This window comes from Brevundimonas aurifodinae (genome assembly GCF_040195595.1).
Taxonomy (GTDB): Bacteria; Pseudomonadota; Alphaproteobacteria; order Caulobacterales; family Caulobacteraceae; genus Brevundimonas; species Brevundimonas aurifodinae.
This window is the reverse complement of the sequence record NZ_JBEGDD010000005.1, coordinates 1-56,063: the sequence shown is the minus strand read 5'-3', so window position 1 is coordinate 56,063 and position 56,063 is coordinate 1. Positions and strand designations below refer to the sequence as shown.

Below are 56,063 nucleotides of genomic sequence, written 5' to 3'. Positions count from 1 at the left end.
CCGTCCGGCAGGGTGATCAGGGCGTCGCCGCCGGCCGCGCCGCTGTCCATCAGGGCCGGATCGGCCAGACCCTGCCAGGCGGCGAACCCGCCCATGGAGAAGGCCTCGAGACCGGTCGGCGCGGGCGCTGCGGCGGGGGCCTCGCGCTTCAGCGCAACGCGGGCAGAGGGCGTCCCGGCGCGGGGATCGCCGAGCACGGTCAGGAACAGTGCGGCGGCGGAGAGCAGCAGCAGGCCGGCGGCACCGACGGCGACCGGAGGCTTCTTCAGCACGGCCAGGATGGCCCTGGAGTCGAGTTTGGGGCCCCGCGAGGCGGGGGGGCTGCCGGCGGCGGCGGCGAGGGCGGACTGGCGCTTGGCGAACATGGACGACGTCGAACGCTCTGAGGACGGCCGCCGGACGGATTCCGGACGGCGCACTTCGAGGCTGAGGATGACGGGCGGCGGTTAAGAAACCCTAACGCGCCGTTAGCCATGACCGGCCTATTCTTCGGTCGTGTCTTCCAGAGCGGCCGTCTCGATCTCGACGGTCGGTTCGGTGACGACGATGCCTTCTGGAGCGGCCGCCAGGCGGGTCAGGTCGCCCTGGGCGCGCAGAACGTCGAGCGCGCGCTGCAGCTGGTAATCGGCGTCTTCGTCGTAGTCCGGGCCGGGGGCTTCGCGCGGGGTGTGGGCACCCCGCCGTTCAGCGCCGATCGAGGCGTCCAGCGCCGTGGCGTAGGCGGCCTCGGAATAGATGAAGCTGGAACGCGAGACGATCCGGCCCTCGGCCTCGGTGCGGGCGACCTCCAGGTCCGGCTCGATGCCGATCTTCTGGATCGAGCGGCCGGACGGGGTGTAGTAGCGCGCGGTGGTGATCGACAGGGCCCCGTCGCGGCCGCCGCCGAGCGGAATGACCGTCTGGACCGAACCCTTGCCGAAGCTGGTCAGGCCGACCAGCGTCGCCCGTTCCTGGTCCTGAAGCGCGCCCGCGACGATCTCGGACGCCGAGGCCGATCCATAGTTGATCAGCACCACGACCGGCAGACCGCCGGTCAGGTCGCCCGGGCGGGCGGCGTAGCGTTCGATCTGGTCCGCGCTGCGACCGCGCTGGCTGACGATCTCGCCGCGTTCGAGGAAGGCGTCGGACACCTCGATGGCCGCGCTGAGCAGGCCGCCGCCGTTGTTGCGCAGGTCCAGGACATAGCCGCGCACGGCGGGGTTCTCGGCCTTGATGCGATCGATCGCCTCGGTCAGTTCGCGGCTGGTGTTCTCGTTGAAGGTCGCCACGCGCAGGTAGCCGAACTCGCCCTCGACCCGGCCCGTGACGCTGTCGACGGTGATGACCTCGCGCACCAGGGTGACTTCCAGCGGCTCCTCGCCATCGCGCAGGAAGGTGACGTTGACGGAAGTACCGATGGCCCCGCGCAGCTTTTCGGACACCTCGGACACCGTCAGGCCCGCCGCGTTCTGGCCGTCGATGGCCGAGATCACGTCGCCCGCCTGGACCCCGGCCTTGGCCGCCGGGCCGTCGTCCATGGGCGAGATGACCTTCACCAGCCCGCCCTCGGTCGTGATGGTCAGGCCGACGCCCGAGTATTCGCCCGAGGTGCGTTCCTGCAGGTCGCCATAGCCGTCGGGGGCCAGATAGTTGGAATGCGGGTCCAGCGCCGTCATCATGCCGGCCAGGGCGGCCTCGATCAGCTTCTTGTTGTCGACGGGGACGACATAGGCCTGTTCGATCACCGCCAGGGTGTCGCCGAACAGCTGCAGCATCCGGAAGGTCTCGTTCCGGGGCGTCTGGCTGGCCACGGCGGCGGCGGACAGTCCCAGGGCCACGGTGGCGGCTCCGGCGATCAGCAGTCTGCGCATTCGGTCTCTTTCAGGCCCCGGTCAGGGGTGGGGAGGGTTTGCGCGAACCTCGCCGTCAATCGTGGCGAGCGCGCGTCCTGCGGATAAAATCAGCGTCATGCGGCGGAGGGAAGCCAATTCCCATGATGCGGGTGAGAGTCGGGGGGTGGGTGAAAGTGACTCTCACTTCTCTCACTCTCCGCATCCGAGGTGGACGCGGTGATTACCCTGCCACGCCGATACGTCAGGATCGGGCGTAGCGCGGCCGACCCTACAGGAATGGGGCCGGATCGACAGGCCGGTCCCCGCGTCGGAGTTCCAGATAGACGTCACCGCCCGCCTCGCCCCGACCGAGCGACTGGCCGTCCGCGATCCTCTGGCCCGGCTCGACGTCCAGCGTGTCCAGCCCGGCGACCACGGCCCGCCAGCCGTCGCCGAGATCGAGGATCACCACCTGGCCCCAGCCGCTGAGCGGACCCGCGTGATCGACGCGGGCGGCGGCCGGGGCGGCGACCGAACCGGCGGGGGCGGACCAGCGCCAGCCCTGCGACCCTTGGCCGAAGCGGGCGATGGGGGCGCCGGCGACCGGCGAGGTCAGGCGGTCGCGACCGGCGGGCAACCGGCTGGCGGGCGCGTCGGTGGGGGCGGCGGCGGCGACCGGGCGGCCGCCCAGGGCCCGGATACGCGCCTCGAGCGCCTCGGCGGCCGTCTCCGCGCGCTCGGCGTCGGCGCGCAACACGGCGACGAGGGCCGTGCGCCGGGCGCTCAACTGCTCGATCTCGGCGCGGCGGTCGCCTTGCGCGCTTTCTGTCGTCATCAGCCGTTCGGACGACAGGACCGCGAGGCGGCGGATGCGGGCCACCTCGGCCTGCCGGGCGACCAGGACGTCGGCGCGACGGCGCAGGTCGGGGGCCATCGCCTTCATCAGGAGGGCGGCGCGCACGGTGTCGATCGCGCGGTCGGCGGGCACCAGAAGCGGCGGTGGGGGCCGGCGGCTCATCAGTTGCAGCGCCGACATCAACCGCATCTGGCCGTCGCGCGCCTGGGCCAGTTCGGCGACGACGGCGGCCTCGCGTCGGCCCAGCGCCCGCAGCCGCTCACGTTGTGCGGCCAGTTCCCGGTCGTCGTCGGCCACGTCGCGGCGGAGCGTCGTCAGTTCGCGGTCGAGGGCTTGGATCTCGCCCTGGGCGGCCTCCGCGTCAGCGCGCAGGCGGCGGGCGCGGATCTGTTCGTCGCGGTAGCGGGCCTGGAGCTGGTCGAGGTCGTCCTGGACCGTCGCCGAGGCCGGCAGGGCGGTCAGCAGGACGAGGGCGAGGACGGCGGCGCGGTTCATCAGTCGCGATGATAGGGTGATCCGGCCAGGATCGTCACCGCGCGATAGACCTGTTCGGCCAGCATGGCCCGGGCCAGGGCGTGGGGCCAGGTCTGGGGTCCGAAGGCGACGGTCGATCCGGCCGCTGCCAGCACCGAGGTGTCCAGCCCGTCGGCCCCGCCGATGGCGAAGGCCAGGCGTCGCTCGCCGCGATCCCTGAGCGTCGCGATATGGTTGGCGAAGGCGCGGCTGGAGTAGGACCGTCCCCGTTCGTCGCAGGCGATCAGATGCGCGCCCTCGGCGGCCGTCAGGATCAGCTCGGCCTCGGGGGCCTTGCCCGGCTTGCGGGGCTCCAGATCGATCAGGTCGCAGGGACCCAGACCCAGCGCGCGCCCGGCGGCGGTGGCGCGCGCGGCATAGTCCGTCGCGAGCGTGGCCTCGGGGCCGCGCCCGGCCTTGCCGATGGCGATGAGGGCGAGTTTCATCTGCGTTCCTTCTCCCCTTGCGGGAGAAGGTGGCCGAGCACAGCGAGGTCGGATGAGGGGTGAAACTCGGTCATCGACCGTGGCGGTGGGCAGCAGCGCGCGTTCGGACCGAAGGTTTCAGCATGGATCGAGCTTAGCCGCCTGATGTCGGAGTTTCACCCCTCATCCGGCCCTGCGGGCCACCTTCTCCCGCAAGGGGAGAAGGACGTTAGAGCCTCAGGCCGCGCCGGCCCCGCGGTGCGCGCTGTCGACGGCCCAGATCTTCTCGATGTTGTAGAAGACGCGGACCTCGGGGCGGAACAGGTGGACGATCACGTCGCCGGCGTCGATCAGCACCCAGTCGCAGTGCGGCAGGCCCTCGACCTTGGCGCGGCCCAGGCCGTTTTCCTTGAGCGTGCGCAGCAAGTGGTCGGCCAGGGCGCCGACATGGCGGTGCGACCGGCCGGAGGCCACGATCATGGTGTCGGCCATCGGGGATTTCCCCTTCAGGTCGATCAGGACGATGTCCTGGGCCTTGTCCTCGTCCAGCTTGGCCAGCACGGCCTGCTCGATCGGCGTCGAGCCGACGGGCAGCGGGGCTTCGCGGCTGAAGGAGGCGTCGTCATCCTCGGGCGGAACATTGCCTTCCGATCCCGTGCCGAACAGCGAATAGTCGGCGGAACCGTCATCCTCGTCGTCGTCGGTCGAGGCAGGCGTGCCGTCTTCGGAATGGACGGGATCGATGGGGTCCATCTCGTTCGCCGTGTTCGAGACGGCGGAGTCTTGCGCATCGTGCGCGGGCGAGGGGGTCAGCGGAGGGCTCCGGGCGGGTTCACTAAAGTGGCTCCTTAGCACGGACGGGGCAAAACGTCACCCGCAGCGTTGGGCGCTATCGCTCGGAGCCGGGTCCCTCGCGGCTTGAGCGCGACGACGCGTCTCTGGCGCGCAGGGCCGTGGAGGAAGACGGGTTCAGGGGGGCGGTCAGATAGGTCCAGGCCGGCGCCTGCATGCGGGGCAGCAGTCGCGCCTCGCCCGCCGAGACCCGGCTGGCGGCGAAGCGCATGGCGGTGGGGGCGGCGCGGCTCTCCAGCAGGGACCCCGGCCGTGCGATGACCGCCACCGGCATCATCCGCATGATGTCGGTCCACCCGCGCCAGCGATGAAAGCTCTCCAGATTGTCGGAGCCCATCAGCCAGACGAAATGCACGCCGGGGTGCCGGGCGCGGATCGCGCGCAGGGTATCGATCGTCCAGTGTGTTCCGGCGCGGGTCTCGAAGTCCGAGACGATCATGCGCGGCCCCAGGGCGACGGCGCGCGCCGAGGCCATGCGGTCCGAGAGCGGCGCGGTCCCGGCGCTGTCCTTGAGCGGGTTCTGAGGCGAGACCAGCCAGACGACCCGGTCGAGGTCCAGCCGTCGCATCGCCGTCTCGGCGACATGGGCGTGACCGTCGTGGGCCGGATTGAACGAGCCGCCGAACAGCCCGACCGCCATTCCGGGCGACAAGGTCAAGCCGTCGCGCAAGGCCCCGGAGCGGGGGCCGATCGCCTGGGGCGCGGGTCCGGCATGGAAGAAGGACAGGTCGGGGCTCGCGGGGCGTCGGGGCTTATGCTCATCGGTGAGCTAACACGCGGCGATGAGAGTGTCTCCCTCCCCGGACCGGGGCGGGTGGTCGACGCGCAGCGGAGACCGCGTGGGGCGGGCAAGGCGATACATCGGCGATCGAAAGCCGCACTGCCTTGCCGCCCCCACCCGGTCGCTTCGCGACCTGCCCTCCCCCGCCGGGGGAGGGAGAGGGTTCACGGTGCCCAGTCTCCAGCAGCGGGCCGTTCCTCGCCCTCGTCGTTGATCTCGCCCCGGGTCTTGCGAACCTCGGCCCAGGCGGCGCGGAGCAGTTCGGGGACCCCTTCGCCGGACACGCCGGAGACCCACAGGGGACGCTTTCCCGAGGCGGCCTCCAGTTCGGCGGACTTCTCGGCGCGGGCTTCGGGTGTCAGGGCGTCGATCTTGTTCAGGGCCAGGATCTCGGTCTTGTCGGCCAGGCCCTCTCCGTACGCGTCGAGCTCGCCCCGGATGATGCGGTAGGCCCCCGCCACATCGTCCTGGGTGCCGTCCACCAGGTGGATCAGCGAGGCCGAGCGCTCGACGTGGCCCAGGAAACGCGTGCCCAGGCCTGCGCCTTCCGACGCACCCTCGATCAGGCCGGGGATGTCAGCGATGACGAACCGCTCGCCAGGCGACAGGTCGACCATGCCCAGGTTGGGGGCCAGGGTGGTGAACGGATAGTCCGCGATCTTGGGCCGCGCTGCGGACGCGGCGGCGAGGAAGGTCGACTTGCCGGCGTTGGGCAGGCCCGCCAGGCCGATGTCGGCGATCAACTTCAGCCGCAACCAGATCCAGCGTTCCTGGCCCTCCTGGCCCGGATTGGCGTGGCGGGGGGCCTGGTTGATCGGCCCCTTGAAGCGGACGTTGCCCCAGCCGCCGTTGCCGCCGCTGAGCAACAGCTCACGCTGGCCGGCCTCGACCATGTCCAGCACGACCGTCTCCTTGTCCTCGTCCAGCACCTGGGTGCCGACGGGCACGCGCAGGACCACGTCCTCGCCCTTGGCCCCGTGCATCTGCCGGCCCTGGCCGTGACCGCCGGTCGCAGCCTTGAAATGCTGCTGGTAGCGATAGTCGATCAGGGTGTTCAGCCCCTCGACCGCCTCGACCCAGACATGGCCGCCGTTGCCGCCGTCGCCGCCGTCGGGCCCGCCGTTCGGGATGAATTTCTCGCGCCGGAACGACACCGAGCCGCCCCCGCCGTTGCCGGAGCGAATGTAGATCTTGGCCTGGTCAAGAAACTTCATGAGGTATTCTTTGTTGCGCTAACGCTCGGCTCGCGGAGCCTCGCTGCTTGAGCGCGGGTGGGGGGCGCTATCGCTCGGAACACGGTCCCTCGCGGCTCGACCGGGGCTTATGAACGAGAAGCGGGGCGAATTACAGGCCGAGCCCTGCGATGGAGCCCGGTCTGCGCTATGGTCGTGATTCGGCATCAACGGGCGGGACGGCATGGCGGAGGCCGACATCGCATTCGCGGCGGCTGCGGGAGCGGCGGGTCTGGCCCTCGCGGTCAGCGCCTGGGCCTTTCGCCTGCGCCGCGAAACGGCGGCGCGGCTGGACGCGGCCCTGGTCTCGCACGAGGCGCTGACCCGTCAGGCCTCGGCCGGGATCAGCGCCGTCGCCGCCTTCGACGAGGTCCGACTGGGGCTGCAGCCGGGCGAGCCTCCCATCCTGTTGGGCTCCGATCCCGCCGTGGCGGCGGCGCGGGCGGTGTTGGCCGGGGATCGCGACGGCACCGACGCCCTGGTCCTGTCCGAAGCCCTTCACACCCGCCACGGCGAGGCGATCGACCGGCTGCTGGCCGAGGGCGCGCCGTTTCGCGCGCGCGATCCCGCCAGCGGCTGGACCGTCGAAGGGCGGACCGACGGCGGCGTCGCCTGGCTGAGGCTGACCGAGCGGTCCGAGGCCGTCGCGTCCCCGGGCGATCCCGGGCTGGGCGCGGGCCTGATCGCCGAGGCCTCGCCCTCGCCGGCCTGGGTGCTGGACGGCGAAGGCGGCCTGGTCTGGGCCAACCGCGCCTGGCTGGCCGAGACCGGCTGCGTGACCCTGGATGAGGCGCGCGAACGCCAGGCCTCCTTCGACCGGGGGGCCGACCAGCTGGCGGCCGAGGCCGGGCGGATCGGCACGCGCCAGGAGGGTTTCCGCTGGACGCCCGGCGAAGGCCGCCGACGCGCCTGGAAGATCATGGCCGAGCCGATCGCCGGCGCAGGCGGCCCGGTGCTGGTCTTCGCGCTCGACATGACCGAGGCCGAGGAGACGCGTGACACCCTGCGCCGCCACGTCGAGGCCCATGACGAGACGCTCAACCACCTCGCCGACGCGGTCGCCATCTTCGGGCCGTCGCGTCGGCTGGCCTTCCACAACACCGCCTTTCAGGCCCTGTTCGGTCTGGACGCCGCCTGGCTGGACGAGCGCCCGACCCACGCCGAGCTGCTGGACCGCCTGCGTCAGCGCCGCATGCTGCCCGAGGTGGTCGATTACGCAAGTTGGAAGACGCGCGAGCTGGACTTCTATGGGGCGGCCGAGGCGGCCCCGGACGAGAGCTGGTCCCTGCCGGACGGGCGGACCTTGCGCGTCGTGCGCCAGCCCCACCCCCTGGGCGGGGTGCTGCTGCTGTTTTCGGACATCACCGGCGAGCTGAACCTGCGCAGCCGGTTCAATGCCCAGCTACAGGTCCAGACAGCGACGCTGGACAAGCTGAACGACGCCGTCGCCGTGTTCGGCTCGGATGGAAGGCTGCGTCTGCACAACGAGGCGTTCGAGAGCTTCTGGAACCTGTCGGCCGAGACGCTCAGGGACGCCGGTGACTTCGACGCCGTGGCCGAGCTGTGCAAGGCCGCCCTGCCGGACGCGGCCCTGTGGCTGGGGCTGAAGGCGCGGGTGGCCGACCCCGATCCCGAAAGCCGCGTGGCGGTCTCCGGCGAGGGACGGACCCTGGATGGCCGCACGGCCGCCTGGCAGACCCGGCCTCTGCCGGACGGAGCAACCCTGGTCGCGTTCTCCGATGTGACGGCACGGCGCGAGCTGGAGCAGGCCCTGGCCCAGCGCGAGGCGGCCCTGAAGGAAAGCCAGGCCCTGAAGCGCGAGTTCGTCGGCTCGGTCAGCTACGAGCTCCGCACGCCCCTGACGACCATCGTCGGCTATTCCGAGCTGCTGGAGACCCTGGGCGACCTGCCGGAACGCAGCCGCCAGCACGCCGGAGCCATCCGGATCGCGGCGGGACAGCTGGCCGCCTCGATCGACGATGTGCTGGACATGGCCCAGATCGACGCCGGCGAAATGGAGCTGTCGCTGGGCGACGTGCGGATCAAGGACCTGTTCGCCGAGGCGGCAGGACGGCATCTGGGCCGCATCGAGGGCCGGGGCGCGAGCTTCCGCGCCGAGGTGCCCGCCGACCTGCCGATCCTGCGCGGCGACGCGCGGCGACTGGGCCAGGCGGTCGATCACCTGCTGGACAACGCCGCCCGGTCGATCTCCGAAGGCGGCGTCGTCACCCTGAAGGCCGAGGCCAACGCCTCGGAGATCCGCATTCGGGTCGAGGACACCGGTCGGGGCATCCCCTATCACCTGCAGGCCCATGTGTTCGACCGCTTCGTCAAGCGCGAGCGCGGCGGGCCGGGCGTCGGCCTGGCCCTGGTCAAGGCGCTGGTCGAGCTGCACGGCGGCTGGGCCGAGGTCGAGAGCGAACCGGGCAAGGGCGCGGCCTTCATCCTGCACCTGCCGCTGGAGGCCGACGGCGTGGCGGCGGCACCGGAGCTGGCGCTGGGTTAGGCAGGAGGCAGTAGGTTTGAGCGGTGTCGGCCCACCCACTTACCTCCCGACCCTTTACTGCCTACTGCCTACTGCCTACTGCCTTCCTTATGGCCGACCTCCTCAAGACCGCCCTGATCTACGACTTCGACGGCACGCTGGCGCGCGGCAACATGCAGGAGGTGACCTTCATCCCCTCGGTCGGCATGGGCGTGGGCGACTTCTGGGGCGAGGCGGACCGGCTGACCAAGTCGGCCGATGGCGACAACATCCTGATGTATATGCAGCTGATGCTGCAGCGGGCTCGCGAGAACGGGCGGCCGGTGACCAGGACCTTGCTCAAGGAACACGGCGAGGACGTCAAACTGTTCGACGGGCTGAAGTCCGACCTGACCGGCAAGGGCTGGTTCGAGCGGATCGACAGGGTCGGCCGCAAGTATGGGCTGGAGATCGAGCATTACATCATCTCGGCGGGGCTGGAGGAGATGATCGACGGCTGTCCCATCCGCCCGGCCTTCCGGCACGTCTTCGCGTCCAAGTTCGCCTATGACGACCACGGGGTGGCGATCTGGCCGGCGGTGGGCGTGAACTATACCACCAAGACCCAGTATCTGTTCCGCATCAACAAGGGCGTCCTGAACCACTGGGACCACGAGCGGATCAACAAGTTCGTGCCCGACGACGAACGCGCCGTGCCGTTCGAGCGGATGATCTTCCTGGGCGACGGCGACACCGATGTGCCGACCATGAAGATGATGCACACCAAGGGCGGCTTCTCGATCGCGGTCTATGATCCCAGGAACTCGGAACGCGACCAGGAGAAGATCTACGGCCTGATCTCGGAGGACCGCGTCAATTTCGTCGCCGCCGCCGACTATCGCGAGGGCCAGCCGCTGGACCTGATCGTCAAGGGCCTGCTGGGCCGGATCGCCATCAACGCCGGGACGATGGCGGCGGTGTGAGGCCTCAGCCGGTCGCGGCGTCGGCGTCTTTCTGAGGCGCTTTCGCCTTCTGATCGTCACCCGTGTTGACGACCGGGTCTCCGCCGGCAGGCGGCTGTGAAGCCGCCGCCTTTTGCCCCTGCGCCGCCAGGCTCTGATTGATGTCGGCCTGATCCGGGTCGACGTCCGAGCCGGAGGCGGAGCCGCCTCGCAGCGATCCCGCCCGGGTGTCCGAACCCATGTCGCTACCGCTCAGGGCGGCCTTCAGGGCGTCGCCGGCCTTGGCCGGATCAAGGCGGTCGCGAGCCTCGGCGGACGGCAGGTCATTGGTGGGTCGATCGGCGTCGGTCATGCGAGGGCTCCTGTGGAAACGGAAGGTCGCGGGGGAGCCGTCGGTTCCGCGCGAGGAAAGGGGCCGCGATCGCTCGCGGCCCCGGCTTGCTCGTGTCGCTATCGCTCGCCGCGCGGCGGCTTGCTGCTTGAGCGCGGGTCAGGCCGCCTCGAACAGCTTGTTCCACCGGCGCTTGTCGCGGTTCTTCCAGGCACCCCGGTGATAGGCGTCGGAGCCGATCAGCGGGACGACGGTCGTGGCCTCGGCGAACACCATCTGTTCGTGCGTCGTCTGGACCTTGCCCCAGGAGGCGGCCTCTTTCAGCGTCGAGGAGGAGCAGGCGCCGTCGCGGACGTCGGCGACCGTGATCTGCACCGCGTATTTGTGCATCTCGGCCTCGATGCCGAGGATCTCGGCGCAGACCACCGTGTCCTGGGCGAAGTTCTTGGGCACGCCGCCGCCGACCATGAACAGGCCGGTGACGCCCGCCGCGATCTTGATGTCGGTCAGTTCGCGGAAGTCGGCGACCGCGTCGATCATCAGATAGGGCTTCTTCTCGGCCATCCGCTCCTTCTGGTGCTTGACCAGACCGAAGCCGGCGGACGAGTCGACGAAGGCCGGGCAGAAGATCGGCACGCCCTCTTCATAGGCGGTCTGGATCAGCGAACCGGGCTTCCTGGCGTTGCCCTCGCTCAGCCATTTGCCCATTTCCCAGATGAACTCGCGGCTGGAATAGCCGCGCGGTTCCAGCCGGTTGCAGATCTCCAGGATGGTGTGGTCGCAGGCCTGGAGCTCTTCCTCGTCGATATAGGTGTCGTAGATGCGGTCGATGTAATTCTCGCGCAGGACGTTGTCGTCGACCTGACCGGCCGCCTGATAGTGTTTGAAGCCTAGGGCCTCGAAGAAATCCATGTCGACGATGGAGGCGCCGGTGGCGACCACGGCGTCGATCATGCCGAACTTCACCATGTCGCGGTACACATGCATGCAGCCGCCGGCCGAGGTCGAACCGGCCAGGATCAGCCAGGGCGAGCAGGCGGTGTCTTCCAGCGCCATGTTGAAGATGTCGGCCGCCCGGGCGGTGTCGCGCGAGGAGAAGCTCATCTTGCGCATGCTGTCGATGATCGGACGCGCGTCGAAGCTGGTGATGTCGATGTGCTCCACGACGTTCTGGAGCAGCTGGGCCTTCTGGTTGGTCTGAACGGGAGCGTTCATTGCAAGGGTTTCCCTTTGGTTTGAGCGCCCGTCGTCAAAAACATCAGCGGCCCGGACGGAGCGACGGGCCGCTGCGGTAGTCGTGGTGGTCGTCTAGTCCAAAAGCGTGACGGAGTTCAGACCGTTTCGACGAGAACAGGCGGCTGGGCCGCCTTCCTCGCCGCGTTTTCCTCGTTCTTCACCCGGATCCAGCCGGGGATCAGAAAGGCGTCGACGATCCACCAGATCGTCATGGGGACCCCCAGATAGGGTCCGAGCAGGCTGGTCATGATCCAGGTCACGAACCCCGCCGCTGCCATGCCCAGCGCCGATTTCCAGCGCCCGACATACAAGCGGTGGCCGCCGGCCCAGCCCAGGAACAGCCAGAGCGCATAGCCGATGACCAGGGTCCGGTTTCCGTCCCAGGGTTTGGAATAGGCCGGGTCGGACTCCATGAACTCGCGATGCCGCTGATCGTGCATCATCTGCGCGTGACCGGGCGCGTTCGATCCGTGATCGATGCTGGGCCCCGGATCGTGCGAGCCGTGCGCGTCGGACATCAAGAACCTCCCAAGCTTGGCCGTTCGAGAAGCCGTGACACCCGCGCGCGCGGTTCACAAGCCTTCGTTATCTGACCTCAGCGGCGACTCTTCCGGCGCTGGCCCGCCTTGCCCTTGGGGCGCGACAGGCGGACGACCTTCCTGGCCTGCTCTTCCGCCGTGGTGCGCACGGTCGGGATGGAGCGGGGTGCCAGACCGTACAGCGAGGCCATCGGGGCGTCCTCGACCGCGGCGATGTCGTGTTCGCCATAGCCGTTGAAGCCCGTCGACATGGCCACGCCATAGGCGCCCAGCATGCCGATCTCGATGAAGTCGCCCTCGCGGATGTCGGCCGGCAGCCAGAACGGACCCGGCATATGGTCGATCGAATCGCAGGTCGGTCCATAGAACTGGAACGGCTTGAGATCTTCCGAGGCCTGGCCGTCCCGGACCAGCTTGGTCGGGAAGGGCCAGCGCGAGTGGGTCGCGTCGAATAGCGAGCCATAGGACCCGTCGTTCAGATACAGGGCGTCGCCCTTTCTCAGGTCCACGCGCGCCAGGATCGAGGACGACTCGGCCACCAGCGCCCGGCCGGGCTCGCACCACAACTCGGTGGTTTCCGACACGGGCATCTCGTTGAAGCCGCGATGGATGGCGTCGGCGTATTCGCTCATGTCCGGCGGAACCATGCCCGGATAGACCGAGGGGAAGCCGCCGCCCACGTCGACGATGTCGACAAAGACGCCCGCCTTCTTGATGGCGCGACCGACCTGGGCCATCGCCGCCTCATAGGCCGAGGGGCGCATGCACTGGGACCCGACGTGGAAGCAGACGCCCATCAGCCCGTCCCTGACCGCCCGGCGCGTGGCCAGGAGCAGGGCCGGGGCCTGATCGGTCGAGACACCGAACTTGCCGGACAGGGAATAGGCCGCGCCGTCCGCCGAGACCGCCATGCGGACCAGCAGGTTCAGATCGTCCGCGCCGCCGGTGGCGTCGAGGATCTTCTGCAGCTCGTCCTCGCAGTCGAGCGAGAAGGTGCGCACGCCGTGATCGAAATAGGCGCGCGTGATCGCCGAGCGGCTCTTGACCGGGTGCATGAAGGCCAGGCGCGCGTCGGCGCTGACCGAGCGGACCAGCTCGATCTCGGCCAGAGATGCGACGTCGAACCCGGTGACGCCCGCGTCAACGAGGGTCTGGATGACCCATGCGGACGGGTTTGCCTTCACGGCATAGAAGACGTCAGCCTTTAGATTGTCCTGGAACCAGCGCGCCGCTACGGAAACCGAACGCGGCCGCACGAGTGCGACGGGACGTTCAGGGGACCGCTCGCGGACCAGGTCCAGGGGAAATGTGTACGTGCGCAATTCACGTAAACCCCTGTTATTGTTAAACCCAGCCGGCGTTAGCAGCGCAAACGTTAGACCTACGGGGTCCGCCGGAAGCGGCCATATGGGGTCACGCGACTGTCATGTAAAGCGGTTTTTTTGCGGCGAGGCCCTGTGGGCAATCTTCTGATCCGACGACGGAAGGTCTGTGATTTCAACGTCGCGAAGTGCATGCGTCCGATTCTGGCGTATCGGGCTGGTCAGGTACGACGATGATGAACGCGACCGCCCTCGGTGAGATTGAATTTTATCTATTCAGGCCGTTCGAGGTCGCTGGCCAGCGGCACTTTCTGCAGCCCGAGCTTCGCGCCAAACTGGCCTCCGGGTCCTGGGCGCGTCGCCACGCACTGTTGGCCGCTATCGACCATCGCGCCGACATCAGTATCGACGCTCAGGCGATCGCTGAGGATTTCATCAACCTGCGTTTCTCACCGTTCATGAAGAAGTGGTGCGGGCGCAGTCCGGTCGGCTCCTACTCGGCCTTCGCGCGTTTGGGCGAACGATCAGCCGACGGACCGGGCGACTATGTCGCCGTACTCGATGTGTTGGCCGACGGTGGACCGGGCAGATTTCTTGCGCAGGATTGGAACATCGAGTTCGCCCACTTCAGGCAACGCCGCCTGTTGCCGGTCTGGTTGCGAGGGATGGCGACGCCCTACCCGGATATGCTGCCTGAAGGGTTTGCCGCCATGATCGGCGAACTGGCGGAAGATGCGGTCACCCACGGTCGCCGCACGAAGCAGCAACTTTGTCACGATGTTCCCCACATCCATCACGCGAACTCGCACATTAAGGCGTGGGCTGGACTAGTCAGCGAGTTCCCGAAGCCGCCATGGCTCGGCAGTGATCGTCTGCGTCCGATCCTCGACGAGCCTGGGCTTCGTAGAGAAAGTCGACGCTTCTACAACTGTGTCCACAGGCGCACGGATGACTACGAAAGCGGGGCGCGAACGCTGTTCGTCTGGGACGGGCCGCCGCCGGTGATGGTGTCGGTGATGTTTTTGGGCGGTCGCCCCTTTGTCCGCGAAATGTCGGGCCTGCGAAATGCACAGGTTGATCCGCTCATCGCCCGAGAAATCTTTGAGGAGATCAAGAATGGCGGCAGCCGCTAACCCGAGATTTTCGCCCTGGCACCCCTCAGGGGACCCCCGGATCGATCGCGTTCGCCTGCTGGTCGTCGGCGAGAGCCACTACGAGGAGCCTCCCCAGTGGCTCGACGATGGGCGGGTTTTGCCGTCTGACTACACCGTCAAGATTATCGAAGAATGGGGGCTAACGCCCGAAAAACGCCATCCGTTTTTTGCTGGCATCTTCGAGTGCCTCACCGGCGATGAGTGGGTGAATGAACCGGCACGCTTGGCTGATTTCTGGCAGAATCTGCTGTTTTACAACTATGTTCAGAGGCTTGTTAAAGGCGGTGCGAGAAACGCCCCCAGCGCGACTGATTGGGCGTTCTCACATCCTCGCTTTCGTCCGGCGCTTGAAATGTTGAAGCCTGAGGCCATCCTTATACTTGGCCGACGTCTCTGGCGAAACATGGACGATGAAGATGCGATGCTGCTGGAATCCTCAGACCCACTCCAGACGGTGGTCGGATACCGTCTCGCCGACGGTCGCATGATCCCAGCCTTGCATATCCGACACCCGTCTAGCGCTGGCTTTAGCGGGGTGAAACTCAGTGCCGAAGTACGAGCGTTCCTCGCATCGACCCGATTACCACACTGATCTGCCGCCAGTTCACCGCGCTTTACGCCCCGCGCTCCCGCATGGCATTAAGACTTGCCGGAACGCGGTCCTCGCGGCATTCGGCGCCGGGTCTTCAGCCGCCGTCAGCGAGTTCATGAGTTCATCCGCCGCAGCAACCGCCGCGCCCGGCCCGCTGGCGACCAGTCTGGTCCTGGCGCGGGACGTGTCCAAGACCTTCGGGGCCCGAAAGGCGCTGGACGGCGTCTCCGTGTCCGTCGCCGCCGGAGAGATGGTCGCCCTGATCGGCCCCTCGGGATCGGGCAAGTCCACCCTGCTGCGGTCCATCACGGGGCTTCAGTCCATCGACGGCGGGAAGGGCACGATCAGCGTGTTCGGCCAGACCGTGCAGAAGGACGGCCGCGTGACGGGCGCGCGGGCGGCCCGCCGCCGGCTGGGCATGATCTTCCAGCAGTTCAACCTGGTCGGACGGCTCAGCCTGTTCTCCAACGTCATGCTGGGGGCCCTGGGGCGTCTTCCGGGCTGGCGCGGGATGCTCGGGGCCTGGCCCTCGGCGGACAAGAGCCGCGCCATGCAGGCCCTGCACCGGGTCGGGGTGTCGGACTACGCGGCCCAACGCGCCAACACCCTGTCGGGCGGGCAGCAGCAGCGGGGGGCCATCGCCCGGGCCCTGGTCCAGGGCGCCGAGGGCATCCTGGCGGACGAGCCGGTGGCCTCGCTGGACCCGGTCTCGGCGCGCAAGGTCATGGAACTGCTGGTCGAGCTGAACAAGCGCGACGGCCTGGGCGTGATCGTGACCCTGCACCAGGTCGATTACGCCATCCGCTATTGCGACCGGGTGATCGCGCTCAAGGCCGGCAAGGTCGTTTACGACGGGCCCTCGACCGGTCTGGATACGAAGCAGCTGATCGACATCTACGGTCCCGAGTTCGAGGACGCGTTCTGGGAAGCCAAGGCATGACCTTCACCCGCATCACTCGTCGGTTCGGCATGGTCGCCGCCGCGTCCGCACTCCTGGCCCTGTCGGCCTGCGGCGACGGTGACGACACCCCAACGACCGGCGCGCCCGAGACCCTGACCTTCTCCATCCTGTCGGCCGAGGGTCAGGCCTCGGCGGGGCCGCTGTGGGAGCCGCTGCTGGCCGACATGGAAGAGGCGATCGGCATTCCGGTCGAACCCTTCTTCGGCTCGAACTACACCGTCCTGGTCGAGGCCATGCGCGGCAACCAGACCCAGGTCGCGTGGTTCTCGGCCAAGCCAGCGGTCGAGGCCATCGACCGCGCCGACGCCGAGGTGATCGCCCGCACCGTCAACCGCGAAGGCCAGGACAGCTATCGCTCGACCCTGATCGTCAAGACGGGCTCGGGCATCACTCTGGACCGGGTCCTGGCGTGCGGCGGCCAGCTGGACTTCGGCATCGGCGACGCCCAGTCGACATCGGGGACGCTCGCCCCCATGGCCTTCCTGTTCAATCCGCGCGGGATCGATCCCAGCCAGTGCTTCAAGACCGTGCGGGCCGCCAATCACCAGGCCAACGCCTTCGCCGTGGCCACCGGCGTGGTCGATGTGGCGACGTCGAATACCGTGAACACGGTCTTCCTTGTGCGCCAGAACCCCGCCGTCGCCGAGCAGATCACCGAGATCTGGCAGTCCCCGCCCATTCCTGAATCCGGTATCCTGCTTCGCAGCGACCTGGACCCCGCGACCAAGGAGAAGATCCGCAGCTTCTTCCTCACCTACGGACAGGGCGAGGGCGTCGAGGCCGAGCGCCAGCGTCAGGTGCTGGCAGGGCTGGAGTACTCCCAGTTCCGCGCCGCCGACGACAGCTACCTGAATCCGATCCGCGAGCTGGTCGCCGACCAGAAGCTGTCGGAGGCCCGTGCCGCCAACGACACCGCCGGCATCGAGGCGGCCCAGGCCGAGCTGGAGCGTCTGCGGGCGCTGCGTGAGGTCCAGCCTTGACCGACGGCGCGCTTCCCGCCGGCACCATCCCCAGGCCGCCTGCGAAGTCCTTCGGGGCCTGGGCGCTGGACGTCCTGATCTGGGGCGGGGTGGGTGTCCTGCTGGTCTACAGCATCGGCGACGTCGACCTCGGCAATCTCTCGCGGCTGTTCTCCAACTCGGAGAACACGCGGACCTTCGCCGCCGAACTGGCCAAGCCGGACTTCACCGACTGGCGTCTGTTCGTCGAGAAGATGTGGGAGACGGTCCAGATCGCCCTGTGGGGCACCTTCATCGCCGTGTTCGCCGCCGTGCCCATGGGGCTGGCGGCCGCCCGCAACGTGGCCCCGGGCTGGCTTGTGTTTCCGGTCCGGCTTGTGATGAACCTGCTACGGTCCATCCCCGACCTGGTCATCGGCCTGTTGTTCGTGGTGGCCGTGGGTCTGGGTCCTCTGCCGGGGGTCCTGGCCATCGCGCTCAACACCGCCGGCGTCCTGGCCAAGCTGTTCTCCGAGGCCGTCGAGTCGATCGACAAGGGTCCGGTCGAGGGGGTGCGGGCCACGGGCGGATCGTCCCTGCACGAGATCGTCTGGGGCGTCGTGCCCCAGGTCGCCCCGCTGTGGACCTCGTTCGCCCTCTACCGCTTCGAATCCAACAGCCGCTCGGCCACGGTGCTGGGCCTGATCGGGGCCGGCGGCATCGGTCAGGTGCTGTTCGACCGGATGAACGCCTTCGACTTCCGCGACGTGTCCGCCGTCGTCATCGTCGTGGTCGTGGCCGTGACGATGATCGACATGCTGTCACAGGCCATGCGCAAACGTCTGCTTTAAGCGTCGTCCAAACGTCGTCCGGATACCGCCTTTCATGTCTTCGACCCTGCCTCGCCGGCTGTTCGTCGCCGTCAGCGCCGCCACCGCCCTGACCCTCGCCGCGTGCGGACAGGGCGGGCAGCAGAGGAACGGCATCTGGGCCGCCGGGTCCTCGACCGTGTTTCCCTTCGCCACCCGGGTGGCCGAGAATTTCGGCCGCAACAATCCCGAGGGCGCGCCGCCGCGGGTCGAGTCGCTCGGCACCGGCGGCGGCATCCAGGCCTTCTGCCAGGGCCTGGGACCGACCACGCCGGACATCGCCAACGCCTCGCGACGGATGAAGGGGTCCGAGTTCGATCTGTGCGCCCAGAACGGCGTCACCGACATCATCGAGATCAAGATCGGTTACGACGGCCTGGCCGTCGCCACGGCGCGGTCCGGGGCCGACTTCGACATCCGGGGAAGCGACCTCTATCTGGCCCTGGCCAAGGAGGTACCGGGTCCGGACGGCGAGCTGATCGCCAACCCCTACCGCACCTGGGATCAGGTCCGGCCCGGCCTGCCGAACCAGCGCATCCAGGTCTATGGCCCGCCGCCGACGTCGGGCACGCGCGACAGCTGGTCGGAACTGGCGATGCTGACCTCGGCCGAGGCCCTGCCAGCCCTGGCGTCGCTCGCCGAAAGCGATCCGGACCGGTTCGAAGCCGTGGCCCAGACCCTGCGCGAGGACGGCGCCTGGGTCGATTCGGGCGAGAACGACAACGCCATCGTCCAGACCCTGACGCGGACGCCCGGCTCTGTCGGCGTGTTCGGCTATTCCTTCCTGGAAGAGAATTTCGGTCAGGTGAAGCCGGCCACGGTCAACGGCGTCCTGCCAACGCTGGAGACGATCGCGTCTGGCGAATACCCGATCTCGCGCTCGATGTTCATCTATGTGAAGCGCGCCCATATCGGCGTGACGCCGGGGCTGCAGGACTTCCTGATCGAGTTCACGTCCGAGGCGGCCGTGGGCCGGGGCGGCTATCTGCAGGATCGCGGCATGGTGCCACTGCCGGGGCCGGAACGGGAGGGGCAGCGCGCCGTCGCCGCCAACCTGACCCTGATGACGCGGCCGCCGGAATAGTCAGCGCGGACTGCGCGCCAGCGCCCGACCCACATCTTCCAGCCGCCACAGCGACAGATAGTGGTCGCCATGGATCGGCGGCGGCAAATCATAGGGCGGGGCGGCCAGATCGAGCTCGCGCGACGCGCCCGGGGCCAGCATCTCCAGCTCCAGGTTCTCGTAGCCCGTGTTGGAGGTGATCAAGAGCCACGTCGAGCCCGACGCGACCATGTTCTTCAGGGCCGCGCGCACGTCCCGCTCATAGAGATGGTTCACCAGGTCCTTGCACAGGATCAGGTCGGCGCGCGGCGGCACCTCGGCGACCACGTCCAGCACCGCGAAGGCCCGCCCCGGATGGGTCCGCCAGTTCCGCGCGATCAAGGGCTCGACGATGTCATAGCCGACGTAGGCGACCTCGGGGTGGGCGGACAGGACATCGCCCATCCAGTGGAAATCGCCACAGGGAATGTCTGCGATCGAGCGCACGCCCAGTTCCGGGATGAACCGGTGCAGCAGCCGCGCCGTATGTTCAACCGACCCGGAGCCATGATCCGAACCCGGCCCGGACACGGATTCGCCCGTGGCCCAGCGCCGCGTCTCGAACACCCGGGTGAACCGCTCGCGATTGGTCGGATGACTCTCGCCATAGGGCCGCTTTTCCAGGCGTTTGGGCCAGCCGAAACCGAGCACCATGGGTGCCTCAGGCCGCCGCCCGGCGACGCAGCCGGGTGATGCGACGCAGCCGCCGCCAGAAGCGGCCGCGCTGGGGCTCCGGATAGGGCTCCAGGTTCTGCACGAACTGCTCGGCCGAGGCGCGCCAGCTGAAGGTCTCCGCATAGGCACGGGTGGTGGACCGGTCGCACTCCAGCGCCTTCAGGCAGGCGACCTTCAGGTCGTCGTCAATGGCGCCGGCGTTCGAGCCGGGGATCAGGTCGATGGGCCCATGGGCGGGATAGGCGGCGACGGGCGTGCCGGTCGCCATCGCCTCCAGGATCACCAGGCCGAAGGTGTCGGTCCAGGACGGGAAGACGAAGACATCGGCATCGCGGAAGCATCGGGCCAACTCCTCGCCGAAACGGGCGCCCAGGAACTTGGCCGCCGGATAGCGGGCCTCCAGGTCGGCGCGCGCCGGGCCGTCGCCGACCACGATCTTGGTCCCCGGCAGATCGGTCTCCAGGAAGGCCTCGATGTTCTTCTCGACCGCGACCCGGCCGACGTTCAGCCAGAAGGGACGCGGCCAGTCCTTTCCAGGGTCGTTGGGGCCGCCCATCTGGTCGAAGATGCGCTCCAGATCCGGACGGAACAGCTCGGTGTCCACACCGCGCGACCACGGCGAGATGTTCTTGAAGCCGTGCTCTTCCAGCTCGGCCTTCAGTGTCGGCGTGGCGACCATCAGCCGGCCCGACGGCTTGTGGAACCACTTCATATAGGCGTAGCCGACCTGCACCGGGACGGGGAAGCGGGCGGAGATATATTCAGGGAATTTCGTATGATAGCTGGTCGTGAAGGGCAGCTTCCACTCCACGCAGATGCGCCGGGTGGCGATGCCGATGGGCCCCTCCGTGGCGATGTGGACGGCCTCGGGCTCGATCGCGCGCAGGCGCTCGCGGATCTCTTCCTCGGCCCCGAGCGCCAGCTTGATCTCGGGATAGGTCGGTGCCGGGATGGTCTTGAACTGGCTGGGTTCGATGACCTCGACCTCGTGGCCCATGGCGCGGCATTCGGCGACCGTCCGCGTCAGGGTGCGGACGACGCCGTTGACCTGGGGCTCCCAGGCGTCGGTGGCCAGAACGATGCGCATGGGGGCGGGCGGCTCTCACCTCGGAAGCGGGCTGCGACTACTAGCGTCATCGCAGCCGCCTGGCGAGATGGCGTGTGTTTCAACCTTGAAATCCGACTGCAACCTTGCGTCGGCATCCGAGGCGTTTTCAAGGAAGAGTCCCGATGACCTCACGCATCCTGATGCTCCTGGCGTCCGCCGCCGTCCTGGGCCTGCCGGTCTCGGTCCACGCGAGCGACCTTCCGACCGCCTGCACAGCCCCGTTGGGCGAGCGCCCCGCGCTGTCGGGCATAGACGTCGAGGCGCTCCCCGCCCAGCCTGGCGACCTGCCGGTGCTCAAGGTGACGGCCCAGGCCACCGGCGCATGGATGAAAGTCCATTATGACGCAGGGTCCGAAGCGGCGGCCTGGAGCCGCGCCGTCTGTCTGGGCGCCCAGATCGAAGAGTTGACGCGAGACCTGGGCGACGTGCGCCGTGACGCGGAATGGTTCTCGGTGGTCTTCACCCAGGACCCGGCCTACGTCCCGCTGCGCGGCCCCGGGGTGAAGGCGCGCTGGTCGATCCAGGTCGGGGCCGACGGCAACCTGCCGGAGCTATCGCAGCATCTGGTCCGCGCGGTGATGCCGCACGAGCAGGTGCACGACTATCAGCGGCGGGCCGAAGCGAGACTGCCGCGCTGGTTCGCCGAAGGCCACGCGACCTGGGTCGGATTGCGTGTGACCGGGGCCATCGACGCAGGTGTGGCCCATAGCGAGAGGGAAAAACTCGCGACGGCACGCGCCGAGGCGACCGCCCCGCTCAACCTCGCCGCATGGGGCTCGGTCCGCCCGCGCCGCGAGGCCATCATGCGGCAGGTCTCGGCGGAGGACCGGGCCAAGATGCAGGCCGATCCGAGTTTCCACCCCGGGGGCACCTTCCGCTTCACCAGCGCGGACTTCGAGGGCGACGAGTCGAACATGCCGGCCCGTTACGGCGCTGCCCTGGCCGTTTTCGACGGGCTGGAAGCGCGCCATGGCGCGGAGGCGGTTCGTGCCTGGGTCACCGAGGTCACCGCCCAGACGGGCCTGGTCAGTCCCGAGAGTATGGCCGCCTCGGTTCGAGAGCATTTCGGCGAGGCGATGGAGGATCTCCTTCGCGACCCCTGATCGTTGGCCGTCAGCGGGGCCAGCCGCCGGCACGGCTGAGGGCGCTGGGGGTCGGTCGGCCGATGCGCTCGCCGATCCAGCGGGCCGTGTCGATCAGGGCGTCCAGGTCATAGCCGGTCGAAAAGCCCGCGCGCTCCAGCATATAGACCAGGTCCTCGGTCGCGACGTTTCCTGTGGCTCCCGGCGCGAAGGGGCAACCGCCGATGCCGCCGACCGAGGCGTCCAGCACATCGATCCCCGCCTGGACCGCCGCATAGGCGTTGGCGACGCCGGTGTTCCTCGTATCGTGAAAATGCAGCCGCAGGGTCGTATCGGGCGCGGCGGCACGGGCCGCCTCGATCTTCTTGTTAACGCCCCAGGGATCGCCGACGCCGATGGTGTCGGCCAGGCCGATCTCCCTCACGCCCAGCCGGGCCAGTTCGCCGACCACCGCCGTGACCTGATCGACCGAGACCTCGCCGTCGAAGGGGCAGCCCCAGACGCAGGACAGGGTGGCCGACAGGGACGGCACGGGCGTATCGGCGCCGACCGAGTTGGCGCGACCCGCGACGATGGCCTCGAGCATGGCCAGCTGGTCCCGGGTCGACAGGCCCTGGTTCTTCAGGCCGAAGCCGTCGGTGACCGACAGGGACACATTGACCTCGTCGACGCCCGTGCCGAGCGCCCGGTCATAGCCCTTGCCGTTCAGAACGAGACCGATGCGGCTGCGGCCCTCGGTGGACGGCAGGTCGGCCATGACCTCTTCCGCTCCGGCCATCTGGGGCACGAGGCGCGGATGGACGAAGCTGACCGCCTCGATCCGTCGCGCCCCGGCGGCCTCCAGCCGCAGCACCAGTTCGGCCCGGATGGCGGGATCCAGGACGGCCTTCTCATTCTGCAGGCCGTCGCGGGGGCCGACCTCGACGATCTGGATGGGCCGGCTCACTCGGTGTCGTTCCGTACGGCTTCCCGCGCCGCGCGGGCCTCGGGCGGGGCATAGAGCGTCAGACGGACATCGTCGCCCGAGGAGTAGTTGTGGCCGGTCACCACGGCGACGGCCGTGCCCGGCACGCCCGTCTGGACCGTGGCCGCGCGGAAGGCCTCGGCGTCGCCTGCCTCGACGATCACCGGGCGACCTTCCGCCAGGGCGCGGGCGGCACCGGTCGCGTCCGTCAGCTGGGTCGTGCGGCCGGTCAGGAAGACGAAGCTCGGCTCGTGGAAGGTGGTGATGGCGACAGGCCCGGGCGTCAGGCCCTGGCGCGGGTGAAGTCCATTCTGCTCGAGGGCCACTTCCAGGCGGGGCGCGATGGCCAGCGGACGCAACTGGCGGATCGTTCCCGCGAGGCCGGCGTGGGCGACGACCCCGAAGACGAGGGCGATCAGGACGCCGGTGATCGCCGCCCGGTTGACCAGCAGGAACCCGCCGATCAGTGCCGCCATGGCCGCGCAGACGACGGTGATGGTCGCCCAGGTCTGGGCCGTCGAGGTGCCGAAGACCGTCAGTCCATAGACGGTGATGCCGCTGACCACCACGGCGGCGAACATCGCCAGGGCCGCGCCGGACCAGCGCGAGATTCGGCCAATGGGCTGGGTCAGGGCCGCCGCCATTAGCAGGGTGATCGCCCCGAACGTCGGCAGGGTATAGTGCCACAGCTTGGTCGGGGCGATCTCGAACACCAGCCAGGCCGGTACCAGCCAGCACACCAGAAACCGGATCGCCGGCTCGGCGCGCCGGCTCCAGCCCGTGGACAGGGCGGCGGGCAGCATGAGAGTCGCGGGAAACAGCAGCAGCGGACTGAGCAGAAGATACATGCCGGGGATGCCGCCATGGCTTTCCTGGGCCCCGGCCAGCTTGGGGGCCAGGTCGCCGCCGATGGCCTCGCGCCAGAAGCCGCCGTCGGTGGCGATGGTGATGGCGATGGCCCAGGGCCCGACGATCAACGCCAGCAGCGGCAGGCCCCATCCCCAGCCCAGCCGCTTCAGCCAGACCCAGCGCCGGTCCCACAGGCTGAGCAGGATCACGGCCGGGACCACGACCAGAAGGCCGATGGGACCCTTGATCAGGATGGACAGGCCCAGACCCAGCCAGATCATCAGCTTCCAGGGCCGATGGGCGGGATCGCCCTTGATCAGGGCGCCGGCGCGGGACGCCATATAGAGCCGCCCCAGTCCGGCCATGGCCAGGGTGACCGAACCGCACAGCATGGCGTCGGTCTTGGCGATCCCGGCCTCGGACGACAGCAGGAAGGTCGCGCCCAGCAGGGCCCCGCCCAGGAACCCCGCTCGCGCCCCGAACAGGGCCGACCCCAGCCACGCCGCCGACCACGCCGCCAGCATGGCTCCCAGCAGGGAGGGGATGCGGTAGGGAGCGATGTCGCGGCTCTCCACGCTGGAGGTCAGGCCCACGGCCACCGCCTGCATCCAGTAGATTCCGATCGGCTTCTTCCAGCGCGGATCCTCCTGGAAGCGGATGTCGACATAGTCGCCGCTCTCCAGCATCTGGCTGGTCGCCTGGGCATAGCGGCTCTCGTCGCGGTCGAGCGGCGGCAGCAGCAGCATGGACGGCAGTCCCGCCATGAGGGCGACCAGCGCGGCCAACAGGGGTCCGCGCCAGCCGGCGATGTAACGATCCAGGTCGGGGCGCGTCATGAGGCCTTGCTAGCACGAGGATGAACGGGCCGTCAGCGGTCTGAGCGACCCCATGGCAACCGGCCCGCAAATCCGGCTAGACAGCAGGCATGACCCGCGACGCCGCGCCCGAAATCTCCATCGTCGTCCCCGTCCACGACGAGGCCGGGGCCGCCGGCCCGCTGGCGCGCGAGATCGCCGAGGCCTTCGCCGGGCGGTCGCACGAGATCATCTTCGTCGACGACGCCAGCCGCGACACCACCCTGGCCGAGCTGCGGGCCCTGTCGGCCGAGCTTGCGACCCTGCGGGTGCTGGCCCACGCGACCAATGCGGGCCAGAGCCGGGCGGTCCGTACCGGGGTGCTGGCGGCGCGAGGCGCGATCGTGGTGACCCTGGACGGCGACGGCCAGAACCCGCCCGCCGACGCGCCGCGCCTGGCCGACGCCCTGATCGCCGCCCCGCCCCAGGTCGCCCTGGTCGGGGGCGTCCGCCAGAAGCGGCAGGACTCGGAGGCCAAGCTGTGGGCCTCGCGCTGGGCCAACCGGATCCGCAAGCGCCTGTTGGGCGACGACGCCGACGACACGGGTTGCGGGTTGAAGGCCTTTCGGCGCGACGTCTTCCTGCGCCTGCCCTATTTCGATCACGTCCACCGCTACCTGCCCGCCCTTGTGATCCGCGAGGGCTATGAGAACCGCTATCTGCCGGTCGGGCACCGTCACCGCGAGACCGGGCAGTCGAAATATACGAACTGGGGTCGGCTGCGCGCTTCGGTGTCTGATATCCTGGGCGTCGTCTGGCTGAAGTCCCGATCGCGTCGGCCCGGGGCGATCACCGAATACTGACGCCCCTGGTCGGCGAACAGCGTGGCGATATGGAGCGAAGCGGGCTATGCGTCGTTAACAAGCTCGGCTGTGACCGCGAGAGGACCGAACGATGCTGATCGCCCTTCCCCTGCTGGCCATACCGGTCGTGCTCTACAACATCGTCATCATGTTCGGGGCCGGCAGCGGCGGCCTGGCGGCGGCCGACGAGACCCTGCGTCAGGCGATGTTCTCCATTCCCATGGCCTCGGGGGCCAGCTGGAACGTCGGGGTCGGCGACCTGATCCTGTTCCTGTCGCTGATCCTGCTCTTCTTCGAACTGTTGAAATCGACGTCGAGCCAGAAGGTGGCGATCGTCAACCACGCCCTGTCGATGATCCTGTTCGTGGTCTGCCTGGTGGAGTTCCTGCTGGTCCGGGGGTTCGCCACCTCGACCTTCTTCCTGATCACCACCATGGTCATGCTGGACGTTCTGGCGGGCTTCATCGTCACCATCATCGCGGCACGCAAGGACCTGGATTTCGGCGGCGCGGGCTGATCGACGTCGCGCTCGGTAAGCCCTAAGAGGCGGCGATGCGCCTCGCCTTCATGGGAACTCCCGAATTCGCCGTGCCGTCCCTGGCCGAGCTGATCGCCTCCGGTCACGAGGTGGTGGCCGTCTGGTCCCAGCCGCCCCGCCCCAAGGGACGTGGCCAGAAGCTGACACCCTCGCCGGTCCAGGCCTTCGCCGAGACCATGGGCCTGCCGGTCTTCACCCCGGAATCGATGAAGTCGCCCGCCGCCATCGCGGACTTCGTCGGGCTGGAGGTCGATGCCGCCTGCGTCGTCGCCTATGGCCAGATCCTGAAGACCGAGGTGCTGGAGGCTCCCCGGCTGGGCTGTTTCAACCTGCACGGCTCGCTCCTGCCGCGCTGGCGGGGGGCCGCCCCGATCCAGCGGGCCATCATGGCGGGCGATCGCCAGACGGGCGTGCAGATCATGCGCATGTCCGAAGGCCTCGACGAGGGACCGATCCTTCTCAGCGAGGTCCTGCCGATCCAGCCCGACGACACGGCGGCGTCGCTCGCTCAACGCATGGCCACGACCGGCGCGAGCCTGTGGCCCCGGGCGCTCGCCGCCATAGAGCGGGGCGGGGCGGTCGAGAGCCCCCAGGTCGGCGAACCGACCTATGCCCGCAAGATCACGTCCACCGAGGCGCGCATCGACTGGACCCGCCCGGCGGCCGAGATCGACACCCACGTCCGGGGCCTGTCCCCCGCGCCCGGTGCCTGGTTCGAGGCCCCGGGGCCGGACGGCGCGCCTGTCCGGATCAAGGCCCTGATGAGCCGGGTCAGCGCGCGCGGGTCGGGCGCTCCGGGCGAGGTGCTGGACGACGAGCTTCGCATCGGCACCGGCACCGATGAACAGGGGGGCGCGCTGCGGCTGATGCGCGTGCAGCGACCGGGCAGGGCGGCACAAGACGCGGCGGAGTTCCTGAACGGCTTTTCCCTGCCGCCCGGGACGGTCCTGGGCTGATGCCGCGCTATCGGCTGACGGTCGAGTATGACGGCTCGGGCTACAGCGGCTTTCAGGCCCAGGACGGCCAGCCCACGGTCCAGGGCGCGATCGAGGCGGCCGTCACGGCCTTCTGCGGCCAGGCGGTGCGGATCGCCGCCGCCGGACGCACGGATTCCGGGGTCCACGCCACCGGTCAGGTCGTCCAGGTCGATCTGGACAAGGACTGGCCCGCCGCGACGGTGATGAACGCGCTCAACGCCCACATGGTGCGCGAGGGGGTGGCGGTGCTGGACTGCGCGGTGGCCGAGGGCGGCTGGCACGCTCGGTTCTCGGCGACCGGGCGGCGGTATCTGTATCGCATCCTGAACCGGCCGGGGCGTCCGGCGCTGGACAGGGGCAAGGTCTGGCACGTCCGTCGGCCGCTGGACGTCGAGGCCATGAACGCGGGCGCCGCGCATCTGATCGGGCACCATGATTTCACGACTTTCAGAGATTTGGCCTGTCAGTCGGCCTCGCCGTTCAAGAGCCTGGACGTCGCCCGGGTCGAGCGGGTCGGCGAAGAGGTGCGGCTGGTGTTCGAGGCGCGCTCGTTCCTGCATCGCCAGGTCCGGTCCATGACGGGCACCCTGGTCGAGGTCGGTCTGGGCCGCTGGAGCCCGGACGACGTCAAGACGGCGCTGGAGGCCAGGGACCGCGCGGCCTGCGGTCCGGTCGCGCCGTCGGACGGGCTGTATCTGACCGGCGTCGATTACGGCTGAACGAGCCTTAACCCTTCGGCCCTAGTTTCGGCGGAAACCACCCTCACGTTCGCGTGAGAGCGGTGGGGCGTTCCAGACCGGCGCGTGGCAGGCTATGACGCTCGCCAAGCGGGGCTTTTGAGGTTTTCGATGGCGGGTCCAGGTTTCGGGCGCGGGCAGGGTCCTGGCAACAGGGGCTCGGGCGGCGCGGCGCGCACGCCCTTGCAGCGCGCCCTGTATTGGGCGGCGGTTCTGGCCGTCTGGGGCCTGATCTTCCTTGTGGTCTTCTTCGCGGTGTTCGCACGCGGCCTGCCCGACACATCGGCGCTGTACGACGTCGATCGCCAGCCCTCGATCACCTATCTGGACCGGAACGGGGCCCTGATCGCCACGCGCGGCTCGCAGCAGGCGCCCCCCGCCGATCTGGAGGCCCTGCCCGACTATGTGCCGGCCGCCTTCATCGCCATCGAGGACCGGCGCTTCTACTGGCATCCGGGCTTCGACCCCATCGGCATGATGCGGGCCATGGCGGCCAACATGCGGGCCGGCCGGATCGTCCAGGGCGGCTCGACCCTGACCCAGCAGCTGGCCAAGAACCTGTTCCTGACGCCCGACCAGAACATCCGCCGCAAGGTGCAGGAACTGATGCTGGCCGTCTGGCTGGAGCTGAAGTTCTCCAAGGAGGAGATCCTCGCCTTGTATCTGAACCGGGTCTACTTCGGCGCGGGCGCCTATGGCATCGAGGCTGCGTCGCAGCGCTATTTCGACAAGGGCGCCAAGGACCTGACGGTCGGCGAGGCGGCGCTGCTGGCGGGTCTTCTGAAGGCTCCCAGCCGCTATTCGCCCGTCTCCGAGAGCGAGCGGGCCGCGACCCGAGCGACCGTCGTGCTGGACGAAATGGTCGACGCCGGCGTCATCACCGCCGAACAGCGTGCCGCTGCCGTGCTGGCGCCGGTTCGGGTCTCGCGCACTCTGGCGACGCAGCACGCCCAGTATTTCATCGACTGGCTGGACAAGGAAATCCGGGGCCTGGTCGGTGAACCGTCCGAGGACATGATCGTCGAGACCACGCTGGACCTGACGCTGCAGACAGCGGCCGAGCGGAACGTGCGCCGCGTCCTGGATCGCGACGCCTCGCGCGGGGTCGAGCAGGCGGCCCTGGTCGCCCTGGACGGCGACGGCCGGGTCCGCGCCATGATCGGCGGGGCCTCCTATCCCGACAGCCAGTTCAACCGGGCCGTGGACGCCCGTCGTCAGGCCGGCTCGGCCTTCAAGCCCTTCGTCTATCTGGCGGCCATGGAAGCCGGCTACACGCCCGAGACGCCGGTGGTCGACGAGCCGATCCGCATCGGCAACTGGAGCCCGCGCAACTACTCGGGCACCTTCGCGGGCGAGATGACCCTGGGCAACGCCGTGGCCCAGTCCACCAACACCGTCGCCGCCTATGTCGCCGACCAGATCGGGCGCGACAGCGTGGCCCGCGCGGCGCGGCGCCTGGGCATCAGCTCGCGCATCGGCCTGGAGCCGGCCATGGCTTTGGGCGCGGTCGAAGTGTCGCCGATCGACATGGCGACGGCCTATGACGCCTTCGCCAACGGCGGTCGCCGGGTCGAGGCCTATGGCATCAGCCGCATCCGCACGCCCCAGGGGCGGGTGATCTATCAGCGCGGCGCTCGCGACGCCGGTGGCCAGGCCATCAACAATCCGTCGCTCTACTATATGAACCAGATGCTGCGGGGCGTGGTGACCAACGGCACCGCCCGCGCGGCCGCCATCGCCGGCCGTGATCTGGCCGGCAAGACCGGCACCACCTCGGACTACAAGGACGCCTGGTTCGTGGGCTACACCGGCGGCTTCGTCGTCGCGGTCTGGGTGGGCAAGGACGACAACACCGCCATGCGCGGCGTGACCGGCGGCGCGGCCCCGGCCGCCATCTGGAAGGGCTTCATGGAGGCGGCCCTGCCGCGCCTCGCCGTCCAGCCCATCCCCAACGGCCCGCCCATGCCCGAGGGCTGGGTCGCGCCCGATCCCGTCGGCGACCTGATGAACTCGATCGAGGACCCCTTCGGCGACAGCCGGGTCATCGACGGCGTCGACCCCGACGCGGGCGAGCCCTATGACCCGGACGCCCCCGTGGACAATCCGCGCCCGGCGGTCGTCGAGGACCAGCGCCGCCGCGACGATCCGCCCGATCAGAACCCGGAGCCCGTCGAGCGCGAACGCGAGCGCCAGAGAGACCCGCTGTTCTTCTGAGGCTCAGCGCCCGACGGCGTGGAGCGCCGCGCCGTGGGTCCGCAGCCAGGCGCGGTGGGGGCGGGGGTCGCCGATCAAACGGTTCACGACAGACCAATAGGCCGGGCTGTGATCGGCATGGACCAGATGGGCGACCTCGTGCGCGGCCAGATAGTCCAGCACCGGAGGCGGGGCCAGGATCACGCGCCAGCTGTAGCGGATCGACCGCGTGCGGGGCGTGCAGGATCCCCAGCGGGTGCCCGCGTCGTTGATGGTGATCGAGACGGGTCCCTGGCCCAGGGCGGTCCGATGGACTTCGGTTCGCTCGGCCAGACGATCGCGCGCGCGCCGCTTCAGCAGATTGGTGACCCGCCGGGCGAAGGCTTCGCCCTCGCCGCCCGAGACGATGCGGCGACCGTCTGGGCCCTCCACCAGCCGCGCGGCCCCGTTGCCGGGTGCGGCCTCCAGCCGGATCGAGCCGCCTTCGAACGGGATGACGGCGCCCGGGGCCAGGGCCGCGCCCGCCGGACGGGCCGTCAGGCGCTGGGCGATCCAGTCGGACTTGGAGCGGGCGAAGGCCACGGCGTCGGCGAGGTGACGCTCGGACGGAGCGACCGCCACGGCCTCGCCCCGGCGGCCGTCGATGCGGATCGAGATGCGCCGCGCGCGCGGATTGACGCTGAGCCTCAGCTCTCCGCCGCCCTCAAGCGGCAGTCGCTGTCCGGTCCGGTACGGCTGAGAGCTTTTCATTGGCGGCGATGAAGTCCCGGGTGCGGGGGTAGATCTCCTCGCGGAACCGCCGCCCGTTGAAGACGCCGTAGTGGCCGACCTCGGGCTGGACGTAAAGCACGCGGCGGTCGTCGGGGATTTCGGTGCAGATCGTGTGCGCCGCCTGGGTCTGACCAACGCCGGAAATGTCGTCCTTCTCGCCCTCGACCGTCATCAGGCCGATGTCGGTGATCCTGGTCAGATCGACGCGCTGGCCCCGGTGTTCCAGGAGGCCGCGCGGCAACAGGTGCGACTGGAAGACGATGTCGATGGTCTGGAGATAGAACTCCTCGGTCAGGTCCAGCACCGACAGATACTCGTCATAGAACTGCTCGTGCTTTTCCACCCCGTCCCCGTCGCCGGCGACCAGGTCGCGGAAATAGTCCCAGTGAGCGTCGGTGTGGCGCGCCTCGTTCATCGACATGAAGCTGTAGAGCTGGACGAAGCCCGGATAGACCTCGCGGCCGAAGCCCGGATAGGGCCAGGGCACGGTGTGGATCATGTTGGACTGGAACCAGGCGAAGGGCTTGGCTTCGGCCAGCTGGTTCGTGACCGTCGGCGACAGGCGCGCGTCGATCGGCGAACCCATGAAGGTCATCGACGCCGGTCGGTTCGGATCGTTCTCGGCCGCCATGACGGCGGCGGCGGCCAGCACCGGCGGGCCCGGCTGGCAGACGCCGACGACATGGGCCCGGGGTCCGATCTGGGCCAGCATGGTGCGGACGTGGTCGATGTAGTCGTGGAAGTCGAAGCGCCCTTCCAGCATCGGCACCTGACGGGCGTTGACCCAGTCGGTGACATAGACGTCGTGGTCCTGGAGGAAGGTCTCGACCGTGCCGCGCAGCAGGGTCGCATAGTGGCCCGACAGGGGGGCCACGATCAGCACGCTGGGGGCGGCGGCGGGCTTTCGCGCCCGCTTCAGGTCGCCGACATTCCGGGCGAAACGGACCAGCCGGACCCACGGGCTCTGCCAGATCACCTGTTCGGTGGTTCGGACCGGATGGCCGTCGATGTTGACGACGTCCAGGCCCCAGGCCGGCTTGCCGTAGCGACGCGTGACGCTCTCGAACAGCTCGGCCGAGGCATAGGCCGTGCGACCGACGGCGGTCTGCGAGGCGGGATTGAAGGGCGAGGTCCAGAATTTGCGGGCGAACTGGGCCCCGATCCGGAAAGGCTGCGCCGAGGAATAGGCGAACTCGTGAAGCGCGTAGAGCATGGAATCCTTGAGGCGGCCCCCGTACGGGCGGGGATGGGGCCATAGAACGCCCGGCTTGGCAAAAGGATTATCGCCGATAACCCTTAACCGTTACCAAGCGTGACGGTCGCCGCCCGTTCACCCTCGCGCCATCACACGCCGGATCAACTCCGCCGACCGCTCCGGCCCCAGGTCGTGCGCCAGCGCGGAGCGGAATCGCCCGTCCGGGCCCATCAGATAGACCGTCAGCGAGTGGTTCATGGTGTAGGCTTCGCCCTCGCCGACCTTCTCGTAGAAGGCGCGGTAGACCCGGGCGGTGTCGGCGACCTGTGCGGGCGTGCCGGTCAGGCCGATGACGCCCGGCGGAAAGCCATCGGACGACAGATAGTCCTTCAGCGCCTGAGGCGTGTCCCGCTCCGGATCGACGGACACGAAGACGATCTGCAGATCGTCGGCGGCCCCTCCCAGCCGCTGACGGGTGGCTTCCAGCGCCGTCAGGGTGGTCGGGCAGAAGTCGGGGCAGTAGGTGAAGCCGAAAAAGACCAGGCTCCATTTCCCGGTCAACAGGGACTGATCGACCGCCTGGCCCTGCTGGTTCACCAGCCGGAAATCGCCGCCGACGCTGGGCTGGCCGGTGCTGGTTCCCTCCGCCACGGCCTCCGCCTGCTCGCGGCCTGTCACCACCACGACCGTGACGGTCGCAAGGGCGGCCGCGATGGCGATACAGGCACCGGCGAACAGCAGGACGGAACGGCGTGGCATCGTGTCTCCAAAGGCGGGGCCGACATCGGCGTGGCGGGGGTCTATAGACCGGTCGTGAGTTTCAGCGAAGCCATCACCCCGTCGCAACCCGCCGACCGTCCCGGACTGCCGCGTCGCAGCCGGGGCCTGAGCCTGCGCACCCTCATCATCTTGCGCTGGCTGGCCATCGCGGGCCAGACGGCGACGGTGATCGTGCTGGTCGCCATGCTGCATTTTCCCTTGCCAATGTGGGAATGCCTGGCGGTGATCTTCGCCAGCGTGGTCGCCAATCTGCTGGCCATGTCGCGGCTGAGACAGGTCGACGGCCGGCTGCCCGACGGCCGCCAGACGGCGATCCATCTGGGTTTCGACATCCTGCAGCTGACGGCGCTGCTGGCCTTCACGGGCGGGCTGGAGAACCCGTTCTGCCTCTTGCTGGTCGCGCCGGTCACGGTGGCGGCGGCCTCCCTGCCGGGCCGTCAGGCCTTGCTGCTGGGTCTGCTGGTCCTGATCGCCACCATCGGTCTGTTCTTCTGGTCCATGCCCCTGCCGTGGCAGGCGGGGACGCGGCTGGAGCTGCCGTCGCTCTATCGGTTCGGGATCGGTTTGGCCCTGATCACGGGCGTGGTCTTCACCGCCGCCTATGCCTGGCGCGTGGCGGCCGACGCCGAGAAGCTGGAACTGGCCCTGGCCACGACCCAGGACGTGCTGCAGCGCGAGCAGCGGCTTGCGGCCCTCGGTGGGCTCGCGGCGGCCGCTGCGCATGAGCTGGGCACCCCGCTGGCGACCATCCAGGTCGTGGCCAAGGAGCTTCTGAGGGCCTCGCCCGCCGACGGGCCGGTGGCCGAGGACGCGCGGTTGCTGTTGGTCCAGGCCGATCGTTGCCGCGACATCCTGAAACGCCTGTCCCAGCGCCCCGAGGACGGCGACGCCCTCTATACCGAGGTGGGCCTGAAGGCCCTGCTGAACGAGGTGGTGGATCCACACCTGGGCTTCGACCTTGATATCGCGGTTCTGGTGACCACGCCGCCGGGCATGGCCGAGCCGCACGTCAAACGCCTGGCGGAGGTCGTCCACGGCCTGTCCGCCATCGTCGAGAACGCGGCCGATTTCGCGGCGACCCAGGTCCGGGTCGAGGCCAAGGCGGATCGCAGCTGGATCACCATCGCCGTGACCGACGACGGCCCCGGCTTCGCCGCCGACATCCTGCCGCGGCTGGGCGAGCCCTATGTGACGTCTCGGCCGCACGGCAAGGCGCGTCAGGCCGTGGCCAAGCAACTGGCGGCGGCGACGGCGGCGGCCCGCGCGCCGAAGAAGTCGCGCCCCGCTCCGGCCGAGCTGCTGGCCGAGGCCATTCCCAGCCAGGGCGGCATGGGCCTGGGCTTCTTCATCGCCCGCACCCTGCTGGAGCGGACCGGCGGCCAGGTCGCCGTGGGCCACGGGGACGGGGGCCCCGGGGGAAACCGGGGCGCGCGCGTCACCATTCGCTGGCCCAGAGACGCCCTGGAAGCGTTATAGTCACTCCGCAGGCGACGCATCGCCGCACCGCTTGAAAGCCGGACCGCAAGGCCCGACCTGCCCGCCAAGGGAGATCACCGTCATGCCGACCGCCACCGCCACCGCCACCGCCACCCCGACCGTCGAGGACCGCATCGCCGCCCTCGCCGATCGGTCCCTGCTGCTGCTGGACGACGACCAGGCGTTGCGGACCCGTCTGGGCCGGGCGCTTGAATCGCGCGGGTTCGAGGTCACCACCGCCGCCACCGTCGCCGAGGCCACCGAGGCGTTGAGGGCCAAACTTCCCGCCTTCGCCGTGCTGGACATGCGGCTGGAGGACGGCAACGGCCTGAAGGTGGTCGAGGCCATCCGCGAACGCCGCGAGGACGCCCGCATCGTCATGCTGACCGGTTATGGCGCGATCGCCACGGCCGTCGCGGCGGTCAAGGCCGGGGCCGTCGACTATCTGTCCAAGCCCGCCGACGCCGACGACGTGGTCAAGGCGCTGCTGGCCACCGGCGACGCGCCCGAGCCGCCCGAGAACCCGATGAGCGCCGACCGCGTCCGCTGGGAGCACATCCAGCGGGTCTACGAGCTGTGCGATCACAACGTCTCGGAGACCGCGCGGCGTCTGGGGATGCACCGCCGGACGCTCCAGCGCATCCTGGCGAAACGCGCGCCGCGATAGGCAACATACGGCCGAGCTTTGCCCCTCGCGTCGGTTCCGCTAGTCAGGATCCAACGACAAGAGGGAAACGCGGACGATGAAGGTTCTGGTCCTGGGCGGCGACGGCTTCTGCGGCTGGCCGACGGCGCTGCACTTGTCGGCGCGAGGCTGGGACGTCGTCATCGTCGACAATCTGAGCCGGCGCAACATCGACAACGAGCTGGAAGTCCAGTCCCTGACGCCGATCCGACCGGTCGGCGAACGGATCGCGGCCTGGACGGAGGTCTCGGGGCGCGAGATCGGCTTCGTCAACATGACGGTCGGCAAGGAGTTCGACCGTCTGGTGGCCCTCATCCGCGACGAGCGTCCGGACAGCGTCGTCCACTTCGCAGAGCAGCGGGCCGCGCCCTATTCGATGAAGTCGGCCCGGCACAAGCTCTACACCGTCGACAATAATCTGAACGCCACCAACCACCTTCTGGCGGCCATCGTCGAGAGCGGTCTGGACGTGCATCTGGCGCACCTCGGCACCATGGGGGTCTATGGCTATACGACCGCCGGCCTGCGCATTCCCGAGGGCTATCTGAAGGTCACGGTCGACACCGATTTCGGTCCGGCCGAGCAGGAGATCCTGTTCCCGCCGAACCCGGGCAGCATCTATCACATGACCAAGACCCAGGACGCCCTGCTGTTCCAGTTCTACGCCAAGAACGACCAGCTTCGGATCACCGACCTGCACCAGGGCATCGTCTGGGGCGCCCAGACCGAGGAGACGCGCCAGGACGAGCGGCTGATCAACCGGTTCGACTACGACGGCGACTACGGCACGGTGCTGAACCGGTTCCTGATGCAGGCGGCGGTCGGCTATCCGCTGACGGTGCACGGATCGGGCGGCCAGACGCGCGCCTTCATCCACATCCAGGACACGGTGCGCTGCGTCGAGCTGGCGCTGAACAATCCGCCGGCGCGGGGCGAGCGGGTCAAGATCCTGAATCAGATGACCGAAAGCCGCCGCGTGCGCGATCTGGCGGCCATGGTGGCCGACATGACGGGGGCCGAGGTCCACAACGTCCCCAATCCGCGTCAGGAGGCCGACGAGAACGAACTGGTGGTCGCCAACGACCAGTTCCGCGACCTGGGCCTGAAGCCCATCACCCTGGCCGAGGGGCTGATGGCGGATGTGGCCGAGGTCGCCCGGCGCTATGCCGACCGGGCCGACCGGTCCAAGATTCCCTGCGTGTCCGCCTGGAACGCCGGCCGGGCCAAGGCCATCGAGGTCGAGCCGGCTCGACCCGTTCCGGCTCCGCCCGCCGCGCCGCGCATCCGCGCCGTCTGACGCCGCGCGTGACCGGATCGCTCCTCGTCTTCGGCGGTGGCTATGTCGGCGCACGGGCCGCGCGTGCAGCCTTGCGGCGGGGCATGGCCGCGGCGGCCACGTCGCGCGATGCGGGCCGCCGGGCGTCGCTGGCGGTCGAGGGCGTCGACGCGATCGACCCTCGCGATGCCGAGGCCCTGTCGGCTGCGGTCGCGCGCGCCTCCGCCATCCTGGTCACCGCCGCGCCGGACGCCGCCGGATGTCCCGGGCTGAGAGCCCTGGTCCCCGCCCTCACGGCCTGCGGAGCCTATCCGGACTGGATCGGCTATATCTCCTCGACCGCCGTCTATGGCGATCGCGACGGCGGTTGGGCCTTCGAGGACGACGACCTGAACGCCTCGTCGCTGGAGGGCGCGCGCCGTGTTCGGGCCGAGGCGGACTGGCTGGACGCCGGACGCGGCATGGGCCTGACCGTGCAGCTGTTTCGCCTGCCGGGGATCTATGGACCCGGACGGTCGGTCGTCGATCGGCTGCGGGACGGCACCGCGCGCCTGGTGAGGAAGCCGGGCCAGGTCTTCAACCGGATTCACGTCGATGACGCCGTTTCGGGCCTGTTCGCCTCGATGGACCGGCCAAATCCCGGTCGGGCCTATACCCTGGCCGACGACGAACCGGCCCCCGCCGATGTGGTCATGGAATGGACGGCCGACCGGCTGGGCTTGCCGCGTCCGCCCGAGGTCTGCTGGACCGACCCGTCGGTGTCGGAGGCGATGCGACGGTTCTATCTGGATTCCAAGCGGCTCTCGAACGCTCGGGCCAAGGCCGAACTGGGCTGGCGACCGGCCTATCCCGGCTGGCGTGAGGGGATCGAGGCGATCCTGGCGGCGTGACGAGACCTTGAATCCTCCCACCACCTACGGTCTCCGGGCGAAGGCCCGGCTGCTCCGCCCGCCCTTCCCACCCGTTCACAGCGGAAGAGCGATGCCGCATGCCTGACCCCGCGACGCCGCGCCGTGCCGAACGGCGTTGGCCTTTCCCGTTCGGCTCGCTAGAAGCGGCGTTCAACCCTTTCCCTTCAGGAGCAACCCATGGGCGTGGCCCTCGTCTGGCTGGTCAACACGGTCATCCAGCTGATGATCTGGTTCATCATCGCCTCGGCCATCCTGTCGTGGCTGTTCGCCTTCGATGTGATCAACCATCGCAATCGCTTCGTCAGCCAGCTGGCGGGTTTCCTCGATGCCGTGACGCGGCCGTTGCTGGAGCCGTTCCGGCGCATCATTCCGACGCTGGGCGGGATCGACATCTCGCCGATCGTGGTTCTGCTGCTGCTCAATTTCGCGCGCATCCTGTTCAACAACTCCGCCGCCGGGCCGTTGATCGCGATCCTGGGGTGACACTTCGGCGACGGGTTCGCCGCAGCGCAGCACTCCGGCCTTGCACCGGGGGCGGACGCTTCTAAGGTGCCCTTCGCCCGGGCGAAACCGCCGCTGACGACCACGACCGCATGACCTCCTCGATCAATTCCGTCGCCGTGATCGGCGCAGGCCAGATGGGTGTCGGTATCGCCCAGGCCGTGGCGCTGGGCGGCTATCGGGTCAGCCTGTACGACGTCGACGCCGACCGCCTGCCGGTGGCGATGGGGGTGATCGGCGCCAGCCTGGCCCGTCAGGTCGAGCGCGACGCGATCACCCAGGCCCAGGCCGACGCCGCCCTGGCCGCCGTGTCCGGCGTGTCCAGCCTGGCCGAGGCCGGCAAGGCCGATCTGGTGATCGAGGCGGCGGTCGAGGACGAGGCCATCAAGAAGGCCGTGTTCGCCGATCTGGTGCCGCATCTGGGCCCCGACACCCTGCTGGCCTCAAACACCTCCTCCATCTCGATCACCCGCCTCGCCTCATCGACGGACCGGCCCGACCGCTTCATCGGCCTGCATTTCATGAAGCCGGCCCCGGTGATGAAGCTGGTCGAAATCATTCGCGGCATCGCCACCTCGGCCGCCACCTATGACGCCGCGGTCGCCTTCGCCGAGAGCCTGGGCAAGACCACGACCAACGCCGAGGATTTCCCCGCCTTCATCGTCAACCGCATCCTGGTGCCGATGATCAACGAGGCGATCTACACCCTGTACGAAGGGGTCGGGAACGTCGCGTCCATCGACAAGGCGCTGAGGCTGGGGGCCAACCATCCCATGGGCCCGCTCGAGCTGGCCGACTTCATGGGGCTGGACGTCGTCCTGGCCATCATGAACGTGCTGTACGAAGGCCTGGCGGACTCGAAATACCGCCCCTGTCCGCTGCTGGTGAAATACGTCGAGGCCGGCTGGCTGGGTCGCAAGTCCGGCCGGGGCTTCTACGACTATTCCGGCGAGACGCCGGTTCCGACCCGCTGATGGCTCGTCCCGCCATCCGCTTCGACCGGATCGAGGACCTGCCGGGTCAGACACGGGTGACGTGGCGGCGGACAAGGCTGGCGATACCGCTCGCCGCCGTCGCCGGCATCGCCTGGCCGCCCCTGATCCTGACGCTGCTGATCTGGCCGCCGCAGAACTGGGTGCCTGGGGCGGACATCGACTGGCGTCTGGTGCTGCTGGCGCTCGGGGCGGTGGCCGTGCCCGCCGGGCTGATGATCATCCGGCGCGAGCGCGACCGTCGGGGCCGACCCGGGACGCGGCTTGGCATCGTCTGGCGGTTCATGCTCTACGGCGGCCTGCTGGCCGCGGGCCTCCAGATTCTGGTCGCCCTCGGTATGGTGGTAATCGGCCTGGTCGCCTCCAGCGACGTGGTTCAGGGCATGGGGGCCACGGAGACCACCCTGCTGATCTACGGGGTGGCGGGCCTGCCCGTTGCGATCCTGGTGGGCGTGTCCTATGCGCTGTGGGTCGGGCTGTGCGCCGCCTTCATCGCCTTCGTGCCGGCACCGGACAAGGTCAGGGATCGCCTGGGCCTGATGACCGACCAAGGCTGACGCCGACCGCGGAATTCGGTTTACGGTCGAGCTGGTTTATGTAAAGCCTGCTTGTCTTCATGCTTTTGGGGGAAAGCGCATGGCCATGCCCGCCGCCGAGGCCCAGCCTCTGCCCGCAACCGGGGGCCTGGCTCCCGTCGCGCCCAAGGACCGGATCTTCCAGCTCGACATGCTTCGGGGCTGGGCAATTCTCGGCATCCTGGCGGTCAACGCCATGGCCTTCGCCTGGCCGATCGCCGTGGAGACGGCGACGACCGACCCCTTCAATCACACCGGTGCCGATGCCTGGGGGGCCTGGGTCACCGAGGTCTTCTTCCAGGACAAGTTCCGCACCCTCTTCACCATGCTGTTCGGGGTGTCGATCTTCCTCGTCGGCGGGGAACGCTCCGACGAGGGCCGGGGCAAGCTTCTGCGCACCCGGCTGATCTGGCTGGGCGTCTTCGGGCTCATTCACGGTGCCGCCTTCTGGTACGGCGACTTCCTGCTCCACTATGCCTATTGCGGCGCGATCATGCTGCTCATGCGGTCGTGGAGCGCCGGGCGGCTTCTTTGGATCGGCGGCTCGATTTCGCTGCTGTGGGCGCTGGTCGCCACGGCCGGACCGTTGGCAATGGGCGCGCTCGGCCCCGAGTTCCAGGAACAGATGCAGGCCAACAGCCCGCAGGTCACGATGGAGACCATCAACGCCGCCGTCGCCGCCTACAAGACGAGCTTCGCGGCCCCCTGGATCGAGAACCTCAAGGCCTGGCTGATGCTGGCCATGCTGTCCCTGTTCCTGATCCCGGTGACGATCCCGCTCATGATGCTTGGCCTCGGTCTCTATAAGTCCGGCTTCTTCGTCGGGCGTTCGCCGACTGTTGTGTATCTGCTGGTGCTGGTTCTGGCCGGAGCCGTCCTGGCGACCGACGCCTGGGCCAGCCTGCCAGGCCGGGACGCGGCCGGCCTGCCCATCGCGGGTCTGGACGACGCGGCCGGCGGCATGGCCCCGCTGATCACCCTCGGATACGCGTCGATGCTGATCCTGCTGACCCGGTTCGGGGCGCGAATCGTGACGGGGGTGCTGGTCCCGGTCGGGCGGATGGCCTTCACCAACTACCTGACCCAGACCCTGATCATGGCCAGCCTGTTCTACCTGCCGTGGGGGCCGCAGTGGATGGGCGACTATCACCCCGCCGCCCTGTGGAGTGTCGTCGCGGCCGTCTGGGTCGCCCAGTTGATCTGGTCGCCCCTGTGGCTGTCGGTCTTCTCCAACGGCCCGCTGGAGTGGGTGTGGCGCTCGCTGACCTACGGGCGGCTGGTGCCGATACGGAAGTAGGGGCGGAGGCGAGGGGCGCCCGGGGTCAAGGCGGGCAGGGCGCGACCTTCCTCGCCCCTCGACCCTCGCCCCTCGCCCCTCTAAACAGCGCGCCATGACCGACGCCGCGCCTCCCGCCCGCCCCGAAGCCCGCAGCCCCAGAGGCTTCGCCGACCGTCGAGGAGCGGACGTCGCCGCCGAGCGCCGCATCGTGGCGCGGGTGTCCGAGGTCTATGAACGCTGGGGCTTCGAGCCGCTGGAGACCGGCGCGTTCGAATACGCCGATGCCCTGGGCAAATTCCTGCCCGACGCCGACCGTCCCAACGAGGGGGTCTTCGCCCTTCAGGACGACGACGAACAATGGATGGCGCTGCGCTACGATCTCACGGCCCCCCTGGCCCGGTTCGCGGCGCAGAACTGGGAAACCCTGCCCAAACCCTATCGCCGCTACGCCTTCGGCCCCGTGTGGCGCAACGAGAAGCCCGGTCCCGGCCGGTTCCGCGAGTTCGTCCAGTGCGACGCCGACACGGTCGGTTCCGACCGGCCCGAGGCCGACGCCGAGATCATCGCCATGGCCTGCGAGGGGCTCAGGGCGGCGGGCCTGTCGGACGGCCAGGCGGTGGTGCGGGTGTCGAACCGCAAGCTGTTCGACGGCCTGTTCGATGCGGGCGACGTGACCGACCCGGTCCAGCGGCTGACGGCGCTCAGGGCCATCGACAAATACGATCGCCTCGGCTGGGAAGGCGTCGCCGCACTGCTGGGCGAGGGGCGGCTGGACGAGAGCGGGGACTACACCAAGGGCGCGCGGTTGCCGGCTGCCGTCACCGCCACCATTCAAGCCTTCCTGGGCTCGGCGGGCGAGGGCAGCCGGTCCCAGACGCTCGACGCCATCGCCCGCATCGGCGGCCTCGGTGCCGCTGGCGAGGCGGCGCTGACCGAACTGTCCGGCATCGACCGGGCGCTGGCGTCCATGGGCGTCGATCAGGCCGCAGTGCGCTTCGACCCGACGATCGTCCGTGGACTGGAATACTACACGGGGGCCGTGTTTGAGGCCGAGCTTCTGCTCGACACGACCGACGACAAGGGCCGGGCTGTGCGGTTCGGCTCGATCGGTGGGGGCGGGCGCTACGACGATCTGGTGGCGCGCTTCACGGGCGAGGCGACCCCGGCGACAGGCTTTTCTTTCGGTGTGTCCCGGCTGGCGTCGGCGCTTCGTGCCGCCGGCCGAGCGGAGGCGGCGCGGCGGGGGCCGGTGGTCGTCATCGTCTTCGGCGAGGCGGACATGCAGGCCTATCTGGACGCGGTCGCCGAGCTCCGCCGGGCGGGGATCGCCGCCGAACTCTATCTCGGGCGGGCGGGGATGAAGGCCCAGATGAAATACGCCGACCGACGCGGGGCTCCCGCCGCCATCCTGCTGGGTGGCGACGAGATCGCGGCGGGCCAGGTCACGATCAAGGATCTGGATGCCGGCCGGGCCCTGGCCTCGGACCTGGTCGACAACGAGGCCTGGAAGGCCGCCCGTCCGGGGCAGCAGACCGTACCGCGCGGAGCTCTGGTTGGGACCATTCGCGGCATTATCGAAGCTTCGTCGATAACGGACGGCGCGCACGAATGAGTGATCGACGTTTAGTCATGAAACCGTCGGATTTCGCTTGGCCTTTGATTGACTTGGGACGTGCCTGACGGTCATCTGGCCTCACTCGAACGGCGCGGCGCTGTCAAGGCGCAGCCGCTGGACGAAGGCGTTTCGGGGAGGAAACGTCCGCTCCATAGAGAGCGAGAAAGCCCGCTGCGATGTATCCCCCGCAGCGGGCTTTTTCTCGTCTGCATGTTGGTTGCGCTACCGCTCGCGACGCGGTCGCTCGCTGCTTGAGCGCGGGTTGTTGCGCTATCGCTCGCTGCTCGAGCGCGGGCTTATGGCGCTACTGCTCTTCATACGGCACGGCGTCGCGCGGCTTCGGTGCCGTTCAGTCCGCGGATTTGCGGGGTTTTCGCGCAGCGCGGGGCTTGGCCGCGGCCTTGCGTTTGGCCGGGGGCTTTGGCGAAGGCTCCGGCAGGGCATCGCCGGGGTTCGTCAGCTTCAGGCGCGAAGTCTCCTTCCACGCCTGGGCGTCCTTCAGCCTCTGCCAGTCGACGCCCAGCCGGATCGCTCGGTCGATGTCCTCGCCCGGCTCGCCCACGGCGCGGCCTGAGATGCGGTCCTTCAGGTGCCGGCAGGCCGCCAGCAGCGCGGCCGCCGCGCGCAGTTCGGCGCCGGCCCCCTCATAGCGGCCGATGTCCTCCAGGGTGGCGAAGCGCCAGCCGGCCTCGGCGGGGCGCTCCAGCACCATGTCCCAGCGGCGCTCGATATCGACGTCCTGACCCAGGTAGTCCCAGCCGTCCGACCCCGGTCCCCGGCGATAGTGACCCGCCTGGGTCGGCAGGCCATGCTCGGCATAGACCTTCAGGGCCGTCGCCTCGACCTCGGCCATCGTCGGTGGACTGGCGGCGGCGCGGCGCCCAGCCTTTTCCCAGACGTCGGCGGCCCGGGCGATGGCCGTCCCGACCTCGGGGCCGCCGCGCCGTCCGGTCAGAAGGCCGCGCCAGCTCATGGCCGCTACTGGTTCAGGGTGTTGGTCACCGAGATGTCGTAGACGACCCGCGAGACCTGCTGGACGAACTCGAAGAACTTCCGCACCTCGGCCGCCGTGGCGCGCGGCGCATAGATGGTGTCCTCCGGCTGGATCACGAACGATCCGGCCGTGAAGAAGCCGGACGCCTCCTCCAGGTTCAGGCGATAGACCACCGGCACGCCGCGGAGGGTCGGCGGCTGGGTGACCCCCAGGGCCTGGGCCACCTCGGGCCTTTCGAAGCGGAAGACCAGGACCGAGCGGGCGTTGGCGAAGTTGTCGTTCAGCCCCCCGGCCCGACCCAAAGCGCCGGCGAGGGTCAGTTCGCCAGCCGGCATGTCGGCCTCGCTGACCGTGCCCAGAGCCCCAAAGCTGCGGAACCGCCGAGGCTTGTGGACCAGATTGATCTGGTCGCCCCTCTGCAGGTTGACGTTCTCACCGAAGTCGCTGGTCACGGCCGTCATTGGGGCGGAGTAGGTCTGGTCGCCACGCCGGATCTGAACGTCGATGTCCTGCACCGGCTGAGCCGCGCCGCCGGCCTCGGCGATCACGTCCAGGATCGTGCTCGCATTGACCGAAAGAGGCACCCGCCCCGGTTCGTTGACCTCGCCCAGGATGGTGACGGTGTTCGAGGCGTTCTCCTCGATGGTCACCGAGACCTGCGGATTGCCGACCCGCCCGGCCAGGGCGCGCCGGATCGCATTGCCCGCTTCGGTGGTCGTCAGCCCGGCCACGCGCACGGCGCCGCCGAACGGCACAGTGACGGTGCCGCCCCGGTCGACCGCGACACTGGGCAGGGCCTGGGTGCCGGAGCGGATCGCCTGGCTGCTGGAGCCGCCGCCGAACAGGGTGCCCGACGGTTCGAAAATGGAGATGGACAGCAGGTCGCCCTCGCCGATCACATCGACCCGCTCGCTGCTGGACGCAGCCGCCAGCGAGCCGAGATAGCGGCCCGGCACGGCCCGGATGCGCTCCGCGGCGGCGTAATCGAGCTCGACGATGGCATAGTCGGCACCATCCGCGTCCTCCACGGCCCCGCGATCGACCGCCCGACCCGAGGGTCCGTCGCGCGGCAGGGTCGAACATCCCGAGAGGAGGGCCGCGAGCGCGAGAGCGAGCAGTTTACGGGTCATGGCGTCCAGGCTTTGAATTCCCGGTCGTGATTACCGGCCTTTAGCCGCCGGGGCTAGAGCGTGTTCGGCGCACGCCGCTCAGGCCGCGCGCGCGGTCCGGGTCAGACCCACATGTTCGGCGACCTCCGCGAAATGCCGGTCCCAGGTCGGCGCCACATAGGGCGGGGCCTTGGGGGGATGGCGGGTAGCCTTCTCCAGCGCGTCCAGCCATCCGAGCCCGTCCAGGGGATCGATCAGCCGGGCATTGGGCACGAGTTCGCGGTGGGCCGGAATGTCCGAGGCGATCAGCGGCACGCCCAGAGCCGAAGCCTCCACCGCCGGCAGGTCGAAGCCCTCGACCGAGGAGGGCGCGACCAGGGCGCGGGCGCTGGCCATCAGGGTCGCGAGGGCCGAATCCGGCAGGTCGGAGGCCTGATGCACCAGACCGCGCAGCGCCGGCGATCGCTCCAGGTGATCCAGCACGGCCTCGTTCTCCCAGCCGTAGCGCCCCACCAGAACCAGCTGGGGCGCGGCCTCGGCCATCTTCTCCTGCAGCCGTCGCCAGATGGTCAGCAGGAAGGCCAGGTTCTTCCTCGCCTCGATCGTGCCGATGTGGACGAAATACGGCCGGGGCGTCGGGGCCGCCGGAGGAACCAGGAAGGTCGGTTCCAGCCCCAGATGCACCGCATCGATCGGCGGCGGCGTGATCCCCTCTCGCGCCGCGAAGGCCGACAGTTCGGACGCCGTGTAGTGCGAGTTCACCAGGATGCGCGACGCATGGCGCAGGGTCGTCATGACGCGGTCGCGATGCTTGATGTCATCGCCAGGCCGGCAGAACTCGGGGTGGGTGATCGGGATCAGGTCGTGCAGGAGAATGATCCGCTCGATTCCCCGCTCCGCCAGCTCGCGCAGGATGCCGGGATCGCCCAGGCCGGTGTGACCGACGTTGAAATACAGGCTGCTGTCGGGCAGGCCCTGGATCCACTGCGAGCGGAACATCTGTTTGAAGACCCGGGCGCGCCGGCCCGGCGTGCGGCCGGGGTGGGCCGGCGGTTCCCCGATGACAGATTCCGCTGCCTTGGCGCCACTGGCGAGGGCCGTCATCAGCCGCATCTCGTCGGGCGTCAGCGAGCGTTCGAAAAAGTCTCCGGTCCAGCGCGACCGCAGGGTCTGGACGCAGCGCCGGAACCACGGTTCATCGACCGCGATCAGCTGATCCTGACGCGACCGGACCGGCGTCACGGCGACGTCGGGCAGCGACAGCAGCCATTCGGCATAGGCCAGGCATACCCGGTCCACGCCGGTGGGCGCGGTGCGCTCCGCCCTGCTGAGCAGGCGGCTCGCATCGAACAGGACCGACCGGGTCAAGAGACCCCGACGCGCGAATAGACTTCGGCCAGGCGCGCGCGATAGGCCTCGACCGAGAACTTCGCCGCCTGGATCCGGCCGCGCCGCTCCAAGTCCTCGCGCAGCGCGTCGTCGGCGTCCAGCGCCTGCAGCCCGCGTGTCAGGGCCGGGACGTCGTAGGGGTCGACGCTGATCGCGGCGTCGCCCGCGACCTCGGGCAGGGACCCTCCGGTCGAGGTCAGGACCGCGGTGCCCAGCGCCATGGACTCGAGCACGGGCAGGCCGAACCCTTCGTAGAGCGAAGGGAACAGGGTCGCCTTCGCCCCCCGGATCAGGCTGATCAGCATGGAGAAGGGCAGGTATTCATAGCGCCGGATGCGCTCGGCGCTGGGGCCCTTGTCGGCGATGACCTGGTTCATCAGGGCCGTCTCGGGTTCGTCCAGCCAGGCCCGGCCGCCCACGACGACCAGAGGCGTCAGGCAGCCCGACGCCAGATAGGCCTCGACCACGCGACCCAGGTTCTTCTTGGGCTCGATCGCGCCAAAATGCAGGAAATAGTCCTTCCAGCCCAGGTCGAACACGCCCTGAAGCTCCCGCGTGACATCGGCCTCTGACCGGTTGGTCAGGGCGGCCGGCAGGTGGACGGCCTGATAGGTGTTGGTCACCCTGTCCTCGGACACGCCCAGCATCCGGATCACGTCCTGCCGCGTGGTCTCGGACACCACGGCGATGTGGTCGGCGCGCCGCGCGATGGCCCGGCACAGGGCGAAATAGGCCGGCTTGTCATCCAGGGTGGTGTGCGGCAGCCGCAGCGGGATCAGATCATGGATCGTATAGACGTTGGGCACGCCCCGCGCATGCAGCGGCAGGGTCGCGGTCCAGTGCATCAGGTCCGGCTTCCCGGCTCCCCCGTCGGTGTCGAAATCGACCGGCGTCTCCTTGCGATAGGCCGAGAACGAGCGGTTGGCCCGGTAGTACAGGTCGTGCGCGGCCCAGAACGACGCCGCGTCCGGCCGCCCGCCGGCCCTTGTCGGCCAGAAGACCTCACCGCTGGGCGTGACCGGCCAGGCGGGGACGCCGGCGCGGCTGGTCAGTGTCTGGACATAGCGCGCGATGCGCTTGTTCTTGCGGGGCCGTTCGGCGTCGACCAGGGCGGTCTCGTTAAGCAGAGGGCGTTTGGATCGCTTGCGCGGCGGGCCGTACAGGACCTGGGTCTCGAAACCCAGGGCGCGCACGGTCGTCAACAGGTTCCGGCCATAGGTGGCGATGCCGGTGCCGCGCGTCATGGCGATGTTGTAGCCGTCGATGCACAGGGTCGGTCGGCGCGGCGCGGTCGTCGTCAACGGCGCGGCTCGCCCAGTTTCCACGACATCCGGCGACCTATCCAACTTCAGCCTTCGACGCGGTTGTTCCGAGCGTCCGGCGACGCACTGGGGCGGCCGGTCGGTTGGCGGCGTAGACCCTTGCCCCATGGGGGTCAACCGCGTGGACCCCGTCCGTCAGGAGACGTATCCGGCCTGCATCAGTTCGGCGACATGCACGATGGCGACAGGGCGCTGATCAGCGACCACGAACAGGTTCGAGATCTTGTTCGCCGTCAAGAGGTCGACGACGTCGCTCATGCGCTGGTCGGGGCCGACGGTGATCGGCTGGCGGCTCATGATGTCGGAGGCCGTGATGCGCGACACGTCGCTGGAGAATGCCCGGCGCACGTCGCCGTCCGTGATCATCCCGGCCAGGCTGCCGTCGTCGTCCAGCACCGCGACCGCGCCCTTGCGCCCGGCGGTGATGGCGGCCACCACCTCGGCGAAGGCCGCGTCGGTCGGCACGGTCGGGGGCGGGGCATGGTTGTCGCCCATCCATTCGCGCACGCTCTGCAGGCTCATGCCCAGGGAGCCGCCCGGATGGTGCATGCCGAAATCGGTGGCCGAGAAGCCGCGTCGGTCCATCAGCACCATGGCCAGGGCGTCGCCCAGCGCAAGGGTCATCAGGGTCGAAGTGGTGGGCGCCAGACCGTTCGGGCAGGCCTCGGCGACGCTGGGCATCACCAGGGGCACCGCCGACATCCGCGCCAGGAAGGACGACCCGCGCTGGGTCATGCCGATCACCGGAATGCCGTTCCTCTGGCAGAACAGCAGCGGGTCGCGCAGTTCGCGGCTCTCGCCCGAGTTGGAAATCGCCAGCAGGGTCGTGTCGTGGCGCAGCATGCCGAGGTCGCCGTGGCTCATCTCGGCCGGATGCACGAAGAAGGCGTTGGTGCCGGTGGACGCCAGGGTGGCCGCGATCTTGTTGCCGATGTGCCCAGACTTGCCGATCCCGGTCACCACGACATAGCCGGGCCGAGACAGGATCACATCCACCGCGCGCGCCAGGGAGCCGTCGATGGTTCGCTCCAGCGCCTCCAGGGCCTCGATGTTCAGCCGGATGACCGAGCGGGCGTGTTCGGTCATGGCCCCGACGGCTTCGGGGGATGCGGGCGAGGAGGGCGGGGCGTCGTGGGGCATGGTGACGGGTCTTTCGCGGGCAGTGCGGCGGTGTAGACCCTCCTTGGCGGGTTCCACAATCCAGGCGGCTGTTACCGAAGTTCAGCCTCCCAAGGTCAACCTTTGCCGCAGAAGGGCGTTAAGAGGTCGGGCGTCGATCACCAAGCGACAACATCAGCATCGAGAGACCATGCCGCCATCCGCCGGGACCCTGACACGCACCCTGCCGCCGCCGCCCGTCGCGTTCGACGGTCCTCTGGCCCTGTTCCTCGACATGGACGGGGTGCTGGCCGCCCTGGCGCCCACGCCCGAGGCGGTGGTCGCCGAGCCTCGCCGCACGGCCGTTCTCGAGGCGCTCGACCGGACGCTCGGCGGACGCATGGCCATCATCAGTGGCCGAACGATCGCTGAGATCGATCGCATCGCCGGGGGCGCGGCGCGATCGGCGTCAGGTGTGCACGGGCTGGAGCGCCGTCGCCGTGACGGCAGCCTGGACCGCGCGGAGGCCAGTCCCCGCGTGGCGGACGCCGTGGCCGCGTTTCGCGACTTCGCCGCCGCCCATTCCGGCGTGATCGTCGAGGACAAGGGTGTGTCAGCCGGTCTCCACTATCGTCAGGCCCCCGAAGCGGGGACCCAGGCTCGCGCCTTGGCCGAAGGTCTCGCGACCGACACGGGGCTGGTGCTGCAACCCGGCCATATGGTGCTGGAACTCAAGACACCCGGCGCTGACAAGGGGCGGGCCCTGTCCGCCTTCATGGCTGAAACCCCTTTCGCCGGGGCCCTGCCGGTCATGGCGGGCGATGACCTGACCGACGAGGCAGGCTTTAGCGCCGCCGAGGCGCTGGGCGGGTTCGGCGTTCTGGTCGGGCCCGGGCGAGAGACCGCGGCCCGCTACGGCCTGCCCGACGTGCCAGCGGTGCTGGACTGGCTGGAAGCCGTGGTGGAGGCCCGGGCATGACCGGCGCGACGCCCGCCCGGCCGGGCCTCGACCTCGCCCCCATCGGCAACTGCGCCATCTCGGCCCTGATCGACCGGGCGGGGCGCTACGTCTGGGCCTGCGCGCCTCGCGTGGACGGTGATCCGGTCTTCTCCGCGCTGATGGACGGAGACGCGCCCGATCACGGCTTCTGGTCGATCGAACTGGATGGGTTGGCCTCCACCTCTCAGTCCTATGTCCGCAACACGCCGGTGCTGCGCACCGTTCTGACGGACGACGAGGGGGCCTCGCTCGAGATTCTCGATTTCGCGCCGCGCCACAAGAAGCACTCCCGCACCTATCGGCCCCTGGCCTTCGCGCGGATCGTGAGGCCGCTTCAGGGCTCGCCACGGATCCGTATGCGGCTGCGTCCTTCCGCCGACTGGGGCGCGCGCAAGGCAGACTGCACCTCGGGCTCCAACCACATCCGCTATCAGTGCACGGACATCACCCTGCGGCTGACGACCGATTGTCCAGTCTCGCATGTGCTCGAAGAGCGCGTCTTCCGGCTGGAGCGGCCGCTGGCCTTCTTCCTGGGGCCCGACGAAGGTTACGACCAGGAGGTCGGAGCCGGTGTTTCGGCCACCCTGGACCGCACCGTGGCCTATTGGACCGACTGGATCCGCACGCTCTACATCCCCCTGGATTATCAGGAGGCGGTGATCCGGGCGGCGATCACCCTGAAGCTGTGCGTCTACGAAGAGACCGGAGCCATCGTCGCGGCCCTGACCACCTCGGTGCCCGAGTTTCCGGAGAGCGGCCGCAACTGGGATTATCGCTACTGCTGGATCCGCGACGCCTACTACACCGTCCGGGCCCTGAACCGTCTGGGCTCGGTCGATATCCTGGAGAACTACCTCGGCTATCTCCGGAACCTGGTCGATGCCTCGGCGGGCGGCCATGTCCAGCCGGTCTATGGCGTCGGGCTGGAGGAGGATATCGACGAGCGCATCGTGACCTCGGTCGAGGGCTATCGCGGCATGAAGCCGGTGCGCGTCGGCAATCAGGCGCGCGAGCACCTGCAGCACGACGTCTACGGACAGATCGTCCTGCCCCTGGTCCAGAGCTTCTACGATCAGCGCCTGCTGCGCCCGGGCTCGCTCGATGATTTTCACCACCTGGAGAAGGTCGGCGATCGCGCCTTCGCCTTGCACGACCAGGTCGACGCGGGCCTGTGGGAGTTCCGGACGATCGCGCGTGTGCATACCTATTCGTCGGTCATGTGCTGGGCCGCCTGCGACCGTCTGGCCAAGGCCGCCGACCACCTCGGCCTGCCGGAGCGGGGCCGGGTGTGGGCCGAGCGCGCGACGACAATCCGGACTCGGATCGAGGCGGAAGCCTTCCTGCCCGACGAGGGCCGCTTCGCCGCCAGCTATGGCGGGCGCGAGCTGGATGCCTCGCTGCTGCAACTGGTCGACCTGGGCTTCCTCGACCCGATGGACCCGCGCCAGGTCGCGACCTTCGACGCCATTGAACGGGATCTGAAGAAGGGGTCCTATCTGTTCCGTTATGTCGAGCCGGATGACTTCGGCGAGCCCGAGACCGCCTTCAACTTCTGCACCTTCTGGTTCATCGAGGCCCTGCACCAGAACGGCCGTGACGAGGAAGCCCGAGAGATCTTTGAGCAGATGCTCAGTCGTCGGACCCACGCGGGCCTGCTCAGCGAGGATATCCGCGTCGAGGACAACGAACTGTGGGGCAACTATCCCCAGACCTATTCTCTGGTCGGCATCATCAACTGCGCCGTCCTGCTCAGCCGGTCGTGGACCGATGTCCGGTAGGGCCTCGAGACGCGATCACGAGATTGCGATGCAGCCGACCGCCAGCTTGGCCGTTAGGGGCGCGTCATGACCCGCCTGATCGTCGTCTCCAACCGCGTTTCCGCCCCTGTCGACCCCGCCGCTGGCTCCGCCGGAGGCCTCGCCATGGCCCTGTCGGCCGCCCTGCGAAAATACGAAGGCCTGTGGTTCGGCTGGTCCGGCGAGACGATCGAGCATTTCACCGGCGAGCTGAAGACCGAGGACCGCGCCGGGGTCGAGGTGGCGCTGGTCGATCTCGAGGCGCAGGACGTCGAGGAATATTACAACGGCTATGCCAACAAGACCTTGTGGCCGCTGTTCCATCATCGGGTGGACCTGACGGCCTATGAGCGGTCCTATGGTGAAGGGTATGAGCGGGTGAACCGGCGCTTCGCCGAAACCCTGGCCCCCCTGATCCAGCCCGATGACATCATCTGGGTCCACGACTATCATCTGATCCCCCTGGCGCGGGACCTCCGGCGTCTGGGGATCACCAACCGGATCGGCTTTTTCCTGCACACGCCCTGGCCGGCGCGGCAGCTGCTGGTCACCCTGCCGCATCACCGACGGCTGGTCGAAAGCCTGTTCGCCTATGATCTGATCGGCTTCCAGACCCAGGAGTGGCTGGACCTGTTCCGCGACTACGTCATCTCAGAGGCGCGGGGCGAACTGGCGGGCTATGGCGGGCTCGAGGCCTTCGGTCGTGAAGTGCGGATCGGGACCTTCCCGATCGGCATCGACGTCGAGGGCTTCATGGAGGCGCGGGACTCGCGGGAAGGCGTTCGGACCTACGACCGCATGGCGGCCTCGGCGGCTTTCCGCTCGATGATCGTCGGGGTCGATCGGCTGGACTACTCCAAGGGGCTCGAGGAGCGGATGCTCGGCTATGAGCAGTTCCTGCAGGACCACGCCGAAATCCGCGGCGACGTCTTTCTGGTCCAGGTCACCCCCATCAGTCGCGACGAGGTCGATACCTATCAGGACATTCGCGCCCGCCTGGACTCGCTCGCCGGACGCATCAACGGCGAGTTCGCCGACATGGACTGGCAACCGATCCGCTATCTGAACCGCAGCTATCGCCGGGACCAGCTGGCGGGCATCTATCGCGCGGCGAAAGTCTGTCTGGTCACCCCGCTGCGGGACGGGATGAACCTGGTGGCCAAGGAATACGTCTGCGCCCAGAACCCCGACGATCCGGGCGTGCTGATCCTGTCGCGCTTCGCGGGGGCGGCCGAACAGATGGGCGAGGCCCTGCTGGTCAATCCGTTCAGCCGCGAGGAGGTCGCCGACGCCATCCACCGCGCCCTGACGATGCCACTGGATGAGCGCATCCGGAAATGGCAGGCGCTGATGAAGGTCGTTCAGGACACGGACGTGGGCCTGTGGCGCGACGCCTATGTCGGAGCCCTGAAGGCGATCCAGCTTTCGGGCGGCGACGACGACGCTGTACCCGCCCGGGCGGCCTGATCAGGCCGCCTGTTCCAGACCGGTCGCGTTGTCCCGCGCCGCCGCCCTGCCGCTGGAGGGCCGCGCCGCCAGCCGATCGAGGTAGCGGTCGAACAAGGGACTGTCGGGCAGCATCGGCCGGACCCAGGTCAGGGTCGAACCGACCATCACATCGGCGACCGTGAACCGGTCGCCCATCAGGAACGGCCCGCTCCACAGCGCATCCATCAACCGATCCATCGCCGCCTCGTACCGGGCGACGGCGAAGGCGTCGCTCGCTCCCCCCATCCGGGTGAACAGGGCCGGCTCCAGTTCGCCCGCCGCCCAGGTCAACCAGGTCAGAAGGGCGCCCCGATCCGGCGATCCGACGGGTGCGCCGACGCCCGCTTTGGGGTGCAGGTCCGTCAGATACAGTGCCACCGCCGCCGATTCCGTGATCAGGGCGCCGTCATGGATAAGGGCAGGCACCTTGCCGTCGGGGTGCGGGTTCCGGGGATCGCCCTCTCCGACCCTCTGGCCATTGCGATGCGCGATCTCGCAATAGACGACCTCGACGTCGGCCCCAAGTTCCTCGATCAGCCAGAGGATGCGGGATGAACGGGTTTGGGGAGCATGGAACAGCGTGAGCATGACGGGATCTCCATCTTCGCGAGGTCCGGAAGTGGCGTTCCGGTGTCGATGGATTGACTACCGCCACCCTGCTGCCAGCATGCTGTCAGCAGCGTCGCCGTAAGGTCGGTTCGTCGGCTCGACGGGCCTCAGCGAGGAGAATCGCGCTCAAGCAGCGAGGGACCGCGTCCCAAGCGCTAGCGCCACCAAAAGATGCGCAAAGCCGACCGCCTGTTCCAGATCGTCCAGCTGCTTCGCCGCAGCTCTCGACCGGTCACGGCCGAAGCCATGGCGGCCGAGCTGGAGACATCGAAACGCAGCGTCTATCGCGACATCGCCGCCCTGATGGGCCAGCGCGTGCCGATCCGGGGCGAGGCGGGCGTCGGCTATGTGCTCGACACCGGCTTCGACATGCCGCCCCTGATGCTGACGTCGGACGAGATCGAGGCGGCGGTGCTGGGGGCCCAATGGGTGGCGGGCCGGGGAGATCCGGCGCTCGCCCGCGCCGCCCGCGACCTGATCGCCAAGATCGCCGCGACCGTGCCCGAGCGGCTCCGACCCATGGTGCTGGAGCCCGCCGTCTCTACGCCGAGCTGGAACGTGCTGCCGGAAGCCATCGACATGGCCGCCGTCCGCCACGCCATCCACGGCGCTCGCAAGGTCGCGCTGCACTATCGCGACGAGAAGGAGGCCGAGAGCCGCCGCACCGTGTGGCCCTTCCAGATCGCCTATCGCGACACGACGCGCATCGTCCTGGCCTGGTGCGAGATGCGGGACGACTTCCGCATGTTCCGCACCGACCGCGTCCTGGATGCGACGGTGCTGGAGGACCGCTACCCCGCCCGCCCGGCGCCGCTCAGGGCGAGATGGCGCGCGGAAATGACCGCCCGCTACGGCGATGCGCACTGACTGAAGATCAGAAGATCTCGAACAGCCCCGCGGCCCCGCCCTGAAACGCTTCGCGTTTCGGTTCGAATTCCAGCGTGGTCGCGGCTTTCGGGCTGTTCTCAGTAGATCTCGAACAGCCCGGCCGCGCCCATGCCGCCGCCGACGCACATGGTGACGACGCCATACTTGGCCCCGCGCCGCTTGCCCTCGATCAGGACGTGTCCGGTCATGCGCGCTCCCGACATGCCGTAGGGGTGGCCGATCGAGATCGCGCCGCCCGAGACGTTCAGCCGGTCCATCGGAATGCCCAGGGTGTCGGCGCAATACAGGACCTGGACCGCGAAGGCCTCGTTCAGCTCCCAGATGCCGATGTCGTCGACCGTCAGGCCGTGGCGCTTGAGCAGTTTGGGCACCGCATAGACCGGGCCGATCCCCATTTCGTCCGGTTCGCAGCCCGCCACCGCTATGCCGCGATAGGCGCCCAGCGGCTGAAGGTTGCGCTTCACCGCCTCGCCCGCCTCCATGACGACCGAGGCCGAGGCCCCGTCCGAAAGCTGGGACGCATTGCCCGCCGTGATGAATTCGCCCTGCTGGATCTCCTCGCCCCCGCCGAACACGGTCTTCAGCGACTTCAGGCCCTCCAGGGTCGTGTCGGCGCGATTGCCCTCGTCCTTCGACAGGGTCACCTCCTTCGACGAGGTCTGGCCTGTCGCCTTGTCCGCGACCAGCATGGTGGTCGTCATCGGCACGATCTCGGCGTCCAGCCGCCCTTCGGCCTGGGCGGCGGCGGTGCGCTGCTGGGACTGAAGCGCATATTCGTCCTGGCGGTCGCGGCTGATGCCATAGCGGCGCGACACCACCTCGGCCGTCTCCAGCATCGACATATAGATGTGGGGCGACAGCGTCAGCAGCGCCTCATCCTTCATCCGGTACAGGTTCATGTGCTGGTTCTGGACGAGCGAGATCGACTCCAGCCCGCCACCGACCGCCATCTTCTGCTGATCGAACACCACCTGTTTCGCCGCCGTGGCGATGCCCATCAGGCCCGAGGCGCACTGCCGGTCGATGGTCATGCCGGGGACAGAGGAGGGCAGGCCGGCCGCGAGCGCGATCTGGCGCGCCACATTGGTGCCGGTCCCGCCCTGCTGCAGAGCCGCCCCAAGGACCACGTCCTCGATCTCGGCCGGATCGACGCCGGCACGGGCCACGGCGTGCTTGACCGCGTGCGCTCCCAGCTGCTGCGGCGCGGTGTCGTTGAACGCCCCGCGATAGGCGCGCCCGATCGGGGTCCGGGCCGTCGATACGATCACCGCTTCACGCATGGCATTCTCCCTTGGGGGCTACCGCTCGCGACGCGGTCGCTCGCTGCTTGAGCCCATCGTTGCCTCTACGCTAAGCGCCTGCCGCTGCGTCAAGGCAAGGCCCTTGCGCCTCAAGCAGCGAGGCTCCGCGAGCCGAGCGTAGGCGCGGTGGCGTCAGCCGCCCAAGGCACCCTGCGCCTTGGTCAGCTCGATCATGCCCTGGGCCGCGCCCATCTCCGGCACGATCTCGCCGGCGCGGTCGCTGATTTCGGCGAAACGGGCCGCGATCTGTTCCGGCGCGTCGTCGCCGACGACCCGGATGCCCTGGGTCAGGGTCACATAGGCCCGCTCGAATCCACCCGCGCCGGCCCCCAGGATGCAGCGGGTCGGCGCGTCCTGGCTGACCAGATACAACAGGCCCGGCGTGACCAGTTCGGGTCCCAGGGCCTCCAGCGGCAAGGCCGCGCCCAGGTCCTCGGTCATGCGGGTGTGGGCCGTGGGGGCCAGGCAGTTGACGCGGATGTCGTTCTTGGCCCCCTCGATCGACAGGGTCTGCATGAAGCCGACCAGCGCCATCTTCGCCGCGCCGTAGTTCGCCTGGCCGAAGTTGCCATAAAGGCCGGACGACGAGGTGGTCATCACGATCCGGCCATAGTTTCGCTCCCGCATGCCGTCCCACACCGCCTTGGTGCAGTTGACCGCCCCCATCAGGTGAACGTCGACGACGAAGCGGAAATCCTCGATCTCCATCTTGGCGAAGGTCTTGTCCCTCAGGACGCCGGCATTGTTGACCAGAATGTCGACCGAGCCCCATCGCGCGGTGGCGTCTGCGACCATCGCCTTGACGGCCTCGACGTCGGTGACCGAGGCCCCGTTCGCCATGGCTTCTCCCCCCGCCGTCTCGATCTCGGCCACCACGGCCTCGGCCGGCGACTGGGACCGACCTGATCCGTCGCGGGCCACGCCCAGGTCGTTGACGACGACTTTCGCGCCCCGGGCGGCCAGAGCCAGGGCATGGGACCGACCAAGGCCTCCTCCGGCACCCGTCACGATCGCCACCTTGCCGTCGAATCGAATCGTCATTGTTGAAACGCCTCCATGCGTCCTTGCCTGATATCAGCCCCGGCCCGATCGCCAAGAGGAGGATATGTGTTGAAACGGCGCCACAGTCGCCCTATTCCCGACGCGGATCGGGAACCGGGGACCCACTCTGCCGTTCGGCCCGGTGAGCGTCGCGTGTAAGCGTGGCCTTTGGGCAATCAACTCGACATGAGGACTGACATGAAGCTGAAACTTCTCGCCAGCGTCGCGGCCATCGGCGTTCTCGCCGCTGGC

53 protein-coding genes (1 of these 53 running past the window's edge) are annotated in these 56,063 nt (G+C 68.9%); 27 read left to right on the top strand and 26 right to left on the bottom strand.

The genetic code is table 11. The features are described 5' to 3' along the window. The 7 genes from ABN401_RS07245 to obgE form a co-directional block, all read right to left on the bottom strand. Positions 1–365, bottom strand: partial view of a divergent polysaccharide deacetylase family protein gene (locus tag ABN401_RS07245; protein WP_349684168.1) — the 5' portion only. It extends 832 nt beyond the left edge of the window; only the first 365 of its 1,197 coding nucleotides appear in the window; its start codon is at positions 363–365; the stop codon falls past the left edge of the window. Between the two features lie 117 nt (positions 366–482). Then, on the bottom strand, positions 483–1,850 hold the full coding sequence (locus tag ABN401_RS07240) for a S41 family peptidase (protein WP_349684167.1): 1,368 nt from the start codon (positions 1,848–1,850) through the stop codon (positions 483–485). A 250-nt stretch (positions 1,851–2,100) separates the two neighbouring features. Next, positions 2,101–3,162 (bottom strand): murein hydrolase activator EnvC family protein, encoded by a 1,062-nt coding sequence (locus ABN401_RS07235; protein WP_349684166.1) that lies wholly within the window; start codon positions 3,160–3,162, stop codon positions 2,101–2,103. After that, the gene (rlmH, locus tag ABN401_RS07230) at positions 3,162–3,626 is read right to left on the bottom strand and encodes a 23S rRNA (pseudouridine(1915)-N(3))-methyltransferase RlmH (protein ID WP_349684165.1); all 465 of its coding nucleotides are present in this window, start codon (positions 3,624–3,626) and stop codon (positions 3,162–3,164) included. The genes ABN401_RS07235 and rlmH overlap by 1 nt, the downstream gene beginning before the upstream one ends. Before the next feature lie 216 nt (positions 3,627–3,842). Beyond that, on the bottom strand, positions 3,843–4,358 hold the full coding sequence (gene rsfS / locus ABN401_RS07220) for a ribosome silencing factor (RefSeq protein ID WP_349684164.1): 516 nt from the start codon (positions 4,356–4,358) through the stop codon (positions 3,843–3,845). 136 nt (positions 4,359–4,494) lie between these two features. Then, positions 4,495–5,115: a nicotinate-nucleotide adenylyltransferase gene (locus ABN401_RS07215; RefSeq protein WP_349684163.1), complete on the bottom strand. Its 621-nt coding sequence runs from the start codon at positions 5,113–5,115 to the stop codon at positions 4,495–4,497. Positions 5,116–5,402: 287 nt separating this feature from the next. Then, positions 5,403–6,452 carry a GTPase ObgE gene (obgE, locus tag ABN401_RS07210; protein WP_349684162.1) on the bottom strand — a complete coding sequence of 350 codons (1,050 nt, stop codon included), beginning with the start codon at positions 6,450–6,452 and terminating at the stop codon, positions 5,403–5,405. 202 nt (positions 6,453–6,654) lie between these two features. On the opposite strand from obgE, the gene ABN401_RS07205 reads away from it, so the two are divergent. Next, positions 6,655–8,976, top strand: coding sequence for a PAS domain-containing sensor histidine kinase (locus ABN401_RS07205; RefSeq protein WP_349684161.1), 2,322 nt, complete (start codon positions 6,655–6,657; stop codon positions 8,974–8,976). Between the two features lie 89 nt (positions 8,977–9,065). Continuing rightward, positions 9,066–9,917, top strand: a complete 852-nt coding sequence (locus tag ABN401_RS07200; protein ID WP_349684160.1) for an HAD family hydrolase — start codon at positions 9,066–9,068, stop codon at positions 9,915–9,917. A 4-nt stretch (positions 9,918–9,921) separates the two neighbouring features. Here ABN401_RS07200 and ABN401_RS07195 read toward each other — a convergent pair whose 3' ends face one another. From ABN401_RS07195 to ABN401_RS07180, 4 genes are all read right to left on the bottom strand, one after another. After that, positions 9,922–10,248, bottom strand: a complete 327-nt coding sequence (locus ABN401_RS07195) for a ribonuclease (protein ID WP_349684159.1) — start codon at positions 10,246–10,248, stop codon at positions 9,922–9,924. A gap of 138 nt (positions 10,249–10,386) precedes the next feature. Beyond that, positions 10,387–11,442 (bottom strand): 1,9-bis(guanidino)-5-aza-nonane synthase, encoded by a 1,056-nt coding sequence (locus ABN401_RS07190; protein ID WP_349684158.1) that lies wholly within the window; start codon positions 11,440–11,442, stop codon positions 10,387–10,389. 116 nt (positions 11,443–11,558) lie between these two features. Next, positions 11,559–11,981, bottom strand: a complete 423-nt coding sequence (locus tag ABN401_RS07185) for a TM2 domain-containing protein (protein ID WP_349684157.1) — start codon at positions 11,979–11,981, stop codon at positions 11,559–11,561. A gap of 77 nt (positions 11,982–12,058) precedes the next feature. After that, a complete protein-coding gene (locus tag ABN401_RS07180) occupies positions 12,059–13,324 on the bottom strand; it encodes a type III PLP-dependent enzyme (protein WP_349684156.1) in 1,266 nt (421 codons plus the stop codon). A 236-nt stretch (positions 13,325–13,560) separates the two neighbouring features. Between ABN401_RS07180 and ABN401_RS07175 the strand changes: the two genes are divergently transcribed. From ABN401_RS07175 to ABN401_RS07150, 6 genes are all read left to right on the top strand, one after another. After that, positions 13,561–14,457: a hypothetical protein gene (locus ABN401_RS07175; protein WP_349684155.1), complete on the top strand. Its 897-nt coding sequence runs from the start codon at positions 13,561–13,563 to the stop codon at positions 14,455–14,457. Continuing rightward, positions 14,441–15,070, top strand: coding sequence for a hypothetical protein (locus ABN401_RS07170; protein WP_349684154.1), 630 nt, complete (start codon positions 14,441–14,443; stop codon positions 15,068–15,070). The genes ABN401_RS07175 and ABN401_RS07170 overlap by 17 nt, the downstream gene beginning before the upstream one ends. 115 nt (positions 15,071–15,185) lie before the next feature. Continuing rightward, positions 15,186–16,010, top strand: a complete 825-nt coding sequence (gene phnC / locus ABN401_RS07165; protein WP_349684153.1) for a phosphonate ABC transporter ATP-binding protein — start codon at positions 15,186–15,188, stop codon at positions 16,008–16,010. Further along, a complete protein-coding gene (gene phnD / locus ABN401_RS07160) occupies positions 16,007–17,011 on the top strand; it encodes a phosphate/phosphite/phosphonate ABC transporter substrate-binding protein (protein ID WP_349684152.1) in 1,005 nt (334 codons plus the stop codon). The genes phnC and phnD overlap by 4 nt, the downstream gene beginning before the upstream one ends. Next, a complete protein-coding gene (gene phnE, locus ABN401_RS07155; RefSeq protein WP_349684151.1) occupies positions 17,008–17,820 on the top strand; it encodes a phosphonate ABC transporter, permease protein PhnE in 813 nt (270 codons plus the stop codon). Before phnD ends, phnE begins: the two co-directional genes overlap by 4 nt. 34 nt (positions 17,821–17,854) lie before the next feature. Continuing rightward, positions 17,855–18,922 carry a substrate-binding domain-containing protein gene (locus tag ABN401_RS07150; RefSeq protein ID WP_349684150.1) on the top strand — a complete coding sequence of 356 codons (1,068 nt, stop codon included), beginning with the start codon at positions 17,855–17,857 and terminating at the stop codon, positions 18,920–18,922. On the opposite strand, the gene ABN401_RS07145 is transcribed toward ABN401_RS07150, so the two are convergent. Beyond that, positions 18,923–19,594 (bottom strand): class I SAM-dependent methyltransferase, encoded by a 672-nt coding sequence (locus ABN401_RS07145; RefSeq protein ID WP_349684149.1) that lies wholly within the window; start codon positions 19,592–19,594, stop codon positions 18,923–18,925. 7 nt (positions 19,595–19,601) lie between these two features. Continuing rightward, positions 19,602–20,702, bottom strand: coding sequence for a glycosyltransferase family 4 protein (locus ABN401_RS07140; RefSeq protein WP_349684148.1), 1,101 nt, complete (start codon positions 20,700–20,702; stop codon positions 19,602–19,604). Between the two features lie 143 nt (positions 20,703–20,845). Between ABN401_RS07140 and ABN401_RS07135 the strand changes: the two genes are divergently transcribed. After that, complete coding sequence (locus ABN401_RS07135) at positions 20,846–21,826, top strand: hypothetical protein (RefSeq protein WP_349684147.1); 981 nt, start codon at positions 20,846–20,848, stop codon at positions 21,824–21,826. Positions 21,827–21,836: 10 nt separating this feature from the next. Here the strand turns inward: ABN401_RS07135 and ABN401_RS07130 are convergent, their stop codons facing one another. Both ABN401_RS07130 and ABN401_RS07125 read right to left on the bottom strand, forming a co-directional pair. After that, positions 21,837–22,751: a hydroxymethylglutaryl-CoA lyase gene (locus ABN401_RS07130; protein ID WP_349684146.1), complete on the bottom strand. Its 915-nt coding sequence runs from the start codon at positions 22,749–22,751 to the stop codon at positions 21,837–21,839. Continuing rightward, positions 22,748–24,454, bottom strand: coding sequence for an ArnT family glycosyltransferase (locus ABN401_RS07125; RefSeq protein WP_349684145.1), 1,707 nt, complete (start codon positions 24,452–24,454; stop codon positions 22,748–22,750). The genes ABN401_RS07130 and ABN401_RS07125 overlap by 4 nt, the downstream gene beginning before the upstream one ends. An 89-nt stretch (positions 24,455–24,543) precedes the next feature. On the opposite strand from ABN401_RS07125, the gene ABN401_RS07120 reads away from it, so the two are divergent. From ABN401_RS07120 to ABN401_RS07100, 5 genes are all read left to right on the top strand, one after another. Further along, entirely contained in the window at positions 24,544–25,275 is a 732-nt protein-coding gene (locus ABN401_RS07120) for a glycosyltransferase family 2 protein (protein WP_349684144.1), read from the top strand. 91 nt (positions 25,276–25,366) lie between these two features. Beyond that, positions 25,367–25,792, top strand: a complete 426-nt coding sequence (locus ABN401_RS07115) for a hypothetical protein (protein WP_349684143.1) — start codon at positions 25,367–25,369, stop codon at positions 25,790–25,792. A gap of 35 nt (positions 25,793–25,827) precedes the next feature. Then, entirely contained in the window at positions 25,828–26,769 is a 942-nt protein-coding gene (gene fmt / locus ABN401_RS07110; RefSeq protein ID WP_349684142.1) for a methionyl-tRNA formyltransferase, read from the top strand. Continuing rightward, a complete protein-coding gene (truA, locus tag ABN401_RS07105) occupies positions 26,769–27,509 on the top strand; it encodes a tRNA pseudouridine(38-40) synthase TruA (RefSeq protein ID WP_349684141.1) in 741 nt (246 codons plus the stop codon). Before fmt ends, truA begins: the two co-directional genes overlap by 1 nt. Before the next feature lie 129 nt (positions 27,510–27,638). Next, positions 27,639–29,741, top strand: coding sequence for a transglycosylase domain-containing protein (locus ABN401_RS07100; RefSeq protein WP_349684140.1), 2,103 nt, complete (start codon positions 27,639–27,641; stop codon positions 29,739–29,741). Between the two features lie 3 nt (positions 29,742–29,744). On the opposite strand, the gene ABN401_RS07095 is transcribed toward ABN401_RS07100, so the two are convergent. The 3 genes from ABN401_RS07095 to ABN401_RS07085 form a co-directional block, all read right to left on the bottom strand. Then, positions 29,745–30,470 (bottom strand): M48 family metallopeptidase, encoded by a 726-nt coding sequence (locus ABN401_RS07095; protein ID WP_349684139.1) that lies wholly within the window; start codon positions 30,468–30,470, stop codon positions 29,745–29,747. Next, complete coding sequence (locus tag ABN401_RS07090; RefSeq protein WP_349684138.1) at positions 30,424–31,704, bottom strand: polyhydroxyalkanoate depolymerase; 1,281 nt, start codon at positions 31,702–31,704, stop codon at positions 30,424–30,426. The genes ABN401_RS07095 and ABN401_RS07090 overlap by 47 nt, the downstream gene beginning before the upstream one ends. Before the next feature lie 117 nt (positions 31,705–31,821). After that, positions 31,822–32,445, bottom strand: coding sequence for an SCO family protein (locus tag ABN401_RS07085; RefSeq protein WP_349684137.1), 624 nt, complete (start codon positions 32,443–32,445; stop codon positions 31,822–31,824). A gap of 54 nt (positions 32,446–32,499) precedes the next feature. Between ABN401_RS07085 and ABN401_RS07080 the strand changes: the two genes are divergently transcribed. From ABN401_RS07080 to hisS, 9 genes are all read left to right on the top strand, one after another. Then, positions 32,500–33,942: an ActS/PrrB/RegB family redox-sensitive histidine kinase gene (locus ABN401_RS07080; RefSeq protein ID WP_349684136.1), complete on the top strand. Its 1,443-nt coding sequence runs from the start codon at positions 32,500–32,502 to the stop codon at positions 33,940–33,942. An 82-nt stretch (positions 33,943–34,024) separates the two neighbouring features. Continuing rightward, complete coding sequence (locus ABN401_RS07075; protein ID WP_349684135.1) at positions 34,025–34,609, top strand: ActR/PrrA/RegA family redox response regulator transcription factor; 585 nt, start codon at positions 34,025–34,027, stop codon at positions 34,607–34,609. Positions 34,610–34,685: 76 nt separating this feature from the next. Next, on the top strand, positions 34,686–35,924 hold the full coding sequence (locus ABN401_RS07070; RefSeq protein ID WP_349684134.1) for an NAD-dependent epimerase/dehydratase family protein: 1,239 nt from the start codon (positions 34,686–34,688) through the stop codon (positions 35,922–35,924). A gap of 8 nt (positions 35,925–35,932) precedes the next feature. After that, positions 35,933–36,793, top strand: coding sequence for an NAD-dependent epimerase/dehydratase family protein (locus ABN401_RS07065; RefSeq protein WP_349684133.1), 861 nt, complete (start codon positions 35,933–35,935; stop codon positions 36,791–36,793). A 198-nt stretch (positions 36,794–36,991) separates the two neighbouring features. Beyond that, a complete protein-coding gene (locus ABN401_RS07060; RefSeq protein ID WP_349684132.1) occupies positions 36,992–37,297 on the top strand; it encodes a YggT family protein in 306 nt (101 codons plus the stop codon). A 110-nt stretch (positions 37,298–37,407) separates the two neighbouring features. Continuing rightward, the gene (locus ABN401_RS07055) at positions 37,408–38,289 is read left to right on the top strand and encodes a 3-hydroxybutyryl-CoA dehydrogenase (protein WP_349684131.1); all 882 of its coding nucleotides are present in this window, start codon (positions 37,408–37,410) and stop codon (positions 38,287–38,289) included. Further along, positions 38,289–38,864, top strand: a complete 576-nt coding sequence (locus tag ABN401_RS07050) for a phthalate transporter (protein WP_349684130.1) — start codon at positions 38,289–38,291, stop codon at positions 38,862–38,864. Before ABN401_RS07055 ends, ABN401_RS07050 begins: the two co-directional genes overlap by 1 nt. A gap of 79 nt (positions 38,865–38,943) precedes the next feature. Next, on the top strand, positions 38,944–40,179 hold the full coding sequence (locus tag ABN401_RS07045; protein ID WP_349684129.1) for a DUF418 domain-containing protein: 1,236 nt from the start codon (positions 38,944–38,946) through the stop codon (positions 40,177–40,179). A 94-nt stretch (positions 40,180–40,273) separates the two neighbouring features. Further along, positions 40,274–41,773, top strand: coding sequence for a histidine--tRNA ligase (gene hisS / locus ABN401_RS07040; protein WP_349684128.1), 1,500 nt, complete (start codon positions 40,274–40,276; stop codon positions 41,771–41,773). A gap of 352 nt (positions 41,774–42,125) precedes the next feature. On the opposite strand, the gene ABN401_RS07035 is transcribed toward hisS, so the two are convergent. The 5 genes from ABN401_RS07035 to ABN401_RS07015 all read right to left on the bottom strand — a co-directional run bounded on the left by ABN401_RS07035 (position 42,126) and on the right by ABN401_RS07015 (position 47,730). Continuing rightward, a complete protein-coding gene (locus ABN401_RS07035) occupies positions 42,126–42,749 on the bottom strand; it encodes a hypothetical protein (protein WP_349684127.1) in 624 nt (207 codons plus the stop codon). Positions 42,750–42,754: 5 nt separating this feature from the next. Next, a complete protein-coding gene (locus ABN401_RS07030; protein ID WP_349684126.1) occupies positions 42,755–43,900 on the bottom strand; it encodes a polysaccharide biosynthesis/export family protein in 1,146 nt (381 codons plus the stop codon). A 78-nt stretch (positions 43,901–43,978) separates the two neighbouring features. Continuing rightward, complete coding sequence (locus ABN401_RS07025) at positions 43,979–45,247, bottom strand: glycosyltransferase family 4 protein (protein ID WP_349684125.1); 1,269 nt, start codon at positions 45,245–45,247, stop codon at positions 43,979–43,981. Then, entirely contained in the window at positions 45,244–46,569 is a 1,326-nt protein-coding gene (locus ABN401_RS07020) for a glycosyltransferase family 4 protein (RefSeq protein WP_349684124.1), read from the bottom strand. Before ABN401_RS07020 ends, ABN401_RS07025 begins: the two co-directional genes overlap by 4 nt. Before the next feature lie 156 nt (positions 46,570–46,725). Further along, the gene (locus ABN401_RS07015; protein WP_349684123.1) at positions 46,726–47,730 is read right to left on the bottom strand and encodes a KpsF/GutQ family sugar-phosphate isomerase; all 1,005 of its coding nucleotides are present in this window, start codon (positions 47,728–47,730) and stop codon (positions 46,726–46,728) included. Positions 47,731–47,899: 169 nt separating this feature from the next. On the opposite strand from ABN401_RS07015, the gene otsB reads away from it, so the two are divergent. From otsB to ABN401_RS07000, 3 genes are all read left to right on the top strand, one after another. Next, positions 47,900–48,667 (top strand): trehalose-phosphatase, encoded by a 768-nt coding sequence (gene otsB / locus ABN401_RS07010; protein WP_349684122.1) that lies wholly within the window; start codon positions 47,900–47,902, stop codon positions 48,665–48,667. Further along, positions 48,664–50,466 (top strand): glycoside hydrolase family 15 protein, encoded by a 1,803-nt coding sequence (locus ABN401_RS07005; RefSeq protein ID WP_349684121.1) that lies wholly within the window; start codon positions 48,664–48,666, stop codon positions 50,464–50,466. The genes otsB and ABN401_RS07005 overlap by 4 nt, the downstream gene beginning before the upstream one ends. A 66-nt stretch (positions 50,467–50,532) precedes the next feature. Further along, positions 50,533–51,951, top strand: a complete 1,419-nt coding sequence (locus tag ABN401_RS07000; protein ID WP_349684120.1) for an alpha,alpha-trehalose-phosphate synthase (UDP-forming) — start codon at positions 50,533–50,535, stop codon at positions 51,949–51,951. On the opposite strand, the gene ABN401_RS06995 is transcribed toward ABN401_RS07000, so the two are convergent. Then, a complete protein-coding gene (locus tag ABN401_RS06995) occupies positions 51,952–52,560 on the bottom strand; it encodes a glutathione S-transferase family protein (RefSeq protein WP_349684119.1) in 609 nt (202 codons plus the stop codon). A 192-nt stretch (positions 52,561–52,752) separates the two neighbouring features. On the opposite strand from ABN401_RS06995, the gene ABN401_RS06990 reads away from it, so the two are divergent. Continuing rightward, complete coding sequence (locus ABN401_RS06990; RefSeq protein ID WP_349684118.1) at positions 52,753–53,448, top strand: helix-turn-helix transcriptional regulator; 696 nt, start codon at positions 52,753–52,755, stop codon at positions 53,446–53,448. 98 nt (positions 53,449–53,546) lie between these two features. On the opposite strand, the gene ABN401_RS06985 is transcribed toward ABN401_RS06990, so the two are convergent. Further along, the gene (locus tag ABN401_RS06985) at positions 53,547–54,749 is read right to left on the bottom strand and encodes an acetyl-CoA C-acyltransferase (protein ID WP_349684117.1); all 1,203 of its coding nucleotides are present in this window, start codon (positions 54,747–54,749) and stop codon (positions 53,547–53,549) included. Between the two features lie 153 nt (positions 54,750–54,902). Further along, the gene (locus tag ABN401_RS06980) at positions 54,903–55,811 is read right to left on the bottom strand and encodes an SDR family NAD(P)-dependent oxidoreductase (RefSeq protein ID WP_349684116.1); all 909 of its coding nucleotides are present in this window, start codon (positions 55,809–55,811) and stop codon (positions 54,903–54,905) included. Positions 55,812–56,063 lie beyond the last annotated feature (252 nt).

Coding starts and splice junctions, on each gene's coding strand:
- ABN401_RS07070 (WP_349684134.1), top strand. CDS start 34,686: ATGAAGGTTCTGGTCCTGGGCGGCGACGGCTTCTGCGGCTGGCCGACG.
- ABN401_RS07150 (WP_349684150.1), top strand. CDS start 17,855: ATGTCTTCGACCCTGCCTCGCCGGCTGTTCGTCGCCGTCAGCGCCGCC.
- ABN401_RS07175 (WP_349684155.1), top strand. CDS start 13,561: ATGAACGCGACCGCCCTCGGTGAGATTGAATTTTATCTATTCAGGCCG.
- ABN401_RS07000 (WP_349684120.1), top strand. CDS start 50,533: ATGACCCGCCTGATCGTCGTCTCCAACCGCGTTTCCGCCCCTGTCGAC.
- ABN401_RS07060 (WP_349684132.1), top strand. CDS start 36,992: ATGGGCGTGGCCCTCGTCTGGCTGGTCAACACGGTCATCCAGCTGATG.
- phnC (WP_349684153.1), top strand. CDS start 15,186: ATGAGTTCATCCGCCGCAGCAACCGCCGCGCCCGGCCCGCTGGCGACC.
- ABN401_RS07240 (WP_349684167.1), bottom strand. CDS start 1,850: ATGCGCAGACTGCTGATCGCCGGAGCCGCCACCGTGGCCCTGGGACTG.
- ABN401_RS07200 (WP_349684160.1), top strand. CDS start 9,066: ATGGCCGACCTCCTCAAGACCGCCCTGATCTACGACTTCGACGGCACG.
- ABN401_RS07090 (WP_349684138.1), bottom strand. CDS start 31,704: ATGCTCTACGCGCTTCACGAGTTCGCCTATTCCTCGGCGCAGCCTTTC.
- obgE (WP_349684162.1), bottom strand. CDS start 6,452: ATGAAGTTTCTTGACCAGGCCAAGATCTACATTCGCTCCGGCAACGGC.
- ABN401_RS07055 (WP_349684131.1), top strand. CDS start 37,408: ATGACCTCCTCGATCAATTCCGTCGCCGTGATCGGCGCAGGCCAGATG.
- ABN401_RS06990 (WP_349684118.1), top strand. CDS start 52,753: ATGCGCAAAGCCGACCGCCTGTTCCAGATCGTCCAGCTGCTTCGCCGC.
- ABN401_RS06980 (WP_349684116.1), bottom strand. CDS start 55,811: ATGACGATTCGATTCGACGGCAAGGTGGCGATCGTGACGGGTGCCGGA.
- ABN401_RS07045 (WP_349684129.1), top strand. CDS start 38,944: ATGGCCATGCCCGCCGCCGAGGCCCAGCCTCTGCCCGCAACCGGGGGC.
- ABN401_RS07195 (WP_349684159.1), bottom strand. CDS start 10,248: ATGACCGACGCCGATCGACCCACCAATGACCTGCCGTCCGCCGAGGCT.
- ABN401_RS07170 (WP_349684154.1), top strand. CDS start 14,441: ATGGCGGCAGCCGCTAACCCGAGATTTTCGCCCTGGCACCCCTCAGGG.
- ABN401_RS07115 (WP_349684143.1), top strand. CDS start 25,367: ATGCTGATCGCCCTTCCCCTGCTGGCCATACCGGTCGTGCTCTACAAC.
- ABN401_RS07085 (WP_349684137.1), bottom strand. CDS start 32,445: ATGCCACGCCGTTCCGTCCTGCTGTTCGCCGGTGCCTGTATCGCCATC.
- ABN401_RS07005 (WP_349684121.1), top strand. CDS start 48,664: ATGACCGGCGCGACGCCCGCCCGGCCGGGCCTCGACCTCGCCCCCATC.
- phnD (WP_349684152.1), top strand. CDS start 16,007: ATGACCTTCACCCGCATCACTCGTCGGTTCGGCATGGTCGCCGCCGCG.
- ABN401_RS07125 (WP_349684145.1), bottom strand. CDS start 24,454: ATGACGCGCCCCGACCTGGATCGTTACATCGCCGGCTGGCGCGGACCC.
- ABN401_RS07035 (WP_349684127.1), bottom strand. CDS start 42,749: ATGAGCTGGCGCGGCCTTCTGACCGGACGGCGCGGCGGCCCCGAGGTC.
- ABN401_RS07030 (WP_349684126.1), bottom strand. CDS start 43,900: ATGACCCGTAAACTGCTCGCTCTCGCGCTCGCGGCCCTCCTCTCGGGA.
- hisS (WP_349684128.1), top strand. CDS start 40,274: ATGACCGACGCCGCGCCTCCCGCCCGCCCCGAAGCCCGCAGCCCCAGA.
- ABN401_RS07185 (WP_349684157.1), bottom strand. CDS start 11,981: ATGTCCGACGCGCACGGCTCGCACGATCCGGGGCCCAGCATCGATCAC.
- ABN401_RS07015 (WP_349684123.1), bottom strand. CDS start 47,730: ATGCCCCACGACGCCCCGCCCTCCTCGCCCGCATCCCCCGAAGCCGTC.
- ABN401_RS07100 (WP_349684140.1), top strand. CDS start 27,639: ATGGCGGGTCCAGGTTTCGGGCGCGGGCAGGGTCCTGGCAACAGGGGC.
- ABN401_RS07135 (WP_349684147.1), top strand. CDS start 20,846: ATGACCTCACGCATCCTGATGCTCCTGGCGTCCGCCGCCGTCCTGGGC.
- ABN401_RS07095 (WP_349684139.1), bottom strand. CDS start 30,470: ATGAAAAGCTCTCAGCCGTACCGGACCGGACAGCGACTGCCGCTTGAG.
- ABN401_RS07205 (WP_349684161.1), top strand. CDS start 6,655: ATGGCGGAGGCCGACATCGCATTCGCGGCGGCTGCGGGAGCGGCGGGT.
- fmt (WP_349684142.1), top strand. CDS start 25,828: ATGCGCCTCGCCTTCATGGGAACTCCCGAATTCGCCGTGCCGTCCCTG.
- ABN401_RS07120 (WP_349684144.1), top strand. CDS start 24,544: ATGACCCGCGACGCCGCGCCCGAAATCTCCATCGTCGTCCCCGTCCAC.
- ABN401_RS07075 (WP_349684135.1), top strand. CDS start 34,025: ATGCCGACCGCCACCGCCACCGCCACCGCCACCCCGACCGTCGAGGAC.
- ABN401_RS07145 (WP_349684149.1), bottom strand. CDS start 19,594: ATGGTGCTCGGTTTCGGCTGGCCCAAACGCCTGGAAAAGCGGCCCTAT.
- ABN401_RS06995 (WP_349684119.1), bottom strand. CDS start 52,560: ATGCTCACGCTGTTCCATGCTCCCCAAACCCGTTCATCCCGCATCCTC.
- truA (WP_349684141.1), top strand. CDS start 26,769: ATGCCGCGCTATCGGCTGACGGTCGAGTATGACGGCTCGGGCTACAGC.
- ABN401_RS07235 (WP_349684166.1), bottom strand. CDS start 3,162: ATGAACCGCGCCGCCGTCCTCGCCCTCGTCCTGCTGACCGCCCTGCCG.
- rsfS (WP_349684164.1), bottom strand. CDS start 4,358: ATGGACCCCATCGATCCCGTCCATTCCGAAGACGGCACGCCTGCCTCG.
- rlmH (WP_349684165.1), bottom strand. CDS start 3,626: ATGAAACTCGCCCTCATCGCCATCGGCAAGGCCGGGCGCGGCCCCGAG.
- ABN401_RS06985 (WP_349684117.1), bottom strand. CDS start 54,749: ATGCGTGAAGCGGTGATCGTATCGACGGCCCGGACCCCGATCGGGCGC.
- ABN401_RS07050 (WP_349684130.1), top strand. CDS start 38,289: ATGGCTCGTCCCGCCATCCGCTTCGACCGGATCGAGGACCTGCCGGGT.
- ABN401_RS07190 (WP_349684158.1), bottom strand. CDS start 11,442: ATGAACGCTCCCGTTCAGACCAACCAGAAGGCCCAGCTGCTCCAGAAC.
- ABN401_RS07140 (WP_349684148.1), bottom strand. CDS start 20,702: ATGCGCATCGTTCTGGCCACCGACGCCTGGGAGCCCCAGGTCAACGGC.
- otsB (WP_349684122.1), top strand. CDS start 47,900: ATGCCGCCATCCGCCGGGACCCTGACACGCACCCTGCCGCCGCCGCCC.